General features: G+C 72.2%; 55 protein-coding genes and 1 pseudogene (1 of these 56 cut by a window edge). 34 read left to right on the top strand and 22 right to left on the bottom strand.

Going from position 1 to position 52,903, the window contains the following annotated elements; translation table 11 throughout:
- A protein-coding gene (phnD, locus tag ACWGPF_RS09865; protein ID WP_452332663.1) for a phosphate/phosphite/phosphonate ABC transporter substrate-binding protein crosses the window boundary here: on the bottom strand, nt 1–434 show its beginning. 481 nt of this gene lie to the left of the window's left edge; the window shows 434 of its 915 coding nt (coding positions 1–434); it begins with the start codon at nt 432–434; the stop codon falls past the left edge of the window.
- Between the two features lie 204 nt (nt 435–638).
- Between phnD and ACWGPF_RS09860 the strand changes: the two genes are divergently transcribed.
- Together ACWGPF_RS09860 and ACWGPF_RS09855 are read left to right on the top strand one after the other, a co-directional pair.
- Nucleotides 639–1,757, top strand: a complete 1,119-nt coding sequence (locus tag ACWGPF_RS09860) for a hypothetical protein (RefSeq protein ID WP_452332662.1) — start codon at nt 639–641, stop codon at nt 1,755–1,757.
- A 218-nt stretch (nt 1,758–1,975) separates the two neighbouring features.
- Nucleotides 1,976–2,380 (top strand): annotated as a pseudogene (locus ACWGPF_RS09855) (Hsp20/alpha crystallin family protein); the annotation flags it as partial.
- Nucleotides 2,381–2,440: 60 nt separating this feature from the next.
- Here the strand turns inward: ACWGPF_RS09855 and ACWGPF_RS09850 are convergent.
- The 4 genes from ACWGPF_RS09850 to ACWGPF_RS09835 form a co-directional block, all read right to left on the bottom strand.
- Nucleotides 2,441–2,830 carry a DUF779 domain-containing protein gene (locus ACWGPF_RS09850; protein WP_452332673.1) on the bottom strand — a complete coding sequence of 130 codons (390 nt, stop codon included), beginning with the start codon at nt 2,828–2,830 and terminating at the stop codon, nt 2,441–2,443.
- Nucleotides 2,830–4,377 carry an acetaldehyde dehydrogenase ExaC gene (gene exaC / locus ACWGPF_RS09845; RefSeq protein WP_452332661.1) on the bottom strand — a complete coding sequence of 516 codons (1,548 nt, stop codon included), beginning with the start codon at nt 4,375–4,377 and terminating at the stop codon, nt 2,830–2,832. The genes ACWGPF_RS09850 and exaC overlap by 1 nt, the downstream gene beginning before the upstream one ends.
- Before the next feature lie 95 nt (nt 4,378–4,472).
- Nucleotides 4,473–5,777, bottom strand: a complete 1,305-nt coding sequence (locus tag ACWGPF_RS09840) for a GAF domain-containing protein (protein WP_452332660.1) — start codon at nt 5,775–5,777, stop codon at nt 4,473–4,475.
- Nucleotides 5,778–5,826: 49 nt separating this feature from the next.
- Nucleotides 5,827–6,531, bottom strand: a complete 705-nt coding sequence (locus ACWGPF_RS09835; RefSeq protein ID WP_452332659.1) for a GNAT family N-acetyltransferase — start codon at nt 6,529–6,531, stop codon at nt 5,827–5,829.
- Nucleotides 6,532–6,669: 138 nt separating this feature from the next.
- On the opposite strand from ACWGPF_RS09835, the gene ACWGPF_RS09830 reads away from it, so the two are divergent.
- Nucleotides 6,670–7,179, top strand: a complete 510-nt coding sequence (locus tag ACWGPF_RS09830) for an ATP-dependent endonuclease (RefSeq protein ID WP_452332658.1) — start codon at nt 6,670–6,672, stop codon at nt 7,177–7,179.
- 16 nt (nt 7,180–7,195) lie between these two features.
- Here ACWGPF_RS09830 and ACWGPF_RS09825 read toward each other — a convergent pair whose 3' ends face one another.
- Nucleotides 7,196–7,735, bottom strand: a complete 540-nt coding sequence (locus ACWGPF_RS09825) for an RBBP9/YdeN family alpha/beta hydrolase (RefSeq protein ID WP_452332657.1) — start codon at nt 7,733–7,735, stop codon at nt 7,196–7,198.
- Between the two features lie 63 nt (nt 7,736–7,798).
- Between ACWGPF_RS09825 and ACWGPF_RS09820 the strand changes: the two genes are divergently transcribed.
- Complete coding sequence (locus ACWGPF_RS09820; RefSeq protein WP_452332656.1) at nt 7,799–9,160, top strand: plasmid pRiA4b ORF-3 family protein; 1,362 nt, start codon at nt 7,799–7,801, stop codon at nt 9,158–9,160.
- A 26-nt stretch (nt 9,161–9,186) separates the two neighbouring features.
- Entirely contained in the window at nt 9,187–9,918 is a 732-nt protein-coding gene (locus tag ACWGPF_RS09815; protein WP_452332655.1) for a lysoplasmalogenase family protein, read from the top strand.
- A 197-nt stretch (nt 9,919–10,115) separates the two neighbouring features.
- Here ACWGPF_RS09815 and ACWGPF_RS09810 read toward each other — a convergent pair whose 3' ends face one another.
- Nucleotides 10,116–11,939, bottom strand: a complete 1,824-nt coding sequence (locus tag ACWGPF_RS09810) for a phosphatase PAP2 family protein (RefSeq protein ID WP_452332654.1) — start codon at nt 11,937–11,939, stop codon at nt 10,116–10,118.
- A 228-nt stretch (nt 11,940–12,167) separates the two neighbouring features.
- Here ACWGPF_RS09810 and ACWGPF_RS09805 point away from each other — a divergent pair, with 228 nt between their 5' ends.
- From ACWGPF_RS09805 to ACWGPF_RS09790, 4 genes are all read left to right on the top strand, one after another.
- Nucleotides 12,168–13,505, top strand: a complete 1,338-nt coding sequence (locus ACWGPF_RS09805; protein ID WP_452332653.1) for an APC family permease — start codon at nt 12,168–12,170, stop codon at nt 13,503–13,505.
- 37 nt (nt 13,506–13,542) lie between these two features.
- Nucleotides 13,543–13,806 (top strand): hypothetical protein, encoded by a 264-nt coding sequence (locus ACWGPF_RS09800; protein WP_452332652.1) that lies wholly within the window; start codon nt 13,543–13,545, stop codon nt 13,804–13,806.
- Nucleotides 13,803–14,195 (top strand): type II toxin-antitoxin system VapC family toxin, encoded by a 393-nt coding sequence (locus ACWGPF_RS09795; protein WP_452332651.1) that lies wholly within the window; start codon nt 13,803–13,805, stop codon nt 14,193–14,195. The genes ACWGPF_RS09800 and ACWGPF_RS09795 overlap by 4 nt, the downstream gene beginning before the upstream one ends.
- A gap of 70 nt (nt 14,196–14,265) precedes the next feature.
- Nucleotides 14,266–15,711 carry an FAD-dependent monooxygenase gene (locus tag ACWGPF_RS09790; protein WP_452332650.1) on the top strand — a complete coding sequence of 482 codons (1,446 nt, stop codon included), beginning with the start codon at nt 14,266–14,268 and terminating at the stop codon, nt 15,709–15,711.
- 89 nt (nt 15,712–15,800) lie between these two features.
- Here ACWGPF_RS09790 and ACWGPF_RS09785 read toward each other — a convergent pair whose 3' ends face one another.
- The 5 genes from ACWGPF_RS09785 to ACWGPF_RS09765 all read right to left on the bottom strand — a co-directional run bounded on the left by ACWGPF_RS09785 (nt 15,801) and on the right by ACWGPF_RS09765 (nt 23,496).
- Nucleotides 15,801–17,102 carry a hypothetical protein gene (locus ACWGPF_RS09785; protein WP_452332649.1) on the bottom strand — a complete coding sequence of 434 codons (1,302 nt, stop codon included), beginning with the start codon at nt 17,100–17,102 and terminating at the stop codon, nt 15,801–15,803.
- Nucleotides 17,103–17,144: 42 nt separating this feature from the next.
- Nucleotides 17,145–17,615 (bottom strand): hypothetical protein, encoded by a 471-nt coding sequence (locus ACWGPF_RS09780; protein ID WP_452332648.1) that lies wholly within the window; start codon nt 17,613–17,615, stop codon nt 17,145–17,147.
- A gap of 163 nt (nt 17,616–17,778) precedes the next feature.
- Entirely contained in the window at nt 17,779–21,171 is a 3,393-nt protein-coding gene (locus ACWGPF_RS09775; protein WP_452332647.1) for an SdrD B-like domain-containing protein, read from the bottom strand.
- A gap of 269 nt (nt 21,172–21,440) precedes the next feature.
- Nucleotides 21,441–23,189 (bottom strand): DNA/RNA helicase domain-containing protein, encoded by a 1,749-nt coding sequence (locus ACWGPF_RS09770; RefSeq protein WP_452332646.1) that lies wholly within the window; start codon nt 23,187–23,189, stop codon nt 21,441–21,443.
- Complete coding sequence (locus tag ACWGPF_RS09765) at nt 23,176–23,496, bottom strand: nucleotide pyrophosphohydrolase (protein ID WP_452332645.1); 321 nt, start codon at nt 23,494–23,496, stop codon at nt 23,176–23,178. The genes ACWGPF_RS09770 and ACWGPF_RS09765 overlap by 14 nt, the downstream gene beginning before the upstream one ends.
- A 117-nt stretch (nt 23,497–23,613) precedes the next feature.
- Here ACWGPF_RS09765 and purL point away from each other — a divergent pair, with 117 nt between their 5' ends.
- The 4 genes from purL (at nt 23,614) to ACWGPF_RS09745 (ending at nt 27,577) form a co-directional block, all read left to right on the top strand.
- Nucleotides 23,614–25,947 carry a phosphoribosylformylglycinamidine synthase subunit PurL gene (gene purL / locus ACWGPF_RS09760; protein ID WP_452332644.1) on the top strand — a complete coding sequence of 778 codons (2,334 nt, stop codon included), beginning with the start codon at nt 23,614–23,616 and terminating at the stop codon, nt 25,945–25,947.
- On the top strand, nt 25,947–26,087 hold the full coding sequence (locus tag ACWGPF_RS09755) for a hypothetical protein (protein WP_452332643.1): 141 nt from the start codon (nt 25,947–25,949) through the stop codon (nt 26,085–26,087). Before purL ends, ACWGPF_RS09755 begins: the two co-directional genes overlap by 1 nt.
- A 138-nt stretch (nt 26,088–26,225) precedes the next feature.
- A complete protein-coding gene (locus ACWGPF_RS09750; protein ID WP_345438119.1) occupies nt 26,226–26,507 on the top strand; it encodes a hypothetical protein in 282 nt (93 codons plus the stop codon).
- Nucleotides 26,508–26,719: 212 nt separating this feature from the next.
- Nucleotides 26,720–27,577 carry a cation-transporting ATPase gene (locus ACWGPF_RS09745; protein ID WP_452332642.1) on the top strand — a complete coding sequence of 286 codons (858 nt, stop codon included), beginning with the start codon at nt 26,720–26,722 and terminating at the stop codon, nt 27,575–27,577.
- A 418-nt stretch (nt 27,578–27,995) separates the two neighbouring features.
- Here the strand turns inward: ACWGPF_RS09745 and ACWGPF_RS09740 are convergent, their stop codons facing one another.
- Nucleotides 27,996–28,922 carry an SDR family oxidoreductase gene (locus tag ACWGPF_RS09740; RefSeq protein WP_452332641.1) on the bottom strand — a complete coding sequence of 309 codons (927 nt, stop codon included), beginning with the start codon at nt 28,920–28,922 and terminating at the stop codon, nt 27,996–27,998.
- Nucleotides 28,923–29,037: 115 nt separating this feature from the next.
- On the opposite strand from ACWGPF_RS09740, the gene ACWGPF_RS09735 reads away from it, so the two are divergent.
- The 3 genes from ACWGPF_RS09735 (at nt 29,038) to ACWGPF_RS09725 (ending at nt 31,967) form a co-directional block, all read left to right on the top strand.
- A complete protein-coding gene (locus ACWGPF_RS09735; protein WP_452332640.1) occupies nt 29,038–29,883 on the top strand; it encodes a helix-turn-helix transcriptional regulator in 846 nt (281 codons plus the stop codon).
- Nucleotides 29,884–30,211: 328 nt separating this feature from the next.
- Complete coding sequence (locus tag ACWGPF_RS09730) at nt 30,212–31,072, top strand: serine hydrolase domain-containing protein (RefSeq protein WP_452332639.1); 861 nt, start codon at nt 30,212–30,214, stop codon at nt 31,070–31,072.
- A gap of 28 nt (nt 31,073–31,100) precedes the next feature.
- The gene (locus tag ACWGPF_RS09725) at nt 31,101–31,967 is read left to right on the top strand and encodes a serine hydrolase domain-containing protein (RefSeq protein WP_452332638.1); all 867 of its coding nucleotides are present in this window, start codon (nt 31,101–31,103) and stop codon (nt 31,965–31,967) included.
- Nucleotides 31,968–31,976: 9 nt separating this feature from the next.
- On the opposite strand, the gene ACWGPF_RS09720 is transcribed toward ACWGPF_RS09725, so the two are convergent.
- The 3 genes from ACWGPF_RS09720 to ACWGPF_RS09710 are packed head-to-tail and all read right to left on the bottom strand — an operon-like array spanning nt 31,977 to nt 33,399.
- A complete protein-coding gene (locus ACWGPF_RS09720) occupies nt 31,977–32,261 on the bottom strand; it encodes a hypothetical protein (protein ID WP_452332637.1) in 285 nt (94 codons plus the stop codon).
- A complete protein-coding gene (locus tag ACWGPF_RS09715) occupies nt 32,258–32,839 on the bottom strand; it encodes an Asp23/Gls24 family envelope stress response protein (RefSeq protein WP_452332636.1) in 582 nt (193 codons plus the stop codon). The genes ACWGPF_RS09720 and ACWGPF_RS09715 overlap by 4 nt, the downstream gene beginning before the upstream one ends.
- A complete protein-coding gene (locus ACWGPF_RS09710; protein WP_452332635.1) occupies nt 32,836–33,399 on the bottom strand; it encodes an RNA polymerase sigma factor in 564 nt (187 codons plus the stop codon). The genes ACWGPF_RS09715 and ACWGPF_RS09710 overlap by 4 nt, the downstream gene beginning before the upstream one ends.
- 139 nt (nt 33,400–33,538) lie before the next feature.
- On the opposite strand from ACWGPF_RS09710, the gene ACWGPF_RS09705 reads away from it, so the two are divergent.
- The 7 genes from ACWGPF_RS09705 to ACWGPF_RS09675 all read left to right on the top strand — a co-directional run bounded on the left by ACWGPF_RS09705 (nt 33,539) and on the right by ACWGPF_RS09675 (nt 36,796).
- Nucleotides 33,539–34,015 carry an Asp23/Gls24 family envelope stress response protein gene (locus ACWGPF_RS09705; RefSeq protein WP_452332634.1) on the top strand — a complete coding sequence of 159 codons (477 nt, stop codon included), beginning with the start codon at nt 33,539–33,541 and terminating at the stop codon, nt 34,013–34,015.
- On the top strand, nt 34,012–34,200 hold the full coding sequence (locus ACWGPF_RS09700) for a DUF2273 domain-containing protein (protein WP_452332633.1): 189 nt from the start codon (nt 34,012–34,014) through the stop codon (nt 34,198–34,200). The genes ACWGPF_RS09705 and ACWGPF_RS09700 overlap by 4 nt, the downstream gene beginning before the upstream one ends.
- Complete coding sequence (locus ACWGPF_RS09695; RefSeq protein ID WP_452332632.1) at nt 34,200–34,580, top strand: hypothetical protein; 381 nt, start codon at nt 34,200–34,202, stop codon at nt 34,578–34,580. Before ACWGPF_RS09700 ends, ACWGPF_RS09695 begins: the two co-directional genes overlap by 1 nt.
- The gene (locus ACWGPF_RS09690; RefSeq protein WP_452332631.1) at nt 34,577–35,158 is read left to right on the top strand and encodes a DUF6286 domain-containing protein; all 582 of its coding nucleotides are present in this window, start codon (nt 34,577–34,579) and stop codon (nt 35,156–35,158) included. Before ACWGPF_RS09695 ends, ACWGPF_RS09690 begins: the two co-directional genes overlap by 4 nt.
- Nucleotides 35,155–35,769 (top strand): hypothetical protein, encoded by a 615-nt coding sequence (locus ACWGPF_RS09685; protein ID WP_452332630.1) that lies wholly within the window; start codon nt 35,155–35,157, stop codon nt 35,767–35,769. Before ACWGPF_RS09690 ends, ACWGPF_RS09685 begins: the two co-directional genes overlap by 4 nt.
- 38 nt (nt 35,770–35,807) lie before the next feature.
- Nucleotides 35,808–35,981 (top strand): CsbD family protein, encoded by a 174-nt coding sequence (locus ACWGPF_RS09680; protein WP_452332629.1) that lies wholly within the window; start codon nt 35,808–35,810, stop codon nt 35,979–35,981.
- 62 nt (nt 35,982–36,043) lie between these two features.
- Nucleotides 36,044–36,796, top strand: coding sequence for a hypothetical protein (locus ACWGPF_RS09675; RefSeq protein ID WP_452332628.1), 753 nt, complete (start codon nt 36,044–36,046; stop codon nt 36,794–36,796).
- Nucleotides 36,797–36,817: 21 nt separating this feature from the next.
- On the opposite strand, the gene ACWGPF_RS09670 is transcribed toward ACWGPF_RS09675, so the two are convergent.
- Nucleotides 36,818–37,291 carry a hypothetical protein gene (locus ACWGPF_RS09670; RefSeq protein WP_452332627.1) on the bottom strand — a complete coding sequence of 158 codons (474 nt, stop codon included), beginning with the start codon at nt 37,289–37,291 and terminating at the stop codon, nt 36,818–36,820.
- A 137-nt stretch (nt 37,292–37,428) separates the two neighbouring features.
- On the opposite strand from ACWGPF_RS09670, the gene ACWGPF_RS09665 reads away from it, so the two are divergent.
- From ACWGPF_RS09665 to ACWGPF_RS09655, 3 genes are all read left to right on the top strand, one after another.
- The gene (locus tag ACWGPF_RS09665; protein WP_452332626.1) at nt 37,429–39,132 is read left to right on the top strand and encodes an ATP-binding cassette domain-containing protein; all 1,704 of its coding nucleotides are present in this window, start codon (nt 37,429–37,431) and stop codon (nt 39,130–39,132) included.
- A complete protein-coding gene (locus ACWGPF_RS09660; RefSeq protein ID WP_452332625.1) occupies nt 39,129–39,917 on the top strand; it encodes an ABC transporter permease subunit in 789 nt (262 codons plus the stop codon). Before ACWGPF_RS09665 ends, ACWGPF_RS09660 begins: the two co-directional genes overlap by 4 nt.
- A 72-nt stretch (nt 39,918–39,989) precedes the next feature.
- The gene (locus ACWGPF_RS09655) at nt 39,990–40,775 is read left to right on the top strand and encodes a hypothetical protein (protein WP_452332624.1); all 786 of its coding nucleotides are present in this window, start codon (nt 39,990–39,992) and stop codon (nt 40,773–40,775) included.
- A 14-nt stretch (nt 40,776–40,789) separates the two neighbouring features.
- Here the strand turns inward: ACWGPF_RS09655 and ACWGPF_RS09650 are convergent, their stop codons facing one another.
- Both ACWGPF_RS09650 and ACWGPF_RS09645 read right to left on the bottom strand, forming a co-directional pair.
- Nucleotides 40,790–41,845: a Gfo/Idh/MocA family protein gene (locus ACWGPF_RS09650; RefSeq protein ID WP_452332623.1), complete on the bottom strand. Its 1,056-nt coding sequence runs from the start codon at nt 41,843–41,845 to the stop codon at nt 40,790–40,792.
- Entirely contained in the window at nt 41,842–42,618 is a 777-nt protein-coding gene (locus tag ACWGPF_RS09645; protein WP_452332622.1) for a ThuA domain-containing protein, read from the bottom strand. The genes ACWGPF_RS09650 and ACWGPF_RS09645 overlap by 4 nt, the downstream gene beginning before the upstream one ends.
- Nucleotides 42,619–42,695: 77 nt before the next feature.
- Between ACWGPF_RS09645 and ACWGPF_RS09640 the strand changes: the two genes are divergently transcribed.
- A complete protein-coding gene (locus ACWGPF_RS09640; protein WP_452332621.1) occupies nt 42,696–43,709 on the top strand; it encodes a LacI family DNA-binding transcriptional regulator in 1,014 nt (337 codons plus the stop codon).
- Between the two features lie 18 nt (nt 43,710–43,727).
- Here ACWGPF_RS09640 and ACWGPF_RS09635 read toward each other — a convergent pair whose 3' ends face one another.
- Nucleotides 43,728–44,309, bottom strand: coding sequence for a winged helix-turn-helix domain-containing protein (locus tag ACWGPF_RS09635; RefSeq protein ID WP_452332620.1), 582 nt, complete (start codon nt 44,307–44,309; stop codon nt 43,728–43,730).
- An 80-nt stretch (nt 44,310–44,389) separates the two neighbouring features.
- Between ACWGPF_RS09635 and ACWGPF_RS09630 the strand changes: the two genes are divergently transcribed.
- From ACWGPF_RS09630 to ACWGPF_RS09615, 4 genes are all read left to right on the top strand, one after another.
- Entirely contained in the window at nt 44,390–45,649 is a 1,260-nt protein-coding gene (locus ACWGPF_RS09630) for an MFS transporter (protein ID WP_452332619.1), read from the top strand.
- Nucleotides 45,650–45,869: 220 nt separating this feature from the next.
- Entirely contained in the window at nt 45,870–46,235 is a 366-nt protein-coding gene (locus ACWGPF_RS09625; protein ID WP_452332618.1) for a GntR family transcriptional regulator, read from the top strand.
- 16 nt (nt 46,236–46,251) lie between these two features.
- Nucleotides 46,252–47,163, top strand: coding sequence for an ABC transporter ATP-binding protein (locus tag ACWGPF_RS09620; protein WP_452332617.1), 912 nt, complete (start codon nt 46,252–46,254; stop codon nt 47,161–47,163).
- Nucleotides 47,160–47,894, top strand: coding sequence for a hypothetical protein (locus ACWGPF_RS09615; protein WP_452332616.1), 735 nt, complete (start codon nt 47,160–47,162; stop codon nt 47,892–47,894). Before ACWGPF_RS09620 ends, ACWGPF_RS09615 begins: the two co-directional genes overlap by 4 nt.
- A 46-nt stretch (nt 47,895–47,940) precedes the next feature.
- Here ACWGPF_RS09615 and ACWGPF_RS09610 read toward each other — a convergent pair whose 3' ends face one another.
- A complete protein-coding gene (locus tag ACWGPF_RS09610; RefSeq protein ID WP_345438262.1) occupies nt 47,941–48,243 on the bottom strand; it encodes a chorismate mutase in 303 nt (100 codons plus the stop codon).
- 55 nt (nt 48,244–48,298) lie between these two features.
- On the opposite strand from ACWGPF_RS09610, the gene ACWGPF_RS09605 reads away from it, so the two are divergent.
- The 3 genes from ACWGPF_RS09605 to ACWGPF_RS09595 all read left to right on the top strand — a co-directional run bounded on the left by ACWGPF_RS09605 (nt 48,299) and on the right by ACWGPF_RS09595 (nt 52,096).
- Entirely contained in the window at nt 48,299–49,396 is a 1,098-nt protein-coding gene (locus ACWGPF_RS09605; protein ID WP_452332615.1) for an AI-2E family transporter, read from the top strand.
- Nucleotides 49,397–49,463: 67 nt separating this feature from the next.
- Entirely contained in the window at nt 49,464–50,483 is a 1,020-nt protein-coding gene (glsA, locus tag ACWGPF_RS09600) for a glutaminase A (protein ID WP_452332614.1), read from the top strand.
- Complete coding sequence (locus ACWGPF_RS09595; RefSeq protein ID WP_452332613.1) at nt 50,480–52,096, top strand: MFS transporter; 1,617 nt, start codon at nt 50,480–50,482, stop codon at nt 52,094–52,096. Before glsA ends, ACWGPF_RS09595 begins: the two co-directional genes overlap by 4 nt.
- Here ACWGPF_RS09595 and ACWGPF_RS09590 read toward each other — a convergent pair.
- Nucleotides 52,093–52,746, bottom strand: coding sequence for a GntR family transcriptional regulator (locus ACWGPF_RS09590; RefSeq protein ID WP_452332612.1), 654 nt, complete (start codon nt 52,744–52,746; stop codon nt 52,093–52,095). The genes ACWGPF_RS09595 and ACWGPF_RS09590 overlap by 4 nt on opposite strands.
- Nucleotides 52,747–52,903: the final 157 nt, after the last annotated feature.

The raw sequence follows: 52,903 nt of genomic DNA, 5'->3' as shown, positions 1-52,903 counted from the left end.
ACCGTCTCCGGCGTGATGTCCTCGAGCGACTGGAGCGGCGAGCCGTCGAGCACGAGGCAGGTCGACACCGGCTCGTCGTTGCCGGGCCAGGCGACGAGGGCATCGACCTCGCCCGTGTTGACGGCGAGCGCCGACGGGAACCCGCTCATGAACCCGATGTCGACGTGGTGGTTGCGGATGGCCTCGACGACGGCCGTGTAATCGGGCACGTCGACGATCTCGACGGCGCGGCCGGTCTCCTCCTCGACGAGCGAGGCGAACGCCTCGATCGGGTTCTCGGCGGTCGGGTCGTCGCCGAGCGGCGTCGTGGCGAAGGTGATGGGGGCGTCGGGGTCGGACGCCGCGGATGCGTCGGCGGAGGCGGCGGAGCAGCCGGCGAGGGCGACGCCGCCGAGGGCGACGAGGGCGAGGGCGGGGAGGACGCGGGCGCGCATGACGGGCGGTTTCCTTTCGGGAGGAGATATCGCGACGGGCGATATCGGAAAGGCAAGCGCCTCCAGGTGACGCGCAATTGCGAGACCGCCGTACTCGGAAGGGAACCCGACGTGAACATCCGGTGTCGCGGGACGTCCGCCGCGTTCGTCGCACGCCTCCTCCGCGGGGGCACGGCGGGCGACGACGTCTTGTAGCGTCGAGGCGTGCCCCCGTTCGACGCCCGCGCCCTCACCGAGCCCGTCGACCGCGCAGCGGTGAAGCGGTTCGCGCAGGAAGTCGACACGCGCTACCCGCGCTCGACGGGCGCGACCGTCGCCATGGTCATCGCGATCGCCTTCGCCGTGGTCATCGGCATCATGATCGTCGTCATCGGCGGCGGCGCCGTGCTGCTGGCCATCGCGACGGGCCTGTCGGCGGGGGACGGCGGACCAGGGCTCGTCGCCTTCCTCCCGCTGATCTTCTTCGGAGGAGTCGCCGCCGTCATCGTCGCGGGCGTCGTCGTGTCGACGCGTCGCATGAAGGAGCGGCGCTGGCGGCTCGACCGGTTCGCCCGCGCGAACGGGATGGCCTACATCCCGACCCACGCCGATCCTCCGCTGCCCGGGATGGTCTTCGGGATCGGCGGCAGCCGCCGCTCCGACGACATCGTGCGGGGCACGACGCCACGGTTCGTCGAGTTCGGCAACTACCAGTACACGACGGGCTCCGGCAAGAACAGGAGCACCCACCGCTGGGGGTACGTAGCCATCCGCCTGGACACGCCGCTGCCGCACATCGTGCTCGACGCGCTCGGCAACAACACCGTGTTCGGGTCGAACCTGCCCGTCGGGTTCCGCACCGACCAGCGACTCTCGCTCGAGGGCGACTTCGACGAGCACTTCGCCCTCTACTGCCCGGAGGGGTACGAGGCCGACGCGCTGTACCTCTTCACGCCCGACGTCATGGCGCGCTTCCTCGACAACGTCGGCCGGCTCGACGTCGAGATCGTCGACGACTGGATGTTCCTGTACACGCGGCGGCAGGTGTCGACGCTCGATCCGGCGACGTGGCAGTGGATGTTCTCGGTCGTGGGCGCGCTCATCGGCAAGCTCGACCAGTGGGGCAGATGGCGCGACGACCGCCTGGCCGCATCCCCCGCCGGCTGGGCGCCCGGCTCGCCCGCCGCCGGGCCGCTGCCGTTCTCGGTGCCCGCCGCGACGGCGCCTCCGCGCGGCGTCGCGAGCGAGGGCCGTCGCCTGCGTCGCCGCTTCTCGTGGCTCGGCCTGGTCTTCCTCATCCTCGCCGTCGTCGGATGGTTCCTGCCGCTCCTGACGGGCGATTGACCGGGGCGCCGCGGCGGCCATCCCCCGTCCACCGCGGCGCATCCTCCCGAACCCCCCGAGGATAACGGCGCGACCCTGGGCATCCCACGGGGAGCACTGCCCGCCTGGCAAGGGCTCGGCATCTCTTGGCACTCTCCCCTGTCGAGTGCTAATCTCTACTTGAGTCGATGAGACTCAAGTTCTGTAGGTGAACAACGCCACACAGAAGGAGGACGATCATGGCGATGTTCTTCGATCCGTTCCGCGAGCTGGACCGAGTGGCCCAGCAGATGCTCGACCGTCAGGGCCCGCGGCTCATGCCGATGGACCTCTACCGCGACGGCGACCACTACGTCCTGAATGCCGATCTGCCGGGTATCGATCCCGGCAGCGTCGACATCGACGTGGACGGCCAGGTGCTCACGATCCGCGCCGAGCGCACCGTCCGCGGTGACGAGGGCGTCTCCTGGATCACCCACGAGCGTGCGTCCGGCTCGTTCCTGCGGCAGCTCAACCTCGGTCAGGGGATCGACACCGAGGCGATCTCCGCCCGCTACGAGAACGGCGTGCTCAGTGTGATCATCCCCATCAGCGAGAAGGCCAAGCCGCGCAAGGTGGCCGTGACGCACGGCAGCGATGCGCCGGCTCTGACGTCCCGCGGCCGTCGGCGGGGGCCGGCGCCCGCCGCCGCGCCGGCCCCCGCCTCACCGCGCCGTGAGCCCGAAGTGCACCGCCTCCTCCCGGGTGAGCAAGCGCGAGCGGATGAGGAAGCGCATGCCCGTGGGCGCTTCGACGCTGAACCCTCCCCCGCGCCCCCGCACGACGTCGATCGTCAGGTGCGTGTGCTTCCAGTACTCGAACTGGGCGGCCGACATGTAGACCTCGATCGCATCGTCGAGCCCCGCGTCGACGGCACCCAGCAGGACGTCGCCCGGTCCCGTGAGGAACATCCCCACGGGATAGCACATGGGCGACGACCCGTCGCAGCACCCTCCCGACTGGTGGAACATGAGCGGGCCGTGCTGGGCCGTGAGCGTGCGCAGGAGCGCGGCGGCGTCATCCGTCACCGCGACCCTGCTGAGCTCCGTCGACATCAGAAGAACCCCATGGGTCCTTCGGCGTACGAGACGAGGAGGTTCTTCGTCTGCTGGTAGTGGTCGAGCATGCGCAGGTGGTTCTCGCGCCCGATGCCCGACTGCTTGTAGCCGCCGAACGCGGCGTGCGCCGGGTACTGGTGATAGGTGTTCGTCCACACCCGGCCGGCTTCGATGGCGCGGCCCGCCCGGTAGCAGAGGTCGGCGCTGCGGCTCCACACGCCGGCGCCGAGGCCGTACAGCGTGTCGTTGGCCGTGGCGATGGCGTCGTCGTACGTCGCGAACGACGTGACGGAGACGACGGGGCCGAAGATCTCCTCCTGGAAGATGCGCATGCTGTTGTCGCCCTCGAACACGGTCGGAGCGACGTAGTACCCCTCGCTCAGGTCGCCGCCGAGGTCCACGCGCTCCCCGCCCGTGAGCACGGTCGCGCCCTCGTCCCTGCCGATCTGGATGTACGACAGGATCTTCTCGAGCTGGTCGTTCGACGCCTGCGCGCCGATCATCGTCTCCGGGTCGAGCGGGTTGCCCTGCCGGATGCGGCCCACCCGGTCGAGGCCGTCGGCCAGGAAGGAGTCGTAGATCGACCGCTGGATGAGCGCACGCGACGGGCACGTGCACACCTCGCCCTGGTTGAGGGCGAACATCGCGAAGCCCTCCTTCGCCTTCTCGTAGAACGGGTCCTGCGCGGCGGCGACGTCCTCGAAGAAGATGTTCGGGCTCTTGCCTCCGAGCTCGAGCGTGACGGGGATGAGGTTCTGCGAGGCGTACTGCATGATGAGGCGGCCCGTCGTCGTCTCGCCCGTGAACGCGACCTTGCGGATGCGCGGGTGCGAGGCGAGCGGAGCCCCCGCCTCGATGCCGAAGCCGTTCACGATGTTGACGACGCCGGCGGGGAGCAGGTCGCCGATGAGGTCGAACAGCAGCAGGATCGACGCCGGCGTCTGCTCGGCCGGCTTCAGCACGACGCAGTTGCCCGCCGCGAGCGCGGGGGCGAGCTTCCACACCGCCATGAGGATGGGGAAGTTCCACGGGATGATCTGGCCGACGACGCCGAGCGGCTCGTGGAAGTGGTACGCCACGGTGTTCTCGTCGAGCTGGCTGATGCCGCCCTCCTGCGCGCGCAGGACGCCGGCGAAGTAGCGGAAGTGGTCGACGGCGAGGGGGATGTCGGCCGCGAGCGTCTCGCGCACCGGCTTGCCGTTCTCCCACGTCTCGGCGACGGCGATCATCTCGAGGTTCTGCTCGATGCGGTCGGCGATGCGGTTCAGGATGACGCTGCGTTCGGCGGGGCTCGTGTGCCGCCAGGAGGCGAACGCCTTCCAGGCCGCCTCGACGGCGCGGTCGATGTCCTCCGCGGTGCCGCGGCCGACCTCCGTGAAGGGCTTGCCGGTCACGGGAGTGATGTCCTCGAAGTAGCCGCCTTTCACCGGCTCGACGAACTCGCCGCCGATGTAGTGCCCGTATCGCGGGCGGTAGGTCGCGACCGACCCCTTCTGGCCCGGTGCGGCGTAGACGCTCGACACGCCCTCTTCCACGATGGTCATTGCTGTCTCCTTCGACTGCGCGACGTCGGCGGGGCGGGACGCCCCGCGCGGTGTGCCGTCACGCTACGTCGCGGCAGGTTGCATCGGGTTGCGCGCTACGCGAGGCGGTCGAGGCGCGCGACGACGCCGGCCCGACGCGGCGACCGGCGCGGGAGCATCCGCAGCACCTGCCGGAGCGCCTCGACGTCGTCGGCTCCCGTGTCCGTGTCGATGTAGGCGAGCAGCACGTCCACTCCGGCCTCGGCGAGCAGGGCCTCGCGCAGCGACGTGCGGATGGTCTCGCGCAGCTCCGCGACGCCCGGCGCCGTCGAGTCGGGCAGCGCGTCGCCGCGGTAGGCGGCGAGCGCGACGCGATGCGCTCCCCGGTCGAGGAGCGACTGCACCTGCTGCGCGTCGGTCTCGACCGCGGCCATCCGGTACGGGCGGGAGTCGGGGACGAGCGCGGGCGCCGACCTCTCGAGCAGGCGCCTCAACCGCACCATCTCCGGGCGGAGCGTGCCGACCGCCGCGGCGTCGCCGTAGACGAGCTCGGCGAGGCGGTCGGCGGCGAGCCCCTGACGGTGGGTCGCGAGCATGAGGACGATCTCGGCGTGGCGCATGCCGAGCTCGACGACGCGCTCGCCGCCGTCGCCCGCGAGCGCGAGCAGCGCGCGATCGCGGCCGAGCACGGAGAGGATGGCGCGGGTCGCCGGCGGCACGGGCCTGCGGCTCCGGTGCACGGGCTCCTGGCGGGAGCGCAGCCGTGCGACGAGGAGCTCGCCCTCGACGGCACGCGCCGTCGCGTCGACGAGCAGCTGCGCCTGCGGGCTGGCCGCCTCGTCGCCTCCCGTGACGTCGATGACGCCCAGCAGCCGTCCCGACTCGGGATCGCGCACGGGAGCCGCCGTGCACGACCACGGCTGGACGAGCCGGTTGAAGTGCTCGGCGCCGTGCACCTGCACCGAGCGCCCGAGGGCGAGGGCCGTTCCGGGAGCCGCCGTGCCGACGCGGTCCTCGGCCCAGTTCGCCCCCTCCGCGAAGCCCATGTCGCCCGCCCGCGAGCGGAGGGCCCTGTCGCCCTCGACCCACATGAGACGGCCGGCGGCATCCCCCACCGCGACGAGCACGCCGGAGTCGTCGCCTCCGCCGGGCAGCAGCAGGCCGCGGATCAGCTCGAGGGCTCCCGCGAGCGGATGGCCGCGGCGGTAGGCGTCGAGCGCGTCGCCGCGCAGATCGAGGGCGGGCAGCGCCTCCGCGCGCACGCGGCTGCCGACAGAGCGACGCCACGACTCCCGCACGAGCGGACGGATCTGCGCGAGCCGCGGGTCGGCGGCGTTGCCCGCGAGGAGCTCGTCGTGTGCGCGCTCGACGAGCAGGCGCGAGGCCCGGGCGCTCTCGCTGCGGAGCCACGGAGACGACATGGCGCTCCTTCCTCGTCGAGGGAGCGGATGCTGTCATCCTAGGCCGCGGTCAGGGTGTGCGCACCCCGAAGAACGCCGTCTCCTTGCGGACGAGGAACCCGAGCTTCTCGTAGGCGCGGATGGCGTTGACGTTGCCCGCTGACGCGTGCATGAGCGCGCGGTCTCCGCGCTCACGGATGTGGAAGGCGACATCGAGGACGAGGCGCGAGGCGAGCCCCTGCCGGCGGTACGCCTCGTCGGTCGAGACGGCGCTGATCTCGGTCCACCCTGCGGGGTGCAGGCGCTCGCCGGCCATCGCGACGAGGCGCCCGTCGCGGACGACGCCGACGTAGCGGCCGAGCTCGTGCGTGCGCGGCAGGAACGGCCCCGGCTGGTTGCGCGACACGATCGCGAGCATCGCCTCGACGTCGTCGGCGCCGAGCTCGACGGCCTCGTCGAACGGCTCGGGCGCGAGGCGGTCGGTCTCGACGAGCTGCACGCCCGCGCCGCGGCGCACCTCGACCCATCCGTCGGGCAGCTCGGGATCTGCGTTCGAGATCGGCACCTCGACGCCGTGGCCGAACACCTCGATGAGGGCGTCCCACACGTCGGGGTCGTCCCATGAGCGCACGCCCGTGAAGGGCGAGACGTCGTCGGGGTACCGCTTGACGAGGTCGTTCCCGATCGCGAAGCGCGCATGCGCTCCCGTGAGCGACGACCACGCGGGGTTGTCGAGGACGGGGTCGGTCGTGGTGCCGGGGATGGCCGTGGTCATGGGCGCCTTCCGTCGAGGGATCTGCGGGACCTCGGAGGCAACGCTAGGCGGGCGCCGGTTCTTCCCGCGCCGCGTGTCGCCGCGTGACAGAACGTGCCGTCCCGTGACGGGCACCATCCGCCCTGCTAGCGTGCCCGCATGCGGCGCACGGTCATCCTCGTCGAGGGCGAGAGCGACCGCGCCGCCCTGCATGCGGCGGCGGTGCGCCTCGGCGAGGAGCCGCCCGCGCGCATCGGGGTGCTGCACGGCATCACGAACCTCGCGAAGGCCCTCGCGGCGCACGCCGGCGACGGGGTCGTCGTGCTGTTCGACGGAGACGAGCGGGCGCGCGTCGCGCGGGTACTCGCGGGCGCGACGACGACGCCGGTCGCCGCGACCGCGTGCGAGCGCGACCTGGAGGACGAGCTCATCCGCGCGCTCGGCGCGGATGGCGTGCTCGCCGTGATCGCGGCGGAGGGCGACCTGCCCGCATGGCGGGCTCTGCGCGGCCAGCCATTCCACCGCCGACGCCCCGTGGAGGAGGTGCTGCACCGCTTCATGGGGTCGATCGGCGGACGCAAGCTGCGGTACGCGCGGGCCCTCGTGGAGGCGCTGCCGCCGGGGGCGATCCCCCGCCCGCTCGTCGACGCCCTCGCGGCGGCGCGCTGACGGCGGCGCGCTGAGGTCACCCCGGGAGCCGGGCCCCGGCGCCGAACGCCTCCAGCAGCTCGCGACCGTGCGGCCATGCGCCGAGGCCGCTCTCCGCGTTGAGGTGCCCGTGGGGGCCGACGTCGATCCAGCCGGCGCCGATCGCCGCGGCGAACGAGGCCGACCGTGCGGGCGATGCGTACGGGTCGTCGGTGCTCGCGACGACGAGCGTGGGGGTCTGCAGCGAGCCGTCGAGATCGATGGCGCGGAACGATGCGGCGGCGTCGGGGAACGCCGGGCCCTCCGGGTCGGGCGGCGCGACGAGGAGGAGCCCGGCCGCGAGCGTGCGGTGACGCCGTGCCCACGCGACGGCGGCGAGGCATCCGAGGCTGTGGGCGATGAGGAGCGAGGCGTTGCCGTCCGACGCGCGGTCGAGCGCGAGCAGCCAGTCGTCGAGGTCGGGCTCGTCCCACGACGACGGGGCGAAGCGGACGAGGTCGGGGCGCGAGCGCTCCCAGTGGCTCTGCCAGTGGTCGGGGCCGGAGCCGCCGATCCCGGGGACGACGATGGTGCGCATGGGCTCACGCTAGCGGTGCCGCGTTTCCGGCCCGAGTCGGCGGGGGTCCGTACGATCGAGGTCATGGACCCCGACGAGCGTCTGCTCCTGCGTGTCAGCCTGCTCGACGTCGAGCCGGAGGTGTGGCGGACGTTCGAGATCGACGGCCAGTTGAGCGTCGGGCATCTCCACAGCGCCCTGCAGATCGTCATGGGGTGGCGCGAGTCGCATCTGCACGAGGTGCGCGAGGAGACGGGTGCGGGCCGGGAGCCCCTGCGGTGGGGGCGTCCGACGCAGGACGACCCCGACGTCCTGGATGAGGACGCGTGGACGATCGCGGGGGCGATCGAGGAGTCGCCGCTGCTCTACCGCTACGACTTCGGGGACGGGTGGGAGCACCGTGTCGAGATCGTGCCGGGCGAGGTCTCCGGCGCCGGCCATCCGCCCGTGCTCCTGCGCGACGGCGCGAACCGCGCCCCGTGGGAGGACAGCGGCGGTCCGCACGGATACGACGCGAACCGCGCCGCGCTCGCCGACCCCGGCCATCCCGATCACGCGTCGATCCGCGAGTGGGTGGAAGAGACCGTGGGCCCGTGGAGCCCCGTGGACCCCGCGGCGTTCGATCCCCTCGGGGTGCAGTCGGAGCTGAACCTGCTGTTCAACCCCGGCGGGTCGGGGGCGCATCCCGCCGACATGTCGGGGCTCGTGACGGTCGACGCGCTGCGGGGGCCCGACGACGTCGCGCTCGACTCGCCGCTCGTCGCCTACGCGGGCGAGCTGCCGCCGCCCGTGCGGATGGAGCTGCGACAGCACCTGCACCGCACGGGCGTGCTCGCGCCGACGGGGATGTCACCCGAGACCGCGGCGCGCATCGTGCGGCCGTTCGCGTGGCTCGTCGACCGGGTCGGGACCGACGGCGTCGACCTGACGTCGGCGGGTTGGCTGCCGCCGCAGATGGTGCTCGACGGGATGACCGAGCTCGGCTGGCTGGAGGGCTGGATCGGGAAGGGCAACCGCGAGGATCTCACGCCGCCGATGGCGAACCTCCGGCAGACGGCGACGCGGATGGGCATCGTCAGGGCGCAGAAGGGGCGGCTGCGGCTGGGCGCGGAGGCGAAGAAGGCCGTCGGCGATCCGCGCCGGGTGCTGCGGCTCGTGGCACGAGGGCTCTACCGCAGGCTGCAGGATGCCGAGGTCGACGCCGCCGTGCTGCTGCTGCTCGCGTTCGCCGACGGCACGCCGCCCGCGCAGCGGTGGCGGTCGATCGCGTTCGGGCTCGAGATGGTGGGATGGCGGCACCCCGACGGCGATTTCAGCCCGGCCGACATCACGAGCGTCGCGGGGCAGACGGAGGACGTGCTCGGCATCCTGTTCGGATGGCGCGTGCGGATGGACTCGCCCGCGACCGACGACATGCGCCTGTTCGCGCGGGAGGCGCTGCGGTAGGGGTCACCGCGTCGTAGGGTCGTCCTATGGGGAGGGTCGCCTGGGCGTTCGCGCCCTATGCCGTCGTCTCGGTCGTGCACGTCGCGGCGCTCGCGCTGGACAGCCAGCTCGCACCCGCGACCAAGCTGCTGCTCATGCCGCTGCTGGCGGTGCCCGTGGTCGTCGCACGGCGAGATGCGCTCGTCACGGTCGTCCTGCTGGCCGCGATCGCGTTCTCGTGGCTCGGCGACGGTGCCGGGGTCGTGTTCTCACGGGTACCCGAGCTGCCGCTCATGCTCGGGTTCTTCGGCGCCGCGCATGTCGCTTACATCGTGCTCTTCTCGACCCGCGGCAGGCGGATCCCGCTGTGGACCCTCGTCTACTTCGCGTGGTGGATCGGCATGATGGTCGTGCTCGGCCCCTACACGGCCGGCATGCTGACGGCGGTCGCCGCGTACGGCCTCGTGCTCGCCGGCACGGCCGTGCTGTCTGCCCGCGGCGGCGCCGTCGCGGCGGTGGGCGGCGCGTTCTTCCTGCTCACCGACTCGGTGCTCGCCGTGCGGTTCTTCCTGCCCGACGCACTGCCGCCGTGGAGCGACCCCGTCGTCATGGCGGCATACGCGATCGGCCAGGGTCTGCTCGTCGCCGGGGCGCTCCGAATGGTGCGCCGGCGGCGTCCCGCGGCGGAGCGGGCAGGTTCGGAGCGCACCGGAGCGGAGCGCACCGGGTCGAAGGCGGCGGAGCGCGGGGAATCCGGCGGACGCGTTCCGACCCGCTGACGCTCGGCCGCGCGCGAGCGGGGGTTGCGCGCCCGTCCGTGCCGCGAATCGGACCAGCGGGGCAGGTGTCGCCGCCTGCGCACGACACGCGCACACCCGCCCCACCCATCCGACAAGCCCCCAGCCGCCAGCCACCCGCCCGCCGGTGCACCGCCCGACGGCCGAGAGCGCACGCGGTGCCTCAGCCGCCGAGCCTGTCAGCGCCCGCTGCGCTCCGAGACGACGAGCGTGAGCACGTCGCCGTCCACGCGCAGCGACGCCGTCTGGCCGGGCTCGAGCCCCGCAACCTCGAGCGCGGGCAGCGCACCCGGGAAGCTGGCCGCCTCGATGAGCGGCAGCCGCGCCGGGATCTCGACGAGCGCCGACACGTCGACCGCGAGCGCACCGCGCAGCTTGGCCTTCTCCTCGACCGTCACGGCCGGGGCCGACGCGTCGTCGACGGTCAGCTCGAGCGTCGCGCCCTTCTTGAGCGACAGCTCGGCGCCGATCTCGAGCGTGCCGTCGACCTGCTCGCTGAGCGTTCCGCCCTGCAACTCGACATCGGCCGTGCCGAGAGCCGAGGCCGTCGTCGCGACGAGCTCGCCGCCCTTCACACGCACGCCGCCCGTGAACGCGTTCTCGCCCGCGAGGGTGAGCGAGCCCGTGCCCTTCAGGGTCAGCGACCCGTTGCCGTCGATGTCGTTGCGCCACACATCCTGCGCGCCATAGCCGTCGGCCGACGCGTCGAGGGAGACCTCGACGTGGCGGTCGAAGGCGCCGAAGCCGTTCGCTGCCGCGAAGAGATTGAGGCGGCCCCAGCCCTCGGCATCGTCGACGACCGGCAGCCCCGATTCGAGCTCGGTCGAGTAGAGCACCCAGCGCAGCTGCTCGTCGGAGAGGTAGGGATAGCGGCCCTCGATCAGCGCCTCGGCCCCCTCGGGCACGACGGGAGCGAGCGTCGTGTCGCCCACGGGCTCGAATCCGAACGTCGTCTGCGCGAGGTATTCGGCGAGGCGTTCCTGGTACGCGTCGCGGTCGGCGTCGAGGTCGCGCTCGGCCCCGAGCAGCGCGTCGGCGTCGGCCGTCGCCTGGGCGACGAGGGCGGCGTTCTCGTCGTCTGCGAGCGTCGCAGCCGCGATCGCGGTGGCGAGGATGCGCCCGCCGATGACGTCGAGCGGCGAGTGCATCCCGGCCTCGACGCGGCTGTAGCCGAGGTCGGCGGCCTGCAGGATGAGGTCGTCGTAATGCTCGGGAACGGCCGCGGCCATCCCGATGCCCGCGAGGAACGCGGCATTCGTGTGCCCGCTCGGGAACCCGCCGTCCGACAGGGCCTGGGTATCGGGCTTCTTCACGGGCAGAAGGGCGGGGACGATCGACACGTCGTCGCTCCAGCGGAACGGGCGCATGTACTGGTAGTACTCCTTGGCCCGGTTCGACGTCGCCCAGTTGCCGCGCACCGTGTTGACGAGCTGCACGACGCTGCCGAGCTCCGACGTCGTGTCGGCCCAGGCGCCGTTCTCGTTGCCGCCGTCGCTGTACGCGACCGTCGTCGCATCGGCGGGCACCTCGTCGGGGATGGTCGTGCCCGCGTTCGCGAGGTCGGCGAACGTCTCGGCGTCGTCGCCGAGGCCCGCGATGATCGAGTAGCTCTGGTGGCGGCGATCGGCGAGGTAGGCGGCGTCGGCCTCTTCGGCGGTGCGGTTCTGCGTGATCGAGACGACCGTGTCGATGTTCGCGCCGTGGAGCTGCGCGTTGAGGATCGTGCCGTCGTTCCAGCTGAGCCCTGGCGTGAAGTAGTCGAGCATCTCGGAGAGCACGCCGATCGCCGGGTTCGTCTCGGGTGTCGCGTAGTCGGTCGTGTTCTGCCGGTACGTGTCGACGTACGTGCCGTAGGCAGCCGTGCGCGGCTCGATCGCCGAGCGGTCGACGAGGTCGTCGCCCGGCTTGCCTGCGGCCGCCGCCGGCGTCGCGACAGCGGGGATGGCCAGCAGCGGCACGAGGGCGGCGCACGCGAGCGCGCGGGGGCGGAGGACGGAGGACATGGGGGGTTCCTTCCCGGCCCGGCGGGTTCCGGGCTCGATCGGTCGGCGCGGCTGGGACCGCGCACAGGGCCTCGAGCAGGCTGGCCGAGCCGGGTGAACGGGCGGCGAACGGGCGGCGAACCGAGCCGGCGGTACCCGGGCCCTGGCCATCGCCATCCGCCCCTGACACACATCCCGCCCAGGCGCCAGGGGATTCCCGAATCCGCCATCCGCCGGTGGAGTGGGGCGATGACGAACGATCTCGCAGCGCCGCAGACCGCCGCCGGGCCGGGCCTCAAGCGCGTCCTCGGCACGCCGCTCCTCTTCGCGTTCATCGTCGGCGACACCCTCGGCGCCGGCATCTACACGCTCGTCGGCACGATGGCGACCGACGTCGGCGGGGTGATCTGGCTCCCGCTCGTCATCGCGCTCGTCGTCGCGCTGCTGACGGCGGGCACCTACGCCGAGCTCATCACGAAATACCCGCACGCGGGCGGCGCGGCCCGCTACGTGGATCGCGCGTTCGGCATCCCTTATCTGTCGTTCCTCGTCGGCTTCCTCATGATGGCGTCGGGCATCACGACCGCGGCGGCGCTCGCGAACGCCTTCGCCGGCGACTACCTCGCCGCCCTGTGGGATGTGCCCCCGATCCCGGTGGCGCTCGCGTTCATCGCCATCCTCACCCTCATCAACCTGCGCGGGGTGAAGGAGTCTCTGGGCGCCAACCTCGTCGCGTCGGTCATCGAGGTGACGGGTCTCGTCATCGTCATCGTGCTCGCCGCGATCGTGTTCGGGCGAGGCGAGGGCGATCCCTCGCGCATCTTCGAGTTCGCGCCGGATGTGCCTCCTCTCGAAGGCGCGTTCGCCGCGTCGATCGTCGCGTTCTTCTCGTTCCTCGGGTTCGAGGCGGCGGCGAACATGGCCGAGGAGGTGAAGGACCCGTCGCGCTCGTATCCGCGCGCCCTGTTCGGCGCGATCGCGACCGCGGCGGTGATCTACCTGCTCATCGCGCTCGGCGCGGTCGTCGTCGTGCCGCCCGCCGAGCTCGCGACCTCGACGGGCCCGCTGCTCGAGGTCGTCACCGCGAGCGGACTCGCCGTGCCCGGATGGCTGTTCAGCCTCATCGCGCTCGTCGCGATCGCGAACGGCGCGCTCCTGTTCATGGTGATGGCGAGCCGCGTCGGCTACGGTCTCGCCGAGTCGGGCCTGCTGCCGCGCGCCTTCGGCCGCGTGCTGCCGAAGCGCCGCACGCCGTGGGTGTCGATCCTCGTCGTCGCGGGTGCGACGATGGCGCTCACGATGGTCGGCGATATCGGCACCCTCGCCTCCACGACGGTGCTCCTGCTCCTCCTCGTCTTCCTCTCCGCGAACGTCAGCGTGCTCGTGCTCAAGAAGGACCGCGTCGCGCACCGCCATTTCTCGGTGCCCCGCATCGTGCCCGTGCTCGCGATCATCGCGAGCATCGTGCTGCTCACCCAGCAGACCGGCATCGTCTGGCTCGGGACAGCCGCCTACGTCGTCATCGGCACCGTCCTCTTCTTCATCGCGCGGTTCGGCCGGAAGAAGGAGGGGGCCGCACGGGAGTAGGTGGTGCACGCAATCGTGTCGGAGGTACACTCAGCGCATGCCAACCGCTCTCCCCCGCGTGCAGGTGACCGTCACCGAACCCGTCGCGCGCGCCCTCGAGACGGCGCGCGCCCGCTGGCCGGAGGCATCCCGCAGCGAGCTCCTCGCACGGCTCGCCGTCGAACGCGCGGCGGAGCTCGAGGCGCAGGGCGACGGACGACGCACGCGCCGATCTGCGGCGATGGCAGCACACCGCGGCGCGCTCGGCGACGCCTTCCCGACCGGCTACCTCACTGAGCTGCGCGAGGACTGGCCCGAGTGATCGTCCTCGACGCGAGCGTCGTGATCGCCTACGCCTCGCTCGGAGACGCCTCTCACCAGCGCGCAGCCGACCTCCTCGAGACCGAGACGGACGATTTCGGCATGCACGCCGTGACGATCGCCGAGTGCCTCGTCGGACCCGCGCGCACGGGGCAGTCGGAGCGCATGCTCGCTCTGCTCGCCGCGATGGAGGTGGTGCGCATCGATCTGGACGAGGAGGGGCCGCTGCGCGTGGCCGCACTGCGGGCCGCCTCGGGGCTGAAGCTTCCCGATGCCTTCGTGCTCGACGCGGCCATCCGCACCGGTGCACGTCTCGCGACGTTCGACGCCCGCCTGGCGGCGTCGGCCTCCGACCATGCCGTCGAGGTCGTCAGCGCACACAGCGGCTGACCCCCTCTCCAGGCTAGCGCCCGCCCCGGGGCTTGCGGCAAGGCCCCCGACCGGGAGCAGAATGGCCGCCGTGACAGGGACTCTCTTCGATGTGATCATCGTCGGCGGCGGGCCGACCGGGATGATGCTGGCGGCCGAGCTGCGGCTCCACGACGTGCGGGTCGTCGTGCTCGAGCGCGATGCCGAGCCGACCCGTCTCGTGCGATCGCTCGGCCTCCATGCGCGCAGCAGCGAGATCCTCGATCAGCGGGGCCTGCTCGAGCGCTTCCTCGCCCAGGGCACGAGGTATCCGGGCACGGGGGCGTTCGCCGGCATCCCGGGCTCGCCGATCGATCTCGACACGGCGCACGGGTTCATCCTCGGCATCCCGCAGCCCGTCACCGACCGCCTGCTCGCGGAGCGCGCCGCCGAGCTCGGTGCCGACGTCCGCCGCGGCGTCGAGGCGGTCGCCATCGAGCAGGGGGCGGATGGCGTCGCCGTCGCGCTGTCCGACGGCTCGCGTCTCGATGCGGGCTGGCTCGTCGGCTGCGACGGCGGCCGCAGCTTCGTGCGGCGCGCGCTGGACGTGGGCTTCCCGGGCGACGCCGCGACGACGGAGTGGCTGCTCGGCGAGCTCCACGTGACGACGCCGGCCGACGAGGTCGCCCGCATCTCGGAGAAGGTGCGGACGACGCAGCGCGGGTTCGGCATCGGGCCGACGCCCGACGGGCACGTCCGCGCGGTCGTGCCCGCGGCATCCGTCGCCGAGGACCGCTCGATCGCGCCGTCGTTCGACGAGTTCCGCGCGCGGCTCCGCGAGGTCGCGGGAACCGACTTCGGCGCGCACTCGCCGATCTCGCTCACGCGGTTCACCGATGCGACGCGGCTCGTGGAGCGCTACCGCGTCGGGCGCGCGCTGCTCGCGGGAGACGCCGCGCACATCCATCCGCCCCTCGGCGGGCAGGGGCTGAACCTCGGGATGCAGGACGCGTTCAACCTCGGCTGGAAGCTCGCAGCGGTCGTCCGCGGCGTCGCGTCGGACGGCCTCCTCGACACCTACGGAGCCGAGCGGCGACCGGTCGCGGAGGACGTGCTGACGCTCACGCGCGCGCAGAGCGTGCTCATCTCACCCGAGCCGGGGCCTCAGGCGGTGCGGCGGCTGTTCGCCGAGCTGATGGCGTTCGACGACGTCAGCCGGCTGCTCGCCGAGCGCGTGACCTCGATCGGCATCCGCTACGACCTCGGATCCGACGATCCGCTCGTCGGGCGCCGCCTGCGCGACCTCCCGCTGTCGCGCGGCCGGCTCTACGAGCGGATGCACGCGGGCCGCTGGCTGCTGCTCGATCGCTCGGCGGGGCTCACGACAGCCGGATGGCCCGACGTCGACCTCGTCGCCGATCCATCCGTCAGGATCGACGCGCCCGCCGTCCTGCTGCGGCCGGATGGCCACGTGGCGTGGGCGGGCGGGGACCCGGACGAGGCGGATGACGTGCTCGGGAGGTGGCTCAGCCGCGAGCCGTCCCCCTCCGGCCGTTGAGCGAGCGAGCGCGACGACACGCCGCCCCCGACGCCGTCGGCCCCCGGATCGATGATCCGGGGGCCGACGGTCGATCAGCGACGCGGGTGTCAGACGCTCGCGCGCTTGCGCGACTTGCGGCTCGACGTGTCGTCGCTCTCCGCGTTCTTCGCGGCTTCCTCCGCCGCGCGGGCCGCGAGGAAGAGCCCCTCGCGGTTGAGGTGCCGCGAGTAGCGGGCGTCGAGGTAGAGCACGGGCACGTCGCCCGCAGTCTTGATGAGCTCGGGGTAGAGCTCGTCCTTGATCGGGCCGGAGCCGCCGCCGTAGACGTAGACGACCTCGGTCGACTCGCCCGACTGGCTGAGCGTCTCGTCGAACGCGCGGCGGATCTGCTCGACGAGGTGCTTGACGTCGGGCTCGACGAGGCGGTGCGCGCGCTGGTGACGACCGCGCTGAAGCGCCGTCGGCTTCGTCTGCAGGAAGTCGGCGAGCTGCTTGCGGCTCGTGAAGCGCAGGTCGGCCTCGTCCTGGCGGTCGAGGGCGTTCTCGAGGATGGTGCCGTAGCCCATGTCGAGCGTCGAGGCGGCCTCGGCGTTGAACCGACCGGCCGTGAAGACGGGGAAGTTGACGGTGCCCTCGCCCACGTCCACGCCGACGGTGTTCTGGGCCGCGACGAGGTCGGCGCCCGTGATGTCGGGGAGGATGCCCTGCTCGCGCGATCGGAGGTCGGTGAGCAGCGCGTTCGCGAGCGGCTCGCCCTTCTCGGTGATCGCGTACTGCGCGGATGCACCCTCGGCGACGACCTGCACGTCGACGAACTCGAGGCGCACGCTGACGGGGGTGTTGAAGTTCTTGATCGTGACGAGGTGCACGGCCGAGCCCTGCGAGCCGATGTACTCGCTCGCGTAGCCGTAGCGGCGGCCGACGAACTCGCTGATCGGGAGGGCGAGGCCGGCGCGGACCTCCACGCGCAGCTCGTGGTCGGGGAGGGAGCCGTGCTCGCGCACGTAGTCGCGGAGCGCCTTGGCGGCGAAGACGCCGAGTACGAGGATCTTGCTGAGCTGCTGGTCGGCCTTGCTCGCGTGGCCGTCGTGCACCTCGAACTCGCTGAACACCGATCCGCGCACGCTGAGCGCCGAGCGGCCGAAGATGCGACGGTCGCTGTCGGACACGAGCGGCGACGACAGGGAGGCGTCGAGGCGGTTGTAGAAGTCCTGCTCGGCGTCGTCCATCACCTGGACGGCCTCGTCGTCCTCGATCGGCACCTTGGGCGACTGGCGCGGCGTGGCGACGATCGCGCTGGGCAGGTCGATCCGGTCCCGCACATCCGTGTCGGTGTTGAGGATCATGCCCTTGACGTAGCCGTTGCCGACATCGATGCCGCCGGTGAGGTGGATGGTGTCCGAGCTCATAGGGAGCCTTTCGTTTCGTGTCGAGGGGGGTTTCCAGGATGGTCAGAGACCGAGGATGTCGTCGATCGTCGCCGACGCCGATGTCGCGTCGGCGGATGGCGCTGCGGCCTTCGGCTTCGCCGGCGTCGCCTTCGGAGACGACGGCTTCGAGGACGAGGACTTCGACGGGGATGCTGCGGGCTTCGTCTGAGCGGACCGCGTCGACGAACGGCGCGTCGCCGTGGGCTCCGGCTCCGGCTCACGCTCACGCTCGGGTTCCGGCTCGTCGTCGTAGACGGGCGGGGCGGTGAGCGCGTTGTCCGGCGGGAAGTCCTGCGCGACGTAGACGGGGTTCCGGGGCGGGCGGACGGGACGGTTCGCGACGTCGACGAAGCCTTCGCGGGCGACGGCCTCGCGGATGAGCCGGCGGAGCGACTCCGAGGGCGAGTACTGGAAGTCGAGCCACTCGTTCACCGTGACATCGGCGGGCGGCACGGTGAACTGCACCTTGCGGGCGGGCGCTGCCTCTGCCACTGCTGGTCTCCTTCACCGGGATCACGCGCGCACGCGAACCGCCGTGCGCTCATGTCACGGTACATCACGGTCGTTACCAGAACGTTGAGATGACGGGCGGCGCAACGCAGACGACGACCCCGCCGGACTGCCATCCGGCGGGGTCGTCGTCATCGTGTCGGCGTCAGCTCTGCGCGCGGCGTCGGACGAAGAACACCGCGGCTCCCGCGAGCACCAGCATCGCGGCCAGCGCCCCGAGCGGGAGCGCGAGGTCGCCACCCGTCGGCGAGAGCCCCTGCGGAGTCGGCGCCGTCGGTCCCGGCGTCGGCTGCGCCGGCGCGGATGGGATGGGCTCGGCCGAGTCCGTCGGCTGCGGCTGCGCCGTGTCGGTCGGCGTGGGCTCCGGGCTCGCCGTGGGCTCGGGGGCCGGGGTCTCCGTCGGGGTCGGCGTCGTCGGAACCGTCGGCTCCGGCGTGGGCTGAACCGTCGGCGTCGGCTCCGGAGTCGGAGTGGGCTCGGCCGTCGGGGTCGGCTCCACGGTCGGCGTCGGCTCCACGGTCGGCTCCGGCGTGGGAGTCTCCGTCGGCTCCACGGTCGGCGTCGGCGTCGGCTCCGGCGTCGGCGTCTCCGTCGGCTCCACGGTCGGCGTCGGCGTCGGCTCCGGCGTCTCCGTCGGCTCCACGGTCGGCGTCGGCGTCGGCGTCTCCGTCGGCTCCACGGTCGGCGTCGGCGTCGGCGTCGGCGTCGGCGTCACCACGATCTCGGGTGCTACCGCCCAGTAGGGGTCCTCGTCACCGATCTGCTCGCCGATGGGCTCTCCCTCGGAGTCGACGGGCTGACCGGTGACCGAGGCGATGTCGTGGTGGATCTCCTCGGGTGCGAGCTCGACCTGACCTGTGCACGCGAACGAGTCGCCGGGCGCGAACGGGCCGGCCCAGGTCAGGCCCGATCCCGGACCGCCGAGCGGCGAGAAGTCGCACGTGACATCGGTCAGCGCGGGCCCCTCGACCGTGAGGTCAGCGACGGTCACGTCGGTGAGCGCGACGTCGCCTGTGTTCGTGACGATGAATCCGACCGGCTGCGGGCCGGTGGTCTCGCCATCGAGCTCGTACTCGACGGCCTCATCCTCCGTGTCGGCGTCGACGTCGGCCGGCCACTGGCCGGGCGTCGGTCCGCCGTACTCGCCGTCGACGGCATCGGGGCCGTCGACGGGCTCCTCAGGTGCCGATGCGCGCCCGTCGAACTTGACGATGTCGATCGCCGGGTTCGGGACATCCGCCCAGATGCCGGCGTCGATCGTGTGGTCGACGCCTCCGGGCTGCGGCGCGATCACGGTGGTGCGGCCGATCAGCGGGTTGTCGGTGGGCGACGGGTTGGAGTCGTGCACGTCTCCCGCTCCGCCATCCTGCGCGAGCGTGAACTCGAGCTGGTCCGCCGACGGTGAGCCCGGCAGGAGCGAGGGGTCCACGTCGGTGAGGTCGAACTCGATGATGTACTCGACTCCCGGTTCGAGCGGATATCCCCCCTCGCCGCCGAAGTAGTACTCGCCGTTCTCATCCGTGACCGTCTCGGCCAGCACCGTCGTGCCATCCGCGCCGATGAGACGGACGATCGCTCCGGGCACGGGGGGCTCGTTCTCGGCGGGATCCTGCTCGCCATCGTGATCGGCATCGAACCAGACGTAGTTGCCGATCTGGATGGGGGCCTGCGCCGCGAGCAGGCTGACGCTCCCGAGGCCGTTGCCCTTGCCGAAGTTCACGGCGGTGTTGCCCGCGACCAGCAGGGCGCGGTCCTCCCAGTCGTTGCCGGGTCCCTCGCCGGAGGTGCGGTCGTACCAGCCCAGACCGTTCGTGTTGTAGAGCTGGGTGGGGTTCATCGTCGTCCCGAGGACATCCGCCTCACGCGGGCTGATCAGCACGGCGCCGAGGGCGTTCTCCGTGTGCTTGACCGTCGTGGGGCCGTAGCGGGTCGAGCCGAGCATGAACTCGCCCGGGAAGAACTCCACCCGGTCCTCGGGCTCACCGCCGGAGTTGGCGGAGGTGTGGTTGTCGGCGCACGATCCGGTGCCCTCCCATTCGAAGACGCCGTCGGTCAGGCACACCTTATTCAGGTCGCCGCCCGCGACGTGCCCGATGGTCGGAGACGTCCCGTCCGGGCCGAAGCCGTTGCGCACGATCGCGTCGGGCTTGCGGTCGCGGAACCCGAGGACGATCGACCCGTCGTTCTCGAACGCGAACGTCGTGAGGAGCGGCATCGGGTACAGCGGGATGGAGTTGAACGCCGCGGCGATGTCGGCGTCGTACGTGTCGCGCCACGGGTTCCAGTGCGTCGAGACATCGGGGTCGGTGAGGTTCCCGGCGGGGTCGGCGTACTCCTGGCTGCCGCGCGCGAAGTCGAGGCCGTGCGAGTAGACCGTCTCGAAGGACGAGCCCTCCAGCTTGAGGATGTGCACGGCGAGATCCGCGCGCTCGAGGCTCACGGAGGCGTCGCAGATGCCGCCGGCGTAGAGGTCGCCGTCGCGGAAGGTAAGGGCGAAGGGGCGCCAGTCGCCGCCGACGCACCCGGGGTCGCCGATCTCCACCGAGCCGAGCGGCGTCGCCGGGGCGGACGCGGCCGCGTCGTACGAGTAGACGCGCTTGTCATTGAGGTTCACGGCGTAGAGGGTCGCGCCGTCTTCGGAGAGCGCGAGACCGCCGATGCCCTCGGTGCCGTTGGCGAGGAAGAACGCGTCGTCCCGGCCCGTCACGGTCTGGTGTACGGAGTCACCGGCATCGGGGACGGTCGCCCACAGCTCCGTGTTCCCCGACGTCCCGCCGGCCGCGGTGTTCGTGCGGTAGATGCCGCCGCTTCCACCCGGGCCGTAGAGCGTGTGCGCCTTGGCGTAGGCGCCGCTGAAGAGGGCGTCGCGCCGGTAGTCCCACGCGAGGCTGAAGACCGACCCCGTCTCCGCCTGCGTGGCGATCTGGTCGATCCCCGTCGTGTTGTTGGCGGTGCTCATGTCGTAGGGCCCGCGGTTGTCCCACTCCGTGACCATGATCGAGCGCGTGGTGCCCGCGGCGGCACGATCGACCTGCTGGGCGACCGCGACGAGGGGGTTCTCGGGGGCGTAGGTGTCGGGGTTCCAGACGCCGACGTGGATGGTCTGGGTCGAGCCGTCGACGAAGGTCGTGCCGCTCCGGAACGCGTTCGGCGTCCCGGTCGTGGCGGCCGGCGCCAGTTGGAGGTGGTCGAGAGCGGGATCGAGCACCTCGACGTCGACGCGGAAGCGCGACTCGGCGAACCCGCTGAGATCGAACACGGCGCGGCCCGCGGAGTCGGTCGTGGCCGTCTCCGTCGTGGAGCCGTCGGTCACCGTGACCGACACCCCGGCCTGACCGGGGTCCTCTCCGGCGTCGTAGACGCCGTCTCCGGAGAAGTCGCGGTTGACCTCGACGGTGAGAGCGCCGTCGCCGGCCGCGGCGACCGCCGGCGCGACGGCGAGCGTCGCCGTCAGCCCGCCCGCGGCGAGCGCGCCCGCAGACAGCGCGCAGACGAGCCGCTTCATCCGCTGCGATGACCTGTTGCGAAAGACAGCCATGTGCACCCCTCTTCTTCTCCGTCCGCACTGACGCGCGGGCGTACCCATCGCGAAGCTAGGGAGGTGGGGGCGCAATCGGCGTCTGGATGCTGGCCTCCGACATCGCACGAGGACGCTCACCGCTCCCGATATAGCGCCATAACAAGGAGGTCCGCGCCTGCACGGGACAGGGGCGGAAGGGGAATATCGTCGATATGGTCCGCTCTCTCACCCGCACTGGTGCGCGGCGGCCTCACCCGCGGGCTCCGCCACGGCGAAAGGCGCCGGTCTCACGGTGTCAGCCGCTCCCGCATCCACTCCCGCAGGGCGGGATCGCAGACGTAGACGAAGGTCCCGCGGATGCCGCGGGTGAGGAGCACGCCGTAGATGTTGCGGATGTACTGCAACAGGTCGTCGTCGCTGTAGACGATGCCGAGGGCGGGGTTGTTCTCCTTGCCCTTCTTGTCGCGATACGCGTCGCGGTCGACGCGCAGCCGCCCGCTCGCCGGGTCGAGACGGAGGTCGGGCCCGATGATCACGCCGGCGTAGTTGAGGTCGTAGCCCTGCACCGTGTGGATGGAGCCGACCTCGTCGAGGGAGCCGGGCGCGTTGATCCAGTCCTTGTCGGTGCTGTTCCACCGGAGCGCCACGCCGTCGAGCTCGATGTCGTGCGCGGCAGGATCGCGGCGGCTGCGCCAGTCCCAGGCGTATCCCGCGACGAGGCGGGCCAGCCCGTGCTCGGCGTCGCGACGCCGGATGGCCTCGCGCATCTCACCGAGGTCGTCGAAGAACCGGAGTTCGTACTCCCCGACCGCGTCCGCTGTCAGGCGCGCGCCATCCTCCCCCCGCAGCATCCGGCGGATCGCGTCGACGTAGTCCGCTCCGGCCCGCACGCGCATCTGAGTGAGGAGGGGGTACCGGCGGCCGAGTGCGGCGGCGGCGCGTACCTCCGTCGCGAGCGTCGTCGCGGGCAGGTCGGCGGGGCGCACGCTCTGCTCGCCGTCTACGAGGAGCACGCGGTGAGCAGAGCGTGCGGTGATCCAGTCGAGCTGGGTCTTCGACAGGTCGTCGGCGCCGAACAGCCGCTCATTGATGCGGGCGAAGTCGCGGTTGAGCACGCCCGACGACTGATTGGCACGCTGGGTGAGCCGGTGGGTCTCGTCGACGACGAGCAGGTCGTAGGGTTCCTCGGACTTGCCGACATCCCACGGTGAGACGACCATCGACGGGTGCAGCTTCGGCGTCTTCTGGAAGACGCGCCGGATCGACAGCCGCAGCGATTGCTGCGGCACGACCAGGGCCATCCGGAAGCCCTGCAGGAGCGCGCGATGCTCGGGGACAAAGAGGTCGGCGAAGATCGAGTCGGGCTGCACCTCGTCGTTCTCGTCGTGGTCCCGGATGTCGGCGAGCAGCTTCATGAGGAAGATCGCGACGATCGTCTTGCCGGTTCCGGGGTGGCCCTGCACGATCGCCGTCGACTCGGCGCCGGTCGCGAGGTCGGCGAAGAGCCCCTCGAGGATGTCGTCGACCGCGGCCGCCTGATCGTTCGTGAGCGCCTTGAACGGCGACAGCTTGAACAGGTCGCGGTTCTCGATCTGCGGGATGGTCCGCTCGAAGACGCCGTCGGCGCGCAGCTGCTCGAAGACGTCACGGAAGGACTCGCGGTACACGTCGCGGTCGTAGTACGACGCGTCGGTGATGCCCTCGTTGCCGTTGAGCACGGTGAATCGGCCGTCTCCCGCGAGCCAGCGGATGAGGTGCGCTTCGAGGTCGAGGCACACCGACTTGTTGAAGCGGTCGTCCACGACGACCCGGATGGTCTCGAGCCCGGCCGCGCGCTTCGTCGCGTTCGCGAGGTGCTGGCGCATGCGGGCGGCGGCGTTGAGCGTCTCGCCGACGTAGACCGCCGGCTTCGCCTGACGGCGGTCACCGTCGAGCACGTAGACGACGGGCCAGTCGGTGTGCGCACTGTCGCGGCGCGACCACTCGCGGATCTCGCGCTGCTCGAACGGCAGGCGCTCGATCCTAGAGGGCGTCATACTTCGCGCTCCGCCCCTTCGCCCGGTCGACGGGGTACTTCTCCCGCGTCTTCGCGAGCTTGTCGAGCACGATCGCATCGGCATCCAGCCCGAGACGGTCGGCGAGGAGGAGGCAGTAGGTCAGGACGTCGGCGAGCTCGTCGCGGACGCTTGCGGGGTCGCCGTCGGCATCCCACTGGAAGCACTCGAGCAGCTCGGCCGCCTCGATCGAGATGCTCTTCGCGAGGTTCTCGGGGGTGTGGAACTGCGCCCAATCGCGCTCGCGCACGAAGGCGCGCAGAGCCTCGAGGGTGGCGGCGGTGGGCATGGGGCGAACGTAGCAGGCGGGCGTCGGAGCTCGGCGCCGCCCGCCCCCTCAGCCCCGCCACCGCGCGCCCGGTAGACTCTCCTCGTCCGCTCCCCCTCGCCCCTCAGGAGCTTCCGCGTGACCACGCCCGCATCATCCGCTGCCCCGCACGCCCACGTCGCCGACACCGTCGAGAACGCCGTGGCCACGCCCGAGAAGGAGCAGCCGTACGCCGCGCTGGGTCTGAAGCCCGACGAGTACGAGCAGATCAAGGCCATCCTCGGCCGTCGCCCGACGTCGGGCGAGCTCGCCATGTACTCCGTGATGTGGAGCGAGCACTGCTCCTACAAGAGCTCGAAGATCTACCTCAAGCGCTTCGGCCAGAAGGTGTCCGACGAGATGCGCGAGCGCCTCATGGTCGGCATGGGCCAGAACGCGGGCGTCGTCGACGTCGGCGAGGGCTGGGCCGTCACCTTCAAGGTCGAGTCGCACAACCACCCCTCGTACATCGAGCCCTTCCAGGGTGCGGCGACGGGCGTCGGCGGCATCGTCCGCGACATCATCTCCATGGGCGCGCGCCCCGTCGCCGTCATGGACCAGCTGCGCTTCGGCGCCATCGACCACCCCGACACGGCTCGCGTCGTGCACGGCGTCGTCTCCGGCATCTCCTCCTACGGCAACTGCCTGGGGCTGCCGAACATCGGCGGGGAGACGGTGTTCGACTCCGTCTACCAGGCCAACCCCCTCGTCAACGCGCTCGCCGTCGGCGTGCTGCGCCATGAGGACATCCGCCTCGCCAACGCCACCGGCCCCGGCAACAAGGTCGTGCTCTTCGGCGCCCGCACGGGCGGCGACGGAATCGGCGGCGCCTCCATCCTCGCCTCCGACACCTTCGCCGACGGCGGCCCCACCAAGCGCCCCGCCGTGCAGGTGGGCGACCCCTTCGCCGAGAAGGTGCTCATCGAGTGCTGCCTCGAGCTGTACTCGGGCGACCTCGTCGAGGCCATCCAGGATCTCGGGGCCGCCGGCATCTCGTGCGCGACGAGCGAGCTCGCCGCCAACGGCGGATCGGGCATGAAGGTCGAGCTGACGAACGTCCTGCTGCGCGACCCCTCGCTCACCGCCGAGGAGATCCTCATGAGCGAGTCGCAGGAGCGCATGATGGCGATCGTCGCGCCCGAGAAGCTCGACGCGTTCCTCGCCGTCACCACCAAGTGGGATGTCGAGACGAGCGTCCTCGGCGAGGTCACGGGGGACGGCCGACTCGTCATCACGTGGGACGGCGAGACCATCGTCGACGTCGACCCCTCGACCGTCGCGGTCGACGGCCCCGTCTACGAGCGCCCTGTCGCCTACCCGACGTGGATCGACGCCCTCCAGGCCGACGCCGCGGAGGCCCTCCCCCGCCCGACCGAGCCCGCGGCCATCCGCGAGCAGTTCACGCAGCTCGTCGCGAGCCCCAACCTCGCCGACACCTCGTGGATCACCAACCAGTACGACTACTACGTGCTCGGCAACACGGCCCTGTCCTTCCCCGACGACGCCGGCATGATCCGCGTCGACGAGGAGTCGGGCCTCGGCTTCTCGATCGCCACCGACGCCAACGGCCGCTACTGCCAGCTCGACCCGTACGCGGGAGCGCAGCTCGCCCTCGCCGAGGCGTACCGCAACGTCGCCGTCACGGGCGCGACGCCGACCGCCGTCACCGACTGCCTGAACTTCGGCAGCCCCGAGAACCCCGAGGTCATGTGGCAGTTCTCGCAGGCCGTCGACGGCCTGTCGGATGCCTGCCTCGCGCTCGGCGTGCCCGTGACGGGCGGCAACGTCTCGTTCTACAACCAGACCGGCGACACCCCCATCCACCCGACCCCCGTCGTGGGCGTGCTGGGCATCGTCGACGACGTCGCGCGCCGCATCCCGAGCGGATGGCAGGATGCGGGCGAGAACATCTACCTCCTCGGCGTCACGAAGGAGGAGCTCTCGGGCTCCGCATGGGCCGAGGTCGTGCACAGCCACCTCGGCGGCCGCCCCCCGGCGGTCGACCTCGAGGGCGAGAAGCGCCTCGCCGGCCTCATCGCCGCCGCCCGCGACGAGTGGCTCATCTCGTCGGCCCACGACCTGTCGGAGGGCGGCCTCGGCCAGGCCCTCGCCGAGGGCGTGCTGCGCTTCGGCGTCGGCGCCCGCGTGTGGCTGTCGGAGATCATCGAGCGCGACGGCGTCGACGCCGCGACGGCCCTCTTCAGCGAGTCGACCGGCCGCGTGCTCGTCACCGTGCCGCGCGAGGAGGACGTGAAGTTCCGCGGCCTCTGCGAGGGGCGCGGCTACACGGTCGCCCGCATCGGCGTCACCGACACCGAGCCGGCCCTCGAGGTGCAGGACGTCTTCACGATCCCCGTCTCGGAGCTGCGCGAGCTGTCGACCTCGACGCTCCCCGCCCGCTTCGGCGCGACGATCGCGGAGCCCGTCGCCTGATGACCGCCTCGGACGACGACGACCTCGAGATCTACTCGAGCCGTCGCGCCCAGCGCGTGCGCATCACGGCGTGGGTGGCGCTCATCGCGCTCATCGCGACGGGCGGCGGCGCCGCCCTCTTCTCGCTGCTCGTCCGATAGGGGACGGTCGCGGCGAACGCGAGCGCGGTCGACCCCTGCCACATCGGCGTGGGCACCTCAACCCGTTCACGTCGCCGGGATGACCGGCCTAGCGTCGAACCCACGCGGCAAGATCTGCCGCCGAAGGGAGACGAGAAGATGAAGACCGGAACGAGGATCGGCTCCGTCGCCGCCGCCACCCTGCTCCTTCTCGGGGGCGGTGTCGCCGTCGCCCCCGCCGCCTCCGCCGCGACGGGATTCACCCAGGTGTCGGGAGCGACGGTGAACCAGTGCGCCGAACGCCTGCAGTCCCAGATGACCGCGGCGCGCGCGGCAGGCCGCCAGGTCACCGACATCCAGGGCTGCTACTACCTCTGGAACCTCTTCGGCGACGACTACATCGGCGGCTTCGAGTGGTCGACGATGAAGATCTCCCGCTGAACCAGCCGTGGCTGCGCGGGCCGGGGGCGGCCATCCGCTCTCGGCTCGCGCATAGACTCCGCCGCTAGATTCGGGCGCACAGAGGGAGTACTTCCGCAGCGGTCGGCCCGTCAATACGGACTCGTCATCGAGTTCCGGGCCGCCGGCTCCGATTCGGGGTGAAGGAGACTTTGGAACCGTCGGCCTCGCCGACCCTTCCGAAGGGTGCCACCATGGGCAAGCTCAAGTCGATCATCAACCTCGCGAAGAAGGCGATGGACTCGTCGTCGCCCTCCTCGTCGTCGCGCGGCTCGTCGCAGAGCGACTGGATGACCAAGGCGCGCGGCGCCGTCGAGTCGCTCCTCGGCGACGACCAGCGCACGAGCGGGCGGCAGGGCTCTGCACAGCAGGGGTACGCCCAGCCCGCGCCGCGGTCGACGGGGCTCACCCCGCCGCCGGCGAACGGCCATCCGTCGGGCTCCAACGGACATCCGTCGGGCGCCAACGGACATCCGTTGGGCGCCGCGACCGGCTCCGCAGAGGACCGCGCCGCGATCGCCCGCTACGACTACCTCCTGCAGACGGCGCGCCCCGACCAGATCGAGCAGGTGCACCGCGACGCGTTCGCGCGTCTCTCGCCCGAGCAGCGCGCGCAGATCGCCGAGCGGATGCGCACCGAGCTGCCGCCCTACGAGCAGCCGCGCTCGTACGACGCTCCCGAGCTCGCCCGCGTCGCCGCCCGTACCGAGGCGGCTCAGCCCGGAAGGCTGCGCGGGCTGCTGGCCCGCACGCGCGGCGTCGGAGCAGCGGGCGGTCTGCTCGCCGGCGGAGCCGCGGTCGGAGGCGTGCTCGCGGCTGTCGCGGGCGGGGCCATCCTCACGAGCATCGGCTCCGAGATCATCGGCAGCGCCCTCGGCGCGGGCGTCGACTTCGAGGCGCTCGCGGAGGGCGTCGACGTGTCGTCGATCGCGGAGGGTGCCGGCGGCCTCGCCGAGAGCGCGAGCGGCCTCGCGTCGGAGGCCGGCGAGTTCACCCAGGGCTTCGGAGACATCGCGTCGGACTTCGGCCTCGGCGACCTCTTCGGCCGCTGAGTCCGGTGCGTTGCCGCCAGGGTCGGGGACGACCTCTCGCCCAGGTCGCAGTTCCCGGCCCGTAACGGCCACTTCAGGACGGAAACCGCCACCCCGAGGAGAGCCTCCCTCCCTCAGGTCGCAGTTCCCGGCCGGTAACGGCCACTTCAGGACGGAAACTGCCACCCCGGGGAGGGGGAGCCCACCCAGGTCGCAGTTCCCGGCCCCAAACAGCCATTTCAGGACGGAAACCGCCACCCCGAGGAGGGCCTCCCTCGCCCAGGTCGCAGTTCCCGGCCCGTAACGGCCACTTCAGGACGGAAACCGCCACCCCGAGGAGCGCTTCCCTCCCTCAGGTCGCACTACCCGGGCCGTAACGGCCATTTCAGGACGGAAACCGCCACCCCGAGGAGGGAACGACCACCCCGACGAGGCGACCTCAGTCGAACGAGACGTCGGCGAGCTGCGCCGAGACATCCCAGACGCGGGCGGCCTCGCTCTCGCTGCGGAGCGGAGGGTAGAGCTCCTGCTCGGCGGGAGCCCCGCCCAGGTGCCCGGGGCCGCTCGGGCCGTAGAACTCGCCGCGCGATGTCGCCGCGAGAAGCGCCGGCAGCCCTGCACTCTCGACGGTGCCGAGCAGGATGCCCCTGGCCGACAGCGCGCGGATCACCCGCACGCCGACGGTGTCACCGCTGCGCCCGATCTCGGGGCGCGCCGCGAGGAGGTTCGTCGGCGCGACGCCGGGGTGCGACAGGTTGCTCGTGATGCCCCATCCGGCCGCGCGGCTGCGGCGATCGAGCTCGAGCCCGAAGAGACCCAGGGCGATCTTCGACTGCGAGTAGGCCCGCTGGCCGTCGTACGACCGTTCCCACTGGAGGTCGTCCCAGTTGATCGCGCCGCGACGCGCCGCGACGCTCACCTGCGACGTGACGTGGCCCCGGCCGTCCTTCAGCAGCGGAAGCAGGTGCGCAACGAGCGCGACGTGCCCGAGGTGGTTCGTGCCGAACTGCAGCTCGAAACCGTCCGTCGTCGTCTGCCGGCTCGGGGGCGTCATGACGCCCGCGTTGTTCACGAGGATGTGCACGGGGTCGCCCTCCGCACGCAGCGCCTCTCCGAGCCCCGCGACCGACGCGAGCGACGACAGGTCGAGCGTGCGCAGCGACACGCGCGCCTCGGGGTGGCGCGAGCGGATGGCCGCGGTCGCGGCCTCGCCCTTCGCCAGGTTACGCACGGGCATGACGACCTCGGCTCCCGCCGCCGCGAGGCGCTCGGCGATGCGCAGGCCCATCCCGTCGCTCGCGCCCGTGACGACGGCGCGGCGGCCGGTCAGGTCGGGCACGGTGATGTCGATCGGTCGGCGTGTCATGGCGTTCTCCTCTGCTCGGCTTTCGTGTCTCCGTCGAGCTTCGCCGGATGGCCGCCTCTCATCCAGGGACTCCCGATCCGTGGCACGACGCCGCCGGCTCGTGTGAGATGGGGGCATGACGACGATCGACCGCGGCGCGCTGGCGGAGTTCCTCCGCATCCGGCGCGAGGCGCTGCAGCCGGAGGACGTCGGCCTGACCCGCGGCCCACGGCGTCGCACGAGCGGGCTGCGCCGCGAGGAGGTCGCCGCGCTCTGCCACATGTCGGCCGACTACTACGCGCGGCTCGAGCAGGAGCGGGGGCCGCAGCCATCCCCGTCGATGCTCGCGGCGATCGCGCAGGGGCTGCGGCTCACGCTCGACGAGCGCGACCACCTCTTCCGCCTCGCCGGCCAGCAGGCGCCGGAACGCGGCGGCTCGAGCGAGCACGTCAGCCCGGGCCTCGTGCGCATCCTCGATCGGCTGACCGACACTCCCGCGGAGATCGTCACCGAACTCGGCGAGACGCTTCGGCAGACACCGACGGGCGTCGCGCTGACGGGCGACCTCACCGCGCACGCGGGGCCCTTCCGCAGCATCGGCTACCGCTGGTTCGCCGCCCCGGAGGGCCGCGCGCTCTACGCCCCGGAGGAGCACGACTTCCTCTCGCGCATGTACGCGTCGGGCCTGCGCGAGATGGCGGCCCTGCGCGGTCCGTCATCGCGGGCGGCACGGTACGCCGACCTGCTGCTCGCCGAGAGCGCCGAGTTCCGCGAGGTGTGGGAGCGGCACGAGATCGGCATCCGCCCGCGCGATGTCAAGCGGTTCGTGCACCCCGAGGTCGGCGCGCTCGAGCTCCAGTGCCAGCGCCTCGTCGACCCCGAGCAGTCACACCTCCTGCTCGTCTACACCGCGACGCCCGGGTCGGAGAGCGCCGAGAAGCTCCGCCTGCTGTCGGTCATCGGCGCGCAGTCGCTGGCGTAGGGCGCTTCGCCAGTGCGGATGTCGGCCGAAACACGCTCCCGCACGCACCCTGTCCTCGTCGCCTGGCTTCGCCAGTGCGGATGTCAACGTGAGAGCGCTCACACCCGCACATCCGCACTGACGAAGCGGCACGAGCCCCACATCCGCACTGGCGAAGCCCGGCGGCGCGGCACGGCGCGCCGGCGCGGCGGCGCGGCGCGGCACCACCGCGGCACCCCGGCACCCCGCCAACTCGCCGCAGCGACCGCCACCCCGCCCCGGCAACCCGCCACCCCGCCACACCGCAGCGACCGCCACACCGCAGCGACGGCCTGGGAGACTGGAGCGCGTGACCCGCGCGCAGACCGTCCTCGACCGCATCGTCCGCGCCAGCGACGAGGAGGGATTCGTCGCCCACAGCGCGCACGTGCGCATCGGCGACGACACCGCAGAGCACCGCTGGAGCGACGATGTGCGCCGCGACATCCACTCGGTCGCGAAGGGCGTCTGCGTCATGGCGGCGGGCATGGCCTCGGACGAAGGGCTCTTCGACGTCGACGCCCCCGTGGCGACGTACCTGCCGTTCGCGCGAGACGACTCCGACGTCACGACCCGCCATCTCCTGGGCATGACGAGCGGCATCGACCTCCCCTGGTCCGAGACGCTCATGACGGACTGGCCCGACCTCGCCGTCGAGTTCCTCAGCCGGCCGACGCGGGGCCGCGCGTTCCAGTACGCCAACGCGAGCACCTACACCGCGATGCGCGCGCTCGCCACGGTCGTCGGCGACGTCGCGGAATGGCTCGAGCCGCGACTCTTTGCCCCGCTCGGCATCGCCGCACCCCCGTGGGACCGCTGCCCGAACGGCCACATCGTCGCCGGCGGCGGCCTGCACCTCGACGCCGACGAGCTCTCGCGGCTCGGCCTGCTCATCCGCGACCGCGGGGTGTGGGATGGGCGCGCCCTCGTCTCGCCGGGATGGATCGACGCCATGCACGACGACTGGTTCGACCGCGGAGACGGCCCGGAGCCGCAGTACCGGCGCTACGCCCTCGCGGGATGGGACGGCCCGGGCGACGCCTGGCGGCTGCACGGCGCCTACGGGCAGCTGCTCATCTTCCGCGGCGACGCCGTCGTCACGATCACGGCCGACGACCACTTCACCGCCGACCGCGTCGCCGCGCGCGCGGTCGAGGCGCTCGCGAGCTGATGTCGCAGGCCCCCGCTACCCTCGCAGCGTGACCTCCTCTTCCGCCGCCCTCGACCGATTCGTCCGCGCCGTCGAGGCGGAGGGGCTCGGCGCGTACGGCGTGCACGTCCGCATCGGCGACGACATCGCCGAGCACCGGTGGCGCAGCGACGACCGCGTCAACGTGTATTCGGTGTCGAAGGGCATCTCGGCGCTCGCCGTCGGGATCGCGGTCGACGAGGGCGTCGTCGCCCTCGACGAGCCGATCCGCGCGTCCCTCCCCGAGATGGCGTACGGCGAGGGCTCCGACGCCGTCACGCTGCGCCACCTGCTCACCATGACGAGCGGCATCGACTTCGCGTGGTTCGGCTCCGAGCGGGTGCCCTGGCCCGATCTCGCGCAGGAGATGCTGCGCCGTCCGTCGCGCGGCCGCGTGCTCCAGTACTCCGACGCGAGCACCTACACGGCGATGCGCGTGCTCGGCGCCCACGTCGGCGACGTGCGCGACTGGCTGATGCCGCGCCTGTTCGATCCGCTCGACATCCACAATCCCCAGTGGCACCGCTGCCCTCGGGGGTGGATCGTGGGAGGCGGCGGACTCGAGCTGCGCACCGAGGAGCTGTCGCGCATCGGCCGACTGCTCCGCGATCGGGGGCGGTGGGATGGCCGGCAGCTCGTGTCCGGCGGATGGGTCGACGCGATGCACGCGGACTGGGTCGAGACGGGCTCCGCGCCGTACTCCCGCTACGGACTCGCGGCGTGGGACGGCCCGGGGGGCGCCTGGCGGCTCGACGGCCTCTACGGACAGTACGTCGTCGTCGACGAGTCACACGACGCGGTCGTCACGATCACCGCGCACGAGGAGGAGCGCAGCCACCGCCTCGCCGAGCTCGCGGTCGAGGCGGTGGCCGGCTGACGCGTCCGGTCAGCTGACCCGCGCGATCCGCACGGCGATGCGCGCCTCGGGAGGAGCGCCATCGCGGAGCACGTCGGCGACACGACGCGCGACATCCGGCGTCGACGCCGACATCGCGGTGCCGATCCGCGCGCTCACCCGATCGTCGCGGTCGACGACGGGATCGTCGGACGACTCGTGCCCGAGCAGTGCGGCGACCGATGCGATGAGCGCGCCCTCGGCCGCATACACGTCGACGACCCCCGCGACCCCGCGCACTGCGGCGGCGCGCAGCGCCCCCTCCGGAACGCTCATGATCGGCCTCCTTCGTATCCGTGGACATCGTCGACGCGGATGTCGACGGCGGTGACGTTGAGCTCGGTGTGCTGGCGGAGCGCCGCGAACGCGCGCGCACGGAGCTCCTCGGTCACGGCCGCGACGTCGAGCGGCCAGGCGATGCTCGCCGTCAAACGCACCGTGACGGGCGCCCCCGGCGTCTCGGCGTCGCCGTCGATCGCGGTCCGGCCGATGAACACGCCGTCGACGCCGTCGCCCGTCGCCCGCAGCAGCGCATGCACGGCGCCCTCCGTGATCGACAGGTCGACGCGCGGATCGGGATGGTGCAGCGGCAGGTCCCTTCCCGCCCGCAGCTCCAGCGCGATCGCGCCGAGGATCCCCTGGAACCAGCTCTCCGGCGGCTCGGGCAGCGTGGATGCGTCGACCGCGACCAGCGCGCGAGACAGCCGCCCCGCCCCCTCGAGCGTGTCGAGCGCGTTGAGGCACTCGGGGCACGACTCGATGTGCGCGTCGCGCGGAGAGCGCCCGGCCTCGAGGTAGTCGCTGAGCTCCTCGAGCGTTCTGCCGCAGTCCAGCCGCGGCTCGTCCGTGCTCATCGCCACTCCTCCATCCGGACGGTGATGCTCGTGCGTGCGCGGGCGAGATTGCCCCGCACGGTGCTCGCGGGGAGGTCGAGCTCCTCCGCGATCTCGGTGTAGCTGAGCCCCGCCACCTCGCGCAGCAGCCAGCACTGGCGCTGCGCATCGGGCAGGGTGTCGAGCGCCTTCGAGAGCGCCGCCATCTGCGCGTCCCGCACGACGACCGTATCGGGTCGCGCCTCCGCCGCAAGCACCTGCTCGACGGCGTCGAGCGGCACAGGCGAGGGTCGTCGGCGCAGGTACGCCGTCGCCTCGTGCGCGGCGACCCGCATGAGCCACGCCTTCAGCACCGACGGGTCGCGCAGCGTGTCGAGCTTGCGCCACGCCAGGATGAACGCGTTCTGCACGACGTCGTCGGCCTCGGAGACCGAGCCGACCATCCGGGCCGTGTACGCCCGCATGAGCGGCGCATGCCGGCGGACGATCTCCGCGAACGCGTGCTCGTCCTGATCGAGCGAGCGGGCCACGAGGATGGCGTCGCTCGCCTCCCGCACCGGCTCTCCTCGGGTCCTTCCCATGCGTCACGCCCTCCCCAGGAACTTTTTTGTGACGAATCCGGGAGGCCGCGCCTCTCAGACATGAGCGACCGTAACGCTCCCGGATGAAGCTCCTGAAGTGCTTGCATCCGGCCGCTGACCGAGATAGAAGGAGCCGATCATGGCCGAGCAGGACACGAAGACGACCCCCGCCACTCCCGCGACCCCCGGCGCTCCGCGCGTCGACCGCGCCGTGGCACCGGTCGCACCGGGCGAGCAGGCCGGTCGCACGACGATCGCCGACCACGTCGTCGCCAAGGTCGCCGGCATCGCGGCCCGCGAGGTCGCGGGTGTCTACGCCCTCGGAGGCGGCGGCGCCCGTACGCTGGGCGCCATCCGCGACGCCATCAACGCCACCGACCTCACGCAGGGTGTGAAGGTCGAGGTCGGGGAGACGCAGGCCGCCGCCGACGTGACGATCGTCGTCGAGTACCCGACGCCCATCCAGCAGGTCGCCGGCGAGGTGCGCGCCGCCGTCACGCGGGCGATCACCCAGCTCGTCGGCCTCGACGTCGTCGAGGTCAACGTCGCGGTCGACGACGTGCACCTGCCGTCGGCCGACGACGACGAGTCCGCCGCCGAGTCGCGCGTCTCGTGAGCGCCACCGCAACGGGCGCTCTCATCGGGGCGCTCCTCGCCTTCGCCGCCCTCGCGTTCGGCTTCTGGGGCTTCCTCCTCGTGGCCGTGCTCGCCGGGGTCGGGGCCGTCGTCGGACGCGTCGTGAGCGGCCAGCTCGATCTGCGGGCGCTCGCCGGCGTCTTCACGGGACGGCGCACCTCCTGATGAGCGCGCTCGCGGAAGCGCTCCCCGTCGTCGCGGCGCACGACGGGGAGCCCGCCGGCCGCATCGACGTGCGCGACCGCGTGCTGACGAAGGTCGCACGTGCGGCATCCGCGGAGGCCATCGGCGTTCCCGCCGACGCGGTCTCGGCGCACGTCTCCGACGTCGGCCGCGGGCTGGCGGTGCGCCTGCGCGCACCGCTCCCCGTGCCCGACCTCGACGACGACGCCGCCGTCGCCGCTGCCGTCCCGCTGCTCGAACGGGCGCGCGGGCTGCAGGACGACATCCGAGGCCGCATCGCGGCCCTGCTCGGGCGCGAGGTCGCCCTGGTCGACATCACGATCGCGGGTGCGGTCGTCGAGACGAGAAGGAGGGTGCGATGAGCGATCCCGCTCTGCGCCGCATCGTGCGCCGCGAGACGCACTCGCCGCGCACCGCCGCCGTGACGATCGTCGTGCTCCTCGCCGTCGCGGCCCTGGCATGGGTCGCCGTGGAGACCGTGCGCCAGCTCGCAGGCCTCGCCCCCTGGCTGGCATCGCCCGCCGAGATGCTCGCGTGGGCCGGGGCGCTGCCGGCCGCCGAGCCGCGGGGCGCCGTCATCGCCGGCTCGGCAGGGGTGGCCGCGGTCGGCCTGATCCTGCTCGTGATCGCGCTGGCGCCCGGTCGCCGTGCCCGCCAGGAGCTCGCGTCCGACACCCATGCCGTCGTCATCGACAACGGCGTGCTCGCGTCGGCCGTCGCCCGGCACGTCGCCGAGGAGGCGGGGCTGCGACCCGACGCGGTCGTCGTCGGAGTCGGCCACAGGGCCGTCGACGTGATGGTCCGCCCGGAGACGGGCCTCCCCGTCGATGTGGACGCCGTCCGCGAGGCCGCCCGCGCCGAACTCGAGAGGGCGTCCGTCACGCCATCGCTGACCACGCGGGTGCGGGTCGCCCGCGCCTCGGAGAGGAGCGCCGCATGAACGGCACCAACCGCGCGCTCAACCGGGCCGTGCTCGCGCTCATCGGCCTCGCGCTCGTCGCCGCCGGCGGCGCCGTGATCGCCGCGACGACAGGGACCGCTGCCGCCGACGTGTGGCACGACGTCTTCACGGCGGCGCGCGACGCGGCGACGGACGGAGCCGCGGCCACCCGCATCGACGGGACCGCGGCGAGCTGGCTGGGGATCGGCATCGTCGCCGCGCTCGCCGTCGTGGCGATCGTGCTGGCCGCCGTCCCGATCCGGGCGCTCGCTCGCCGCTCGCACGTGCACGACGGCGGCGTCGCCGAGCGCACCGACCTCGGACGCATCGTCGTCGCGGAGTCGTTCGCCTCCGACGCTCTGCGCCAGTCGCTCGACCGGCGGCCCGACGTGCTGTCGTCACGCGTGGCCATCCGCCGCGCACGCGGCATCGAGGTGCTGCACGTGGACGTCACGCCCCGGCGCAGCGCATCGCCCGCCGAGCTCGCCGCAGCGACCGACCGGCTGCTCGCCAACCTCGCGACGCTGACGGGCGAGCGGATGCCCGCGGTCGTCACCCTGCGCTCGTCGCTGCGAGCGCGCTTCGCGGCCGATCAGGGGCGCGTCGACTGAACCAGACCAAGACCCCCGAAAGAGAAAGGAGACCCCCCATGGGACTCGACGACAAGATCAAGAACGCCGCGGAAGACCTCGCCGGCAAGGCGAAGGAGGCGGCCGGCAAGGTCACGGGCAACGAGAAGCTCGAGGCCGAGGGCAAGGCCGACCAGGTGAAGGCCGACGTCAAGAAGGCGGGCGAGGACGTCAAGGACGCCTTCTCGAAGTGAGCGATGCGTGTGCGCGGGGCGGAGCCATCCGTCTCGCGCACACGCGTGCGTACGATGGCCGGGTGCAACCGCTCTTCGAGTTCCTCGGCGCCTACTGGTGGCTGGCGTTCCCGCTCGCGGGCGTCGCGAGCGGGTTCGGCGGGTGGTGGTCGAAGGAGTCGAAGGCCCGCCACAAGCGCCGTCTCGAGCTGCTCCAGGCGAAGACCGAGGCGCGCTCGATCGAGCTGCAGGCGCGCGCGCAGCTCAAGGCCGCGAAGGCGACCGCCGACCCCGCCGACGTCGCGGCGGAGGACGCCGCGAACCGGCAGGCGCGCCTGACGCGCCTGCTCGAGACCCACGACGACGTCGTCCGCCGCTGGCTCGACTACGAGCTCGACGTCGCGAAGCTCATCGCGTTCCCGACCATGAGCGACGGCCGCCAGCCGCTGACGGCGGCGTTCCTGCGCGCGAAGAAGGCGGCGGATGGCCTGCGCCCCGCCCGCGCGGACGCCGCGGTCTCGGCCGAGGAGCTCGCCGAGTACCGCACGGCGGTGAACGATTTCGAGGTCGCGTTCGACATCGCCGAGCAGGACGCCCGACGCGTGCGCGACAGCGGCTTCAGCGAGACGGAGCGCAAGCGCCTCGACCGTGCCCAGCAGCTGCTGCGCACCGCGGTCGACCAATCGGCCACGGCCGCCGAGCGCCAGGTCGCCTACCGGCGCGTGCGGGAGGAGCTCGACGGCCTCATCGCACTGTCCGACGACGCCATCGAGGTGCTCGAGAAGCAGGTCGCACGCGCGATCGAGGCGCGACGCGACCCGCTGCCGCCGAGCTGACCGGGCGCACGGCGGCGCCCGTCAGGAGGGCCGCTGGATCTCCACGGTCACGGGCTCGGCGTCCTCGATCGTGATCGACGCCTCGTCGGGCACGGCTCCGCCCACGGTGTCCTCGCCGAAGACGTGCGTCGTCGGCGCGTAGTCCGCCGTGCAGACCTCGGCCGACGACCGCACGAAGACCACGGCGAGGAGGGAGCCGTCGTTGTCGAACTCCGTCGCGCGCGGCGGACAGGAGGAGCTCCCCCACGTCACGATCTGCACGCTGCCGTCGTCCATCGCGTACGCGAGCGGGCCGCCCATCGTGTCGACCGGGAGCGCCACGCCGTCCGGCCCGCCGGTGATCACGTCGTCGGCGATGCTCTCGGGCGACGGCGTCGGCTCCACGCCGGGCACGCTCGTCGCCCCCGGTATGCACCCGGCGAGCGCCCCTGCCATCAGGGTCGCGAGCGTGACCGCCACGATCGCGACCGTGATCCCCTCACTCCTGCGTCGCATGGTGCCCGAGTCTGCCACGCGGGAGCGGAGGCCGCTACGGCGTCCGCGGGCACGGGTCTCGCTCGATCGACCGTGCTGCGGGATGCTTTCGTCCATGCCTCTACCGGCATCGACTCCGCGGGACTACCGTGAGCGCCATGACGGCGGCGATCGAGACGCACGGCCTGCAGAAGCGATACGGGCGGCGCACCGCGCTGCACGCCCTCGACCTCGCCGTCGAACCGGGCACCGTCTTCGGCCTCATCGGACCGAACGGCGCGGGGAAGACGACGACGCTGCGCATCCTCCTCGACGTGATCCGCCCATCCGGCGGCGAGGTCCGCGTGCTGGGCGAGGACCCACGCCGAGGAGGGCCGGCGCTGCGGAAGCGGATCGGCTACGTTCCCGGCGAGCTGCGCCTCGACTCGCGGACGACCGGACGAGGTCTGCTCGACTTCTACGCCCGCGTGTCCGGGCCCTCCCCGAAAGGCCGCGCAGACGAGCTCGCGGACCGCCTCGGCCTCGATCTGTCCCGCCGTGTGCGCACGCTGTCGAAGGGCAACAAGCAGAAGCTCGGGCTCGTCCAGGCGTTCCTGCATGAACCCGAGCTGCTCATCCTCGACGAGCCGACGAGCGGTCTCGACCCGCTCGTCCAGCGCGCCTTCATCGAGCTCGTGCGGGAAGCCAGGGGTCGCGGGCAGACCGTGCTGCTGAGCTCGCACGTGCTGAGCGAGATCCAGCAGACCGCCGACGAGGTCGCCGTCCTGAGCGAGGGACGCGTCGTGGCGTCCGGTGATGTGGCATCGCTGCGTCTGGGCGCCGTGCGGCGCATCCGGGCCGGCGTCGCCGACACCTCACCCGAGGATGTCGCCACCGCGCTCCGCGCGCTGCACCTGCACGATCTCGACGTCGCGGGAGGCGCGGACCAGGTGCGGGTCTCCGCCACCGCCGAGGGCGGGATCGACGCCGTCGTGAAGGCGCTCGCGGGATTCCCTCTCGTCGATCTGACCGTCGAGGAGCCCGATCTGGAGGAATCGGTGCTGCGCCTCTACGGCGCCGAGCGACACGACGCGGACGATGCCGCGGACGCCGGCACCGCGTGCACGGATGCGGCGGGTGCCGCAGCGCCTGCGCCCATCGCGTCGACGGCGCGCGCTGACGCGGCGAACGTGGGCGAAGCGCACGCGGACGCGCATGCGAATGCGCACGCGGACGCGGAGGATGCGCACGCGGACGGGGCGGACACCGACGAGGTGGATGCGGACCAGGACGAGGCGGACCAGGACGCGGCGGACGCCTCGGAGGCGGGCGACGTCGAGCGTGCGCACCCGACGGGCGCACCCGACCTCGACGCGCCGACGCCGCGTGCGTTCCGGTCGAACTTCGTCGTGCCGCCTGCGCCGCAGGCCGTCGCCGGGACGCCTCCGGTCGCGGTCGAGGCGGGAACGCCGACTCCGCCGGAGGAGTCGCCGACGGACGGCACCGTCCCCGGTTCCGCACGGGCCGACGACGAGCAGGGCGACCCTGCGGAGGAGGGCGATCCGGACGAGGCCGCCTCGCCGGAATGGCCGCCCGACCCCGAGGATCTCCTCGCCGCGCCCGTCGTGCCGAGCACGCGGCCGGCGCACGCGCGCGGGACGTTCACGCCGGTGAGCACGGCGTCGCCGCGCTCGGGGGCTGCCATCGACCTCGAGACGGCCGAGGCCGCGCCCGCGCCATCCGAGTCCGCGCCGTCCGTGCCAGAGCCATCCGCGCCCGCGCCGTCGAGGCCGCTGCTTCGGCGGGATCTGCGCGGGCGACCGCCGACAGGCACCCTCCCGGTCGCCGGCAGCGTGCAGCACGAGCCGGGGGCCGGACGATGATCGCCGTGCTGGGCCGCGCACTGGCGGAGACGTGGCGGGGCGTGCTCGTGTGGACACTCGCACTGACGGCCGTGATGATGCTGTACCTGTCGCTGTATCCGAGCATCGGGCTCGACGGGCAGATGGCCGACCTGCTGTCGACGCTGCCGTCGTCGCTCGTGAACACGCTCGGGTTCGACCAGATCGCGACGGGTGCGGGCTATGCGCAGGCGACGTTCTACGGGCTTCTCGGCTTCGTGCTGCCGACCGTCGCGGCCATCGGCTGGGGCGCGGGGGCCGTGGCGGGGGCCGAGGAGCAGGGCCGCCTCGAGCTCGACCTCGCCCACGCCGTCTCGCGCGCCGGCTACGTCGCGGGTCAGGCGGTCGCGCTCCTCGCCCGGCTCGCGTGGCTCGCGGCGTACACGAGTCTCCTGCTGCTCCTCGTGAGTGGCCCGTTCGAGCTCGAACTGGACGGGGCGAACATCGTGCCGCAGGCGACCGCCGCCCTCGGGCTGTGGCTGTTCGGCGGTGCGACGGCGCTGTGCGTCGGCTCCCTCACGGGCCGCCGTGCCGCCGCGGTGGGCGCGGGGGCGCTCGTCGCCGCCGCGGGGTTCCTCTTCAACGGCGTCGCGAATCAGAACGACGACTTCGACGTCCTGCGGGCCTTCTCGCCGTATTCGTGGGCGTACCACGACGCCCCCTTGACGAACGGATGGACGGAGGGCCTCCTCCCCCTCTGGGCAGGCGTCGCGGTGCTCCTCGCGGGCGCCGTCGTCGCGCTGACCCGGCGCGACCTGCGCGGCTGACCGCCGCCCGCGCTGCACGAGAGCGCACCGCGTCCGAGGAGCCGCGCGGGCGGTCGGGATAGTCTGCCGGGCATGAGGTTCGTCCCGGCCGCCGCCGCCGTCGCCGCTGTCGTCCTGCTCGCGGCGGGATGCTCCGCACAGCCGGAGCCCGCCGCCGAGAGGTCGCCGACGGCGTCGGAGCCGGTCACGACGACGCCCGCGTCCGAGGCGACGCCATCCGCCACAACGACCCCCGCGCCAACCCCCACGGCGGAGTCGCTCGCGACGCCGCAGACCTGCCTCGACGCCGGCATCGCGGTGGGCGCAAGCGTGGACGGCGCCGCCCTGGGGGCCTGCATCGCCGACGGCCTCGCGGCCGCCGGCTCCGGACGGATGACCCTCGGCGGCACGCTCGCGCAGGGCGCTGTCGACTTCGCGTACTCCCCCGCGTACGCCTTCCACCTGGCCGGGGCGTTCGACCTCTGGTACGTCGACGGCGCGTTCTGGGTGGACCAGGGAGCCGGCCCCGTCGCCGCCGACGCGGCATCGTCCGACGAGCAGGAGCGGATGGCCGCGCAGACGGCGGAGTACTACCGGGCGTTCGCCGATCCGCGGGCCGTGGCGGACATCCTCGCAGCCGGACCCGGATGGCTCGTCGACGACGAGCAGACGGAGGACGGCGGGTTCCGGATGACCGCGACCGAGCCCTTCGATTGGGAGAGGACGCGCATCGCCGAGCTCGCGGTCGAGCTCGCGCCGGGCCTCGCCCCCGTCGGGGCGGAGCTGTCGCTCACCGTGCACGGCGTGGACGGCACCCTCACCCAGACGTTCGAGGATCTGGGCGAGCCCGTCGGGATCACCGCGCCCGTCGCGGGCTGAGGCCGCGGAGCGGATCAGCCCCGCCAGGCCTCCAGCACCGCGCGCACCGCGCCATCCGACTCGACCTCGATCGCGCGCGCCGACGCGGCGTCCAGCACGTCGGAGATCCGCACCCGCCGGCCGGTCGTCGCCGACAGCACGGCCCCCTCGACCATCGCCAGACTCGCGACGTTGGCGCGAGCATCCGTCGTCGGACGCACGCCCGACCGCACGGCCGCGACGAACTCGGCGAGGGATCCGTCGATCTGCTCCGGTGCCCGGTCTCCGGAGGCGGGCGCGACGAGCGACGAGACCGGTGCGCCGTCGCCATCCCACTCGGCGCTGCCGTCGGCGCCGCTCACGCGCCAGCGCCCGTTCCACGAGGTCTCGAGCCCGGGCGCGCACCAGCTGCCGGTGTAGGTGTACCGCACGCCGTCGGCGAACTCGAAAACCGCGACGGCGTTCGCGGCGCCGCGGTACCAGCTCCACGACGGGTTGTACTCCTCGGCGTACACGGCGACCGGGTCGCTGCCGATGAGCGCCCGCGCCGCGTCGAACGAGTGGATGGCCATGTCCACGAGCAGCACGTGGTCCATCTCGTCGCGGAACCCGCCGAAGCGCGGTGCCTTGAAGAACTCCGTCGCGACGGCACCGAGCGCCCCGAGCCGTGCCGTCTGGGCCCGCAGCGCCGCGAAGCCGTCGAAGTACCGGCGCGACTGGCTGATCATGAGCAGCCTCCCGTGCACCTGCGCCGCAGCGGCCTGCCGCAGCGCGTCGGCCACGGTGGGGGCCGCCGGCTTCTCGCACAGCACGGGATACCCGGCGGCGAGCGCCTCGAGGTTGACGGGCAGGTGCGCGCCGGGCACCGTGACGTTCACGACCGCATCGGCCGACACGGCGGCCGCCACCTCGGAGACCGACGTGCCGACCGCGACACCCGCGAGCCCGGCATCGTCGAGCGCCGCGCGCGCCGTGCCGAGGTCGAGGTCGACGAGCCCGACGAGCTCCGCATCGTCGTGACGCGAGATCGCCCCGATCCAGGCGCGGCCCATCCCGCCCGCGCCGACCTGCACGACCCGGAGTGCGCTCACGGCTCCATCGCCCCCTCGTAGCCGCGGCCGTTGTAGAAGTCCTCGGTGTCGTATCGGAGCAGCACGGGCTCCGTCCGCTCTGGCCGCAGCGTGCGGGCCCACTCGACGCCGTTCGCGATGACGCGGCGCACCTCGGCCTGGTGGTAGACGGGGTAGTCCTGGTCGCCGGGGCTGAAGTAGAAGATCTTGCCGTACCCGCGGCGGTAGGTCATCCCGCTGCGGAAGACCTCGCCGCCCGAGAACGTGGAGAGGAAGATCAGCTCGTCGGGGGCCGGCACGTCGAAGAACTCGCCGTACATCTCCTGCGCGGGGATGAGGAAGGGGTGCGGCACGCCCTGGGCGATCGGATGGGTCGGGTCGACCGTCCAGACGATCTCGCGGTCGTCTTTCGAGCGCCAGCGCAGCGTGCAGGTCGTGCCCATGAGCCGTCCGAAGATCTTCGACCAGTGGCCGGAGTGCAGGACGAGGAGCCCCATCCCCGCGAGGACGTGCCGGTGCACGCGGTCGACGATCTCGTCGGCGACCTCGTGGTGGGCGGCGTGCCCCCACCACACCAGCACGTCGGTCTCGCGCAGCAGCTGCTCGGTGAGACCGTGCTCGGGGTCGTCGAGCGTGACGGTGCGCACCACGACGCGGTCGCCGAGGTTCTCCTCGATCCCCTCGCGGATGGTCGTGTGCATGCCGTCGGGATAGATGTCCCTGACGTTCTGCTGCACCTGCTCGTGACGGTTCTCGCCCCACACGACGACGCGGATCGTCTCACTCTGTGCCATGTCCCACCTTCATTGGTAAAGCGCTTAAATGGAGTATGCGGCCCCCTCGCCGCCTCGTCAAGCGGGAGGATGGGCTGATGGCCACCATGCAGCAGGTCGCGGAGCGTGCCGGCGTCTCCATCGCGACGGTGTCGTTCGTGGTCAATGGGACGAAGCACGTGACGGACGAGACCCGCGCGCGCGTCGAGGCCGCCATGCGCGACCTCGGCTACGCGCGCCATCACGCGGCGAGCGCGCTCGCGCGCGGGCGCACGAACATCCTCGCCCTGCTGTATCCGGCCCTCGAGAGCGACCTCAGCGGCTCGGGAGTGCAGTTCTTCACGGGCGCCGCCGAGCGCGCACGCGAACGCGGCTACACCCTCGTGCTGTGGCCCGCGCGAAACGACGCCGGGGAGATCGCCGAGCTCACGGCGACGGGGCTCGTCGACGGCGTCGTACTCATGGAGGTGCAGCTCGACGATCCCCGCGTGGACCTGCTGCGTGCGTCGACGACGCCGTTCGCGCTCATCGGCCGCACTGCCGACCCCTCGGGCACGGCATGGGTCGACATCGACTTCGAGGCGACCGTGGACGACGCCGTCGATCGACTCGTCGCGCTCGGGCATCGGACCATCGCCTACGTCGAGGGCGAGCCGGACGGCCGCTCCTCCCCGCACGGAGGAGCCGCGCGGGCCCATGCCGCCTACCTCGCGGCAGCCGCCCGCCACGGCTTCGCCCCACGGCTTCTCGCCTGCGCCGGCGATGCGGGCGCAGGCCGCTCGCTCGCCCGCCGGCTCGTCGACGAGGGCTCGGATGCGACCGCGCTCGTCGTCGTCAACGAGCACGCGGCCCCCGGCATCCTCGCGGAGCTCGCGCAGGGCGGGAAGAGGATCCCCGCCGACCTGTCCGTGCTGTCGATCGGCACGTCGCCGGGCGCCGCGGACCCCGCGCTCGCGCGCATGCCGTCACCCGGCGCGGAGCTCGGCCGCCTCGGCGTCGACGCCGTCATCGACCGCATCGAGAACCCCGACCGCCCCCTTCCGCAGACGCTCATCCCGTGCCGGCCACCCGAGGGCGACTCGCTCGGTCCGGCGCCTCGGCAGGCGGGGTAGGCGGGGGTTCGGCAGCGCTCAGATCTCGTCGTCGGCCGCGATGAGGTCCATGCGCCACCGGCGTGCACCCGCGGCTCCGGGCTCGTTGAGGTCGCGGAACTCCTCGACCACCGACCCGATGCGCTCCAGCATCCGGGTGAACTGCTCCTCGTCGAGCCACAGCGCGTACTGGTTGAAGGTCCCGTGGACACCCTCCGCTCGGCCGCTCGAGTACTCCGGCGCCCACGCGATGATGCGCTGGACGAGGTCCTGATGCTGCGCGGCGAGCGCACGGATGACCGCGGTCCCCGCCTGCTCGTCCTCCATCGGGTGCTCGGGGCTGCCGAGCTCCCATGTCTGCTTCGCCCGTGTCCAGACCCGATCCCTGCGGTCGCGGGCCTTCTCGGGCGCCTCCTCGATGAGGCCCGCATCGGCCAGGACCCGCAGGTGGAAGCTCACCTGGTTCGCGGGCAGGTCCAGATCGGCCGCGAGGTCGGCCGCTCGGGCGAACCCTCGACGACCGAGCGCCTCCTCGAGGCGCAGCCGCACCGGATGCGCCATGGCGCGCAGCTTCCGCGCCGACACGGTCTCGGCGCGCGCGCTCCCTTCGGGCTTCGACATCCACCCATCCTACGGATTGCGCGCGCAAAGTTGCGCACGATTACTTGCGCAACTCCAGTTGCGCATCTACGCTCGCTCCCATGACCGCTCTCGCGCCCTATCGACTCACCCGCGACCGCCGCTACCTCCTCTGGCTTGCGAGCGACACGGCATCCGGGCTCTCGAACGCCCTCTCGGGCTTCGCCATCCCGCTCATCGCACTGGCGACGACGGGCGACCCGGCGCAGGCCGGCATCCTCGGCGCCGTGGCCTTCGCGGCACGGCTCATCGCGACACTCGCCGGCGGGGTGCTGGCGGATCGACGCCGCCGCATCCCGCTCATGCGCGTCGGCGCCGTGATCGGCCTCTCCCTCGCCGCCGCGTTCACGGCTCTGGCCGCTTCCGGCTCGCTGACCTTCTCCGCGCTGCTCGCGATCAGCACGGCACTCGCGGTGCGCACGGGACTCTTCGGCGTCGCCGGCGAGTCGACCCTGAAGGAGCTGGTGCCCGACGAGGCGATGGGCCGCGCGCAGGCGGCGAATCAGGGGCGAGACGCCGCACTGTCGCTACTCGGCTCGCCACTCGGGGGCATGCTGCTCGCCGCGGGCGGATGGATCGTCGGCGCCGCGATGACGGCCTGCCAGGTCGTCGCCGCGGCGACCGCGTGGGCGCTGGGCCGCGGGGGCTCCGATGCGGGTGAGCCGCCGGCCGCCGCACCGTCCCGATCGCCGTTGGCGGACATCCGCGAGGGGATGGGATGGCTGCTGGCGCGACGCGACCTGCGAGGCGTGCTCATCGTGTCGACCATCGTCAACCTCGGCTTCAACGCGGGCCTGACGACCGCGATCTATGCGATGCAGCAGGACGGCGCGACGACGACCAGCCTGGGATGGACGATGGCCGCAGCGAGCGCGGCGATGCTCGCGGGCGCCGTCGCGAGCCCCGCGCTCGTCGCGCGGGTGCGCGCCGGGACGCTCATCGTCATCGGGCTGCTCCTCGCGGGCCTCGGCATCATCGCACTCCCCTTCGTGCACGAGCCGCTCGCGATCGCCGGCGTCCTCGCGGTCGCCGTCGTCGCGATCCCCGCCCTCAACGCGGCGCTGCTCGGCTACTTCACGGTCGCGACGCCGAGCCGGCTGCTCGGCCGGGCGAACAGCGCGCTGCAGGTGCTCTCGATGGGCGCGATGCCGCTCGCGCCCCTCGTCGCCGGCTTCGGCCTCGCCTTCGCCGGCCGCACCGGCACCCTCGCCCTGGCCTCGGGGCTGTGCGTCGCCGCGGCCCTCGTCGCGATGGCGGATCGCAACCTGCGGTCGCTCCCCGCCGAGGCCGGGTGGGCCGCGCACGCCGCGGCGATGCGGTGACCACCCGAGACGGCGGGCTTCGCCAGTGCGGATGTCGACGACGGGCCGCTTCGCCAGTGCGGATGCTGCCCAAAAGGCGGCTCGAGGCCTACATCCGCACTGGCGAGAGCGCGACAGGCCTACATCCGCACTGGCGAGAGCGCGACACACCCGCCCTTGACACCGCCCCAGGTTCCATGGTTACTTAGTCGAGTAACTAACCGACACACCGGAGGATGCGATGGACGACGGCCGCCCCCTGTTCGTGCAGATCGCCGAGCAGGTCGAGGACTCGATCGTCGACGGCAGCCTCGCCGAGGAGGCGCAGGCCCCGTCGACGAACGAGCTCGCCGCCTTCTACCGCATCAATCCGGCCACCGCCGCCAAGGGAGTGAACATGCTCGTGGACAAGGGCGTGCTGTACAAGCGCCGCGGGATCGGCATGTTCGTCGCCGCTGGCGCGCAGGAGCTGCTCCGCGCGGAGCGCAGGTCGGCCTTCGCCGATCGCTACGTGCAGCCGCTCCTCGCCGAGGCGCGAAAGCTCGGGCTCGAGCCCGACGACGTCGCCGACCTCATCCGCGCGGGCGCCGCGCAGACCGCACCGTAGGACCGAAGGACACAGGATGAACCCCGTGATCGAGGTCAGAGACCTCACCAAGCGATACAAGGACAAGGTCGCCCTCGACGGCGTGAGCTTCGACATCGAGAAGGACGTCGTCTACGGCTTCCTCGGTCGCAACGGCGCCGGCAAGACCACCGCCATGTCGATCCTCACCGCGCAGAACATCGCCACGAGCGGCGAGGTGCGCGTGTTCGGGGAGAACCCCTACGAGAACCCGCGCGTCCTCAGTCGCATGTGCTTCGTGCGCGAGAGCCAGAAGTACCCCGACGACGCGACCCCGCGGCATGCGTTCGCCGCGGCACGCCTGTTCTTCCCCCGCTGGGACCAGGACCTCGCCGACCGGCTCGTCGACGACTTCCAACTGCCCCTCAAGCGCACCATCAAGAAGCTCTCCCGCGGTCAGCTGTCGGCGGTCGGCGTCGTGATCGGCCTCGCGTCGCGCGCCGAGATCACGTTCTTCGACGAGCCGTACCTCGGCCTCGACGCCGTCGCGCGGCAGATCTTCTACGACCGGCTGCTCGCCGACTACGCCGAGCACCCGCGGACGATCCTGCTGTCGAGCCACCTGATCGACGAGGTCGCCGACCTCATCGAGCGCGTGCTCGTGATCGACGACGGACGGATCATCATGGACGAGACGACCGAGGACGCCCGCGCGCAGGCGACGAACGTCGTGGGCGATGCGGCGACCGTGGAGGCCGCCGTCGCCGGCCGCGAGGTCATCCACCGCGACACCCTCGGGCGCGTCGCCTCCGTCACCTTCATCGGCCGCATCGACCCGGCCGAACGCGCTCGGCTCCTCGACGCGGGCCTCGAGCTCGCACCCGTGTCGCTGCAGCAGCTCATCGTCCGCCGCACCCAGCACGCGGGCGCCCGGCCCGCCGGCCTCCCCCAGGAAGGAGCACTCCGATGACCGCGATCGACCTCCCCGCCGCGACGCCGAGCAGTCGCATCCTCAACGTCGTGCGCCTGCAGTTCATCAACACCCAGACGTTCGTCTGGGTGCCGGCTCTCGTGCTCGGCGGCTCGTGGATCATCACGATGGCGATCTACTGGATCATCAACGCCGCGTCCGACGGCGCGGCGGGCCCCATGTTCGGAGGCGGATCGCAGGCGCCGCTGTGGTACTTCCTCGCCATCGGCATCCAGGCCATGACGATGTCGTTCCCCTTCTCGCAGGCGATGAGCCTCACCCGCCGCGAGTTCTCGCTCGGCTCGCTCGCGGCCGCGAGCGTGAGCGCAGCGGGGATGGCTCTCGTCTTCGTCCTGCTCGGCCTTCTCGAGCAGGCGACGGACGGATACGGCGTGAACGGCTGGTTCGCCTACCTCGACTGGGTGTGGGTGGCCGGCCCCCTCGCCGCCTGGTTCATCTACTTCGTCGCCAGCCTGCTCTTCTTCATCCTCGGTTTCTGGTTCGCGACCATCTACAAGCGCTGGGGCACCGCCGCGGTCACGACCGCGATGCTCGCGATCGCCCTCGTGCTCCTCGGCTTCGTCGCGGTCGTCACCCTCAACGAGGCGTGGCCCGGCGTGTGGACGTGGATCCTCGACACCGGCGCCCTGGGGCTCGCGTTCTGGGGCGCTCTGCTCGCGGTCGTCCTCGCGGCCGGCTCCTACGCCACGCTGCGGCGGATGCCCGCCTGAGCCGCGCATCGAGCGCGCCTTCCGCTCGGAAGGCGCGCTCGTCGCGTCAGCCCTGGCGCTGCTCGGCGGCCGCCTCGTGGTGGCGGATCACCTCGGCCACGACGAAGTTGAACCACTTCTCGGCGAACTCGGGGTCCAGATGCGCGGCCTCCGCGAGCGCGCGCAGACGCGCGACCTGCTGCTCCTCGCGCTGCGGGTCGGACGCGGGCAGCTCGTGCTCGGCCTTCAGCTGCCCGACCTGCTGCGTGCAGCGGAATCGCTCGGCCAGCATGTAGACGAGGGCGGCGTCGATGTTGTCGATGCTGGCCCGAAGGCGCAGCAGCTCGGCGCGGGCTTCCTCGTTCGTCATGCTCATGGTGTCGAGGGTACCGGCCCGGCGCGGCACCGCCCCTACAGTGGCAGGCATGACCGCCGAAGAGCACGACGTCTCCGAGCCGCCGCCGTCGCGCACGTTCTGGGCGTTCCTGCGCCAGCCGTTCGGCGCCGGCTTCCTCCTGACGCTGGGCGGACTCGCCGCGATCGCCCTCGGCATCGCGCTGTCGAACCTGTCGACCGTGCTCGTCTACATCGCCTTCGCGCTCTTCATCGCCCTGGGACTCGATCCGCTCGTGCGGGCGATCTCGGCACGCGGGCTCTCCCGCGCGGGCGGCATCGCCATCGTCTGCGCGGGCTTCGTCGCCGTGCTCGTCGGCATCCTCCTGCTCATCATCCCCACCGTCGTGGACCAGATCGCCCAGTTCATCCGCTCCATCCCCTCCCTCATCTCCGATTTCCAGGGGTCCGAGGTGTACGTGTGGTTGGAGGAGTCGTTCGGCGATCAAGTGGGAGCCGTGCTCGCCGAGGTGCAGGCGTTCCTCACGAGCCCGTCGAACATCGCCGCGATCGGCGGCGGCGTACTCCAGGTGGGGACGACCGTCGCGACGGCCGCGTCGGGTGTGGTGATCGTCATCGTGCTGAGCCTGTACTTCCTGGCGTCGCTGCCCACGATGAAGGTGTCGCTCATCCAGCTCGCCCCCGCGCGCAGCCGCGCCCGCGTGGGCGGGCTCGCCGACGAGATCACGGCGTCCGTCGGCAGCTACCTCGGCGGGATGGTCGTGCTGGCGCTCGTCAACGCGGCGTTCGTCTTCGTCGTGCACCTCGTGCTCGGGCTGCCGTTTCCGCAGCTCATGGCGGTCACCGCGTTCTGCATCACGCTCATCCCGCTCGTCGGATCGGTGCTGTTCTGGGCGATCGCGTCGGCCCTCGCCCTCTTCACGAGCCCCGTCACAGCGCTCGTGTTCGCGATCGTCTACCTCGTCTACATGCAGCTCGAGGCGTACCTCCTCACCCCTCGCGTCATGAGCCGGACGATCTCGGTTCCCGGCTCGCTCGTCGTCATCGGAGCGCTCGTCGGCGGCACGCTGCTCGGGCTGCTGGGCGCGCTCGTGGCGATCCCCGTGACGGCGTCGGTCCTGCTCATCGTGAAACAGGTGGTCATCCCCCGCCAGGACCGCAAGGTGTGATCGTCCATTGACCGGAATACCGCCGAGTCCTAGGGTGTGAGCAACCGACACGACGGCGGGGGGCCGGATGTCCGAGGAGCCGAGCGACGATGTCGACCAGCAGGTCGCGACGGGAGCTCTCCCCGACCCGCCGCGCGTCGATGAGCTCGTCCACGAGGCTCATCGCCGATACGCGGACGACGACGACGGCACCGTCGCCGACTACATCCCCGCACTCGCGCAGGCCGACCCTGCGCTCTTCGGACTCGCCGTCGTCGAGGCCGCAGGAGCCGTGCACGATGCGGGCGACGCGCACCGCCTCTTCTCGATCCAGTCGATCTCGAAGCTGTTCGTGTACGCACTCGTCGTCGACGAGCTCGGTCATGACGTCGTGCGCGACCGCGTCGGCGTGAACAACACGGGACTCGCGTTCAACTCGGTCGTCGCGATCGAGCTCAACGACGGCCATCCCATGAACCCGATGGTCAATGCGGGTGCGATCGCGACCACCGCGCTCGTCCGTGCCGCGTCGACCGCCGAGCGCTGGGAACGGGTGCGCGAGGGGCTGTCGGCCTTCGCGGGGCGGCAGCTGCGCCTGAACGGCGAGGTATACCGGTCGGAGGCCGACACGAACGACCGCAATCGGGCGATCGGGCGGCTGCTGCGCAGCTACGGCCGCCTCGACGGCGATCCCGACGACGTCGTCGACGTCTACACGCGGCAGTGCGCCCTCGACGTCGACGCGCACGACCTCGCCGTCATGGGCGCCACTCTCGCCGACGGCGGCGTCAACCCGGTCACCGGCGAGCGCGTGGTGTCCGCCGACGTCTGCCGCGACACGCTCGCGGTGGTCGCCGCGTCCGGCCTCTACGAGCGCAGCGGCGAATGGCTCTTCGAGATCGGCCTCCCCGCGAAGTCGGGGGTCTCTGGAGGCATCGTCGCGATCGCACCCGGAAAGGGCGCGATCGGCGCGTTCTCGCCCCGACTCGACGCCGCCGGAAATTCGGTCCGCGCGCGACGCGCCATCCGCCATCTCTCCCGGGCCCTGGGCCTGAATCTGTTCGCATCGGCGCCCGCCGTCGCGCACCGCCGAGAGGAGCACGCATGACCCGGTCCCCGAACGCGACCGACGTCAGGGCGTCGTGGATGCCGCTCGTGTCGCTCTTCCTCGCCCAGGTGCTGATGTCGTTCAACGTCGCAGCGCTGCCCATCTCGCTCGGAGGCATGGTCGACGACTTCGGCGTGCCGCCCACGGTGGCCAGCTCCACGATCGTCGTCTACGGCCTCGCGGTGGCCGCCCTCGTCATGACGGGCGCGAAGCTCGGCCAGCGGGTCGGATGGGTGCTCATCTTCCGCATCGTCATCGTGCTGTTCGCGGGGTCGTCCGTGCTCATGATCCTCGCGCCGACCGCGGGCTGGGCGATCGCCGGCCAGGCCGTCGCGGGCGCCGCAGCGGCGATCATCGTGCCCGCCATCGTCGCCCTCATCGCGGAGAACTACCGCGGCTCACAGCAGGCGACGGCGATCGGCGCGATCGGTTCGGCGCGTGCGATCTCGGGAGTGAGCGCGTTCCTCATCGGCGGCACCCTGGGCACGCTCGTGGGATGGCGGCCCGTCTTCGTCATCGTGCTCGCGTTCGCCGTGCTGGTGTTCGCGTTCAGCTTCACCCTGCGCGGCGACCGCGGCGACCCGGGCATCCGCATCGACCTCGTCGCGTCGGGGCTCATCGGCGCCGCGATCGTCGCGCTCACGCTCGGCTTCAACAACCTGAACGGATGGGGTGCGCTGCGCGCGACCGACGCGGCGCCGTTCGCCGTCGGCGGGCTGTCGCCCGCCCCGCTCCTCATCGTCGGGGGGATCGTCCTCGGCCAGGCGTTCTTCCTCTGGACCCGGCGCCGCATGCGCGGCGGGCGCGTGCCGCTCATCGACCTGTCGATCATCGACTCCCCACGCGAGCGGGCCGCCGTCTACGCCATGTTCGTCGTCGTGGCGCTCGAGGCGTGCGTCAACTTCACCATCCCCCTGTACATCCAGATCGTGCAGGGGCGCACGCCGTTCGACACCTCGCTCGCGATGATGCCGTTCAACCTGACGGTCTTCCTCACGGCGACGCTGGTCGTGCGCTTCTACCGGCGGTATCCGCCGCGGACGATCGGCGTCTTCGGCTTCGTACTGACGACGGCGGCTCTCGTCTGGCTCTCGTTCGTCGTGACGAACAACTGGGAGACGATCCCGACGATCCTCGGACTCGTCGTCTTCGGCGTCGGGCAGGGAGCCCTCGTGACACTCGTCTTCAACGTGCTCGTCACTGCGGCGCCTCCCGAGCGGGCGGGCGATGTCGGCTCGCTGCGCGGGACGACGCAGAATCTCGCCTCCGCCGTCGGCACCGCCGTCGCGGGGGCGCTGCTCGTCTCCCTGCTGGGGGTGAGCGTGGGGCGTGCGGTCGCCGAGCATCCCGAGCTGCCGCCCGAGCTCGTCGCGCAGGTGAACCTCGACGATGTCAACTTCGTGAGCAATGACGAGCTGCGGGCCGTCCTCGACGACACCGACGCGACCGACGCCCAGGTCGAGGCGGCCGTCGCCGTCAACGAGGAGTCGCGGCTGGCGACCCTGCGTCTCGGGCTGCTCGTGCTCGCGGGCGTCAGCGCGCTCGCCATCCTCCCGGCGTCGAGGCTGCCGCGGTACACGCCGGAGGAGATCCCCGACCCGTCGCCGCGTTAGCCGAGGGCCCTCCGCCGCATCCGCACGAGCAGCGACGCGACGTGCGCGCGCGCCGCGGCCTCCGCGCCGACGACGTCGCCGCGCTCGATGGCGTCGACGATCGCCGTGTGCTCGGCGAGCGCGGCTGCGCGCCCGCGGGCATCCGACCACAGCCCCGCGTCGTGCAGGTGCGCGATCGAATCGAGCCGATGGAGCGCGTCGCTCAGCACGCGGTTGCGCGCGAGATCGCGGATGGCCGTATGGAAGGCGAGGTCGCGGCGGGCGTCGGCCGTCGGGTCCTCCTCCGCGAGGCCCTCCTCCTGCGCCCGCAGCAGCGCCCGCAGGGCGGCGACATCGTCGGCGCGCGCGTGCGCGACGGCCTCTCGCGCGGCGAGGCCGTCGAGCGGCTCGCGCACCGTCATCACCTGGGCGACGTCGGCCTCCGTGAGGGTCGCCACCCTGGCGCCCGCGTGGGGCGTGTGCACGGCGAGGCCGTCGGCGATGAGCCGCTGGACGGAGTCGCGCACGGGACTGCGGCTGACGTTCAGCTGCGCGGCGAGCGCCGGCACGCTGAGCGGCATGCCCGATCTCAGCTCTCCGCGGAAGATGCGGTCGACGAGGTCGGCGTAGACGGCGTCGCCCAGCAGACCCTCCTGCTCCCTCGCGGCCATCCCGCTCCTCCCCGACGTCGGATGCGGGCGGGGCGGCGTACATGCCCTCGAGCTGCGCGTTGGCCGCGACATCCATCGCCCCGTGCTGAAGCGAGGCGTTCTGCGCGCCCTGAGCAGCCTGAGGTCCGCCCGGGTAGGTCGCGACATTGCGCGGGTC

The sequence above is a fragment of the Microbacterium sp. NPDC055683 genome (assembly GCF_053617895.1).
The sequence above is the reverse complement of the archived record's forward strand: the minus strand, read 5'-3'. Positions and strand labels throughout refer to the sequence as shown.

What these genes read in the sequence shown, in the direction of transcription:
- ACWGPF_RS09850 (WP_452332673.1), bottom strand. Translation starts at nt 2,830, where the DNA reads ATGTCGACGGAGCTCAGCAGGGTCGCGGTGACGGATGACGCCGCCGCG.
- exaC (WP_452332661.1), bottom strand. Translation starts at nt 4,377, where the DNA reads ATGACCATCGTGGAAGAGGGCGTGTCGAGCGTCTACGCCGCACCGGGC.
- ACWGPF_RS09840 (WP_452332660.1), bottom strand. Translation starts at nt 5,777, where the DNA reads ATGTCGTCTCCGTGGCTCCGCAGCGAGAGCGCCCGGGCCTCGCGCCTG.
- ACWGPF_RS09835 (WP_452332659.1), bottom strand. Translation starts at nt 6,531, where the DNA reads ATGACCACGGCCATCCCCGGCACCACGACCGACCCCGTCCTCGACAAC.
- ACWGPF_RS09830 (WP_452332658.1), top strand. Translation starts at nt 6,670, where the DNA reads ATGCGGCGCACGGTCATCCTCGTCGAGGGCGAGAGCGACCGCGCCGCC.
- ACWGPF_RS09825 (WP_452332657.1), bottom strand. Translation starts at nt 7,735, where the DNA reads ATGCGCACCATCGTCGTCCCCGGGATCGGCGGCTCCGGCCCCGACCAC.
- ACWGPF_RS09820 (WP_452332656.1), top strand. Translation starts at nt 7,799, where the DNA reads ATGGACCCCGACGAGCGTCTGCTCCTGCGTGTCAGCCTGCTCGACGTC.
- ACWGPF_RS09815 (WP_452332655.1), top strand. Translation starts at nt 9,187, where the DNA reads ATGGGGAGGGTCGCCTGGGCGTTCGCGCCCTATGCCGTCGTCTCGGTC.
- ACWGPF_RS09810 (WP_452332654.1), bottom strand. Translation starts at nt 11,939, where the DNA reads ATGTCCTCCGTCCTCCGCCCCCGCGCGCTCGCGTGCGCCGCCCTCGTG.
- ACWGPF_RS09805 (WP_452332653.1), top strand. Translation starts at nt 12,168, where the DNA reads ATGACGAACGATCTCGCAGCGCCGCAGACCGCCGCCGGGCCGGGCCTC.
- ACWGPF_RS09800 (WP_452332652.1), top strand. Translation starts at nt 13,543, where the DNA reads ATGCCAACCGCTCTCCCCCGCGTGCAGGTGACCGTCACCGAACCCGTC.
- ACWGPF_RS09785 (WP_452332649.1), bottom strand. Translation starts at nt 17,102, where the DNA reads ATGAGCTCGGACACCATCCACCTCACCGGCGGCATCGATGTCGGCAAC.
- ACWGPF_RS09775 (WP_452332647.1), bottom strand. Translation starts at nt 21,171, where the DNA reads ATGGCTGTCTTTCGCAACAGGTCATCGCAGCGGATGAAGCGGCTCGTC.
- ACWGPF_RS09770 (WP_452332646.1), bottom strand. Translation starts at nt 23,189, where the DNA reads ATGACGCCCTCTAGGATCGAGCGCCTGCCGTTCGAGCAGCGCGAGATC.
- ACWGPF_RS09765 (WP_452332645.1), bottom strand. Translation starts at nt 23,496, where the DNA reads ATGCCCACCGCCGCCACCCTCGAGGCTCTGCGCGCCTTCGTGCGCGAG.
- ACWGPF_RS09755 (WP_452332643.1), top strand. Translation starts at nt 25,947, where the DNA reads ATGACCGCCTCGGACGACGACGACCTCGAGATCTACTCGAGCCGTCGC.
- ACWGPF_RS09750 (WP_345438119.1), top strand. Translation starts at nt 26,226, where the DNA reads ATGAAGACCGGAACGAGGATCGGCTCCGTCGCCGCCGCCACCCTGCTC.
- ACWGPF_RS09745 (WP_452332642.1), top strand. Translation starts at nt 26,720, where the DNA reads ATGGGCAAGCTCAAGTCGATCATCAACCTCGCGAAGAAGGCGATGGAC.
- ACWGPF_RS09740 (WP_452332641.1), bottom strand. Translation starts at nt 28,922, where the DNA reads ATGACACGCCGACCGATCGACATCACCGTGCCCGACCTGACCGGCCGC.
- ACWGPF_RS09735 (WP_452332640.1), top strand. Translation starts at nt 29,038, where the DNA reads ATGACGACGATCGACCGCGGCGCGCTGGCGGAGTTCCTCCGCATCCGG.
- ACWGPF_RS09720 (WP_452332637.1), bottom strand. Translation starts at nt 32,261, where the DNA reads ATGAGCGTTCCGGAGGGGGCGCTGCGCGCCGCCGCAGTGCGCGGGGTC.
- ACWGPF_RS09715 (WP_452332636.1), bottom strand. Translation starts at nt 32,839, where the DNA reads ATGAGCACGGACGAGCCGCGGCTGGACTGCGGCAGAACGCTCGAGGAG.
- ACWGPF_RS09710 (WP_452332635.1), bottom strand. Translation starts at nt 33,399, where the DNA reads ATGGGAAGGACCCGAGGAGAGCCGGTGCGGGAGGCGAGCGACGCCATC.
- ACWGPF_RS09705 (WP_452332634.1), top strand. Translation starts at nt 33,539, where the DNA reads ATGGCCGAGCAGGACACGAAGACGACCCCCGCCACTCCCGCGACCCCC.
- ACWGPF_RS09695 (WP_452332632.1), top strand. Translation starts at nt 34,200, where the DNA reads ATGAGCGCGCTCGCGGAAGCGCTCCCCGTCGTCGCGGCGCACGACGGG.
- ACWGPF_RS09690 (WP_452332631.1), top strand. Translation starts at nt 34,577, where the DNA reads ATGAGCGATCCCGCTCTGCGCCGCATCGTGCGCCGCGAGACGCACTCG.
- ACWGPF_RS09685 (WP_452332630.1), top strand. Translation starts at nt 35,155, where the DNA reads ATGAACGGCACCAACCGCGCGCTCAACCGGGCCGTGCTCGCGCTCATC.
- ACWGPF_RS09680 (WP_452332629.1), top strand. Translation starts at nt 35,808, where the DNA reads ATGGGACTCGACGACAAGATCAAGAACGCCGCGGAAGACCTCGCCGGC.
- ACWGPF_RS09670 (WP_452332627.1), bottom strand. Translation starts at nt 37,291, where the DNA reads ATGCGACGCAGGAGTGAGGGGATCACGGTCGCGATCGTGGCGGTCACG.
- ACWGPF_RS09665 (WP_452332626.1), top strand. Translation starts at nt 37,429, where the DNA reads ATGACGGCGGCGATCGAGACGCACGGCCTGCAGAAGCGATACGGGCGG.
- ACWGPF_RS09660 (WP_452332625.1), top strand. Translation starts at nt 39,129, where the DNA reads ATGATCGCCGTGCTGGGCCGCGCACTGGCGGAGACGTGGCGGGGCGTG.
- ACWGPF_RS09655 (WP_452332624.1), top strand. Translation starts at nt 39,990, where the DNA reads ATGAGGTTCGTCCCGGCCGCCGCCGCCGTCGCCGCTGTCGTCCTGCTC.
- ACWGPF_RS09645 (WP_452332622.1), bottom strand. Translation starts at nt 42,618, where the DNA reads ATGGCACAGAGTGAGACGATCCGCGTCGTCGTGTGGGGCGAGAACCGT.
- ACWGPF_RS09640 (WP_452332621.1), top strand. Translation starts at nt 42,696, where the DNA reads ATGGCCACCATGCAGCAGGTCGCGGAGCGTGCCGGCGTCTCCATCGCG.
- ACWGPF_RS09635 (WP_452332620.1), bottom strand. Translation starts at nt 44,309, where the DNA reads ATGTCGAAGCCCGAAGGGAGCGCGCGCGCCGAGACCGTGTCGGCGCGG.
- ACWGPF_RS09630 (WP_452332619.1), top strand. Translation starts at nt 44,390, where the DNA reads ATGACCGCTCTCGCGCCCTATCGACTCACCCGCGACCGCCGCTACCTC.
- ACWGPF_RS09625 (WP_452332618.1), top strand. Translation starts at nt 45,870, where the DNA reads ATGGACGACGGCCGCCCCCTGTTCGTGCAGATCGCCGAGCAGGTCGAG.
- ACWGPF_RS09620 (WP_452332617.1), top strand. Translation starts at nt 46,252, where the DNA reads ATGAACCCCGTGATCGAGGTCAGAGACCTCACCAAGCGATACAAGGAC.
- ACWGPF_RS09615 (WP_452332616.1), top strand. Translation starts at nt 47,160, where the DNA reads ATGACCGCGATCGACCTCCCCGCCGCGACGCCGAGCAGTCGCATCCTC.
- ACWGPF_RS09610 (WP_345438262.1), bottom strand. Translation starts at nt 48,243, where the DNA reads ATGACGAACGAGGAAGCCCGCGCCGAGCTGCTGCGCCTTCGGGCCAGC.
- ACWGPF_RS09605 (WP_452332615.1), top strand. Translation starts at nt 48,299, where the DNA reads ATGACCGCCGAAGAGCACGACGTCTCCGAGCCGCCGCCGTCGCGCACG.
- glsA (WP_452332614.1), top strand. Translation starts at nt 49,464, where the DNA reads ATGTCCGAGGAGCCGAGCGACGATGTCGACCAGCAGGTCGCGACGGGA.
- ACWGPF_RS09595 (WP_452332613.1), top strand. Translation starts at nt 50,480, where the DNA reads ATGACCCGGTCCCCGAACGCGACCGACGTCAGGGCGTCGTGGATGCCG.
- ACWGPF_RS09590 (WP_452332612.1), bottom strand. Translation starts at nt 52,746, where the DNA reads ATGGCCGCGAGGGAGCAGGAGGGTCTGCTGGGCGACGCCGTCTACGCC.